A 55,063-nucleotide genomic window follows, 5' to 3' on the forward strand; every position below is an offset into this window, starting at 1 on the left:
GCGTCGGGATACGGCCCGATCTCGGTGCTCCATTCCATCGGGTCACCGACCGGTATGGTCCGCCGCGCCGCAGCCTTGCGGTGATCGAGGTAGACATTGGTGGCGATCCGGTAGAGCCAGGTCCGGATCGACGCCCTCCCCGCGTACTGCGCCCGGGAGCGCCAGCCGCGCAGGAAGGTCTCCTGGACCAGGTCGTCGGCGTCGGCGACATTCCCGGCGAGTCGGTAGCAGTGCGCATGCAACGGGCGCCGGTGCTCCTCGAACGCGTCCTGGAACCACGCCTCGTCCGCCGTACTCGTCATGCGCTCAGGTCCTCCCGGTTCCTGCTGATCGTGCCCGCTCGTACGCCGTACGCCGGCGACGTCGCCGAGAAAGTGCGATGACGATCCGACCGGCCGCTCGTCGGTATTCATAACACCAAGCCAGACCGATGAGGAGAACCCCATGACCGAAGCGACCGCATCGCCGCAGATCGTCGACCGTGAGACCTGGAGTCGTGAACGCCAGGCCCTCCTGGTCCGGGAGAAGGCGCACACCCGTGCGGGCGACGCGATCGCGGCGGCCCGGCGCCGGCTACCGATGACCGAGGTCGACGCCGCGGCCACACTGGTCGGGCCGGACGGACCTGTCGCGTTCCTGGACGTCTTCGACGGCCGCAACCAACTCGTCGCGTACAAGCACATGTGGCACACCGGCGCAGGGATCGAAGGCCAGTGCGAGGGGTGCACCGCAAGCATCTTCGATGTGCACGACGCCAGCTACCTGAACCATCGCGGAGTGTCCTTCGCGGTCTTCTGCGACGGGCCGTGGGAGGAAATCGCGCCGTTCCGCGAGTTCATGGGCTACACGCTGCCGTGGTACTCGATGCTCGAGGTCGAAGATCGCGGCGTCGGGACCGGGCTCATCGACGAGCCGGGCTACATCGCCTGCTACCTGCGCAGCGGCGACCGGGTCTTCCTCACCAACGAGACAGTCGGTCGCGGCGTCGAAGCCACCATGGTGCAGGCCCACCTGCTCGATCTGACGGTCTACGGTCGTCAGGAGGCCTGGGAGGACTCACCGGCCGGCTGGCCGCAGGATCGGACCTACACCTGGTGGCAGAAGGACGGCCGCCCCGTCCCGCAATGGACCAGGCCGGGCGCCGCGCCACTCGACCAATCCGCGGCGCCAGCCGGACATTGCTGCGGATGAGGCCCGGCCGCGGCCGACGGGGGTGGTTACAGCAGCCCGAGCTCCAGCAGACTCTCGGCGGTCTCGACGACGGTGGTCTCGGCCGGCCGCGGGTGCCATCCGAGCTCGGTGACTGCCCGCTCGTTGTGGATGATCGGCCGGGGCGGGTCCTCGCCCGACGCCTCCTGCGTCGGTGCGAGCGCGGCGAGCGGTCCCAGTCGTCGGCGGAGGATGTCGGCGATCTCGAGGAAGCTCAGTGTGGGCCCGTCGGCGACGGCCAGGTAGCGCTTGCCGGCGGCCGTGGGCTCGGCCATGGCGCAAACGTGGAGATCAGCGACGTCGCGGACGTCGACGATGCCGAACCGCAGCCGGGGTGCGACGGACATCGTGCCGTCGAGCAGCATCTTGATCAGCTCCGTCGACGACCGCAGTTCGGTCGTGAGCGTGGGGCCGAAGATGCCGGTCGGGTTGAGCACGACGAGCTCGGTGCCGCCACCCTCGCCGTTCATCAGGTCCCACGCGGCCCGCTCGGCGATCGCCTTCGAACGCGGGTACGGCGCCAGGCCAGGCGTATCGGGATCCGTCCAGTCGTCCTCGGTGTACTCGGCTCCCGGCTTGCGGGAGTACCCGACCGCGGCGAAGGACGACGTCAGTACGACGCGCCGCGCACCCGCGTCCCGAGCGGCACGCAGCACCCGGAGCGCTCCGTCACGGGCGGGGACGATCAACTCGTCGGGATCATCGGGCTGGGCGATCGGGATCGGCGACGCCACATGGTGGATCTCGTCGCACCCGGCCACCGCGGCCGGCCACCCGTCGTCGGTCATGAGGTCGGCCGCGACGATCTCCAGGCCGGCGTCGTCCGCACCGCCGCGTCGCACGGCCGCGCGCAGTTCGGGTCCACGAGCCGTCGAGCGGACCGTCGTACGGACCGAACGTCCGGACTTCAACAGGGCTGCGATCAGCTGGGTCCCGAGGTAGCCCGAGCCGCCGGTGACCAGGACCGGGTCATCGCAGTGCCGCCAGGTCGCCGACCACGTCCATCACCCGGTCGATCGCGTGAGCCTCCGCGGTGGAGTCGGCGCGATCGCGGGCGTCCCACAGGGCCGCCTTTTCGCGCAGGTATTCCAGCCGGACCTGTTGCGCGACGATCTCGGCCTCGATCCGCTCCGCGTGACGGAGCAGCAGGTCACGCTGTTCGGCCGCGGCTTCGCGCCCGCGGGCACGGTTGGCCAGGTAGGTGCGCATGTCCTCGATCCCGACGCCGGCCGCGCGCAGGCAGGCCAACGCCTCGAGTACGTCGAGATCCTCGGTGCGGTACCGGCGATGTCCGCTGCGCTGGTCACGGCCGATCGGGCCGACCAGCCCGGCCTCCTCGTAGTACCTCAGCGTGGGCTCGCTCAGCCCGCTCCGCCGCGACACCTCCTGGATGGTGAAAGCTGTCATGCAATCCACCGTCACACACCTCAAGCGCTTGAGGTCAAACAGAAAGGCCCGGGGTGATGACCCGGGCCCTTCGTGGCGTACGTCGTACCCCTAGAACATCAGCGCTCGCGCCGGGTCCTCGAGGATGCTTGCGACATCGGCGAGGAAGATCGAGCCCTTCTCGCCGTCGATCAGGCGGTGGTCGAAAGACAGCGCGAGGGTGGTGATCCAGCGCGGGACGATCTCGTCGTCCACCACCCACGGCTGCTTGCGGACCGCGCCGAAGGCGAGGATCGCGGCCTCGCCCGGGTTGATGATCGGGGTGCCGGCGTCGACACCGAAGACGCCGACGTTGGTGATCGTGAACGAGCCGCCGGCCTGGTCGGCCGGTTGGGTCTTGCCCTCGCGGGCGGTGGCGACCAGGTCGTTCAGCGCCGCGCAGAGCTCGGGCAGGGTGAGGGCATCCGCGTTCTTGATGTTCGGGACGATCAGCCCGCGCGGGGTGGCCGCGGCGATGCCGAGGTTGACCGCGCCCTTGTAGACGATCTCCTGCGCCTGCTCGTCCCACGCCGCGTTGATGATCGGCGTACGGCGAGCCGCCAGCGTGACCGCCTTCGCGACGATCAGCAACGGCGACACCTTGAGCTCCCGGAACGCCTTGTCGGCCTTGAGCCGGTCGACGAGCTCCATCGTGGCGCTGACGTCGACGGTGATCCACTCGGTGACGTGCGGCGCCGTGAACGCGCTGGCAACCATCGCCTGCGCCATCACCTTCTGCACGCCCTTGACCGGGACACGGGTGTCTTCGCGCCCACTCACCACGGGAGCAGGCTCGTAGGCGGGCGCGACCGGAGCCGCCTCGACCGGAGCCGCGACATGCCCCTCGACGTCCTGCCGGGTGATGATCCCACCCGGCCCGGTCGCCGTCACCGTCGCCAGATCGACCCCCAGATCCTTGGCCAGCTTCCGCACCGGCGGCTTCGCCAGCACATGCACGCCGTTGCCTCCGGCAACTTCAGTCGGAGCGGCGGCAGACGCCGCAGGCGCTGACACAGCCGGAGCAGACGCGGCGGCTGTGGGAGCCGGCGCGACGGGGGTGGCAGCCGGGGCGGCGGGGGTGGGAGCCGGGGCGGGGGTGGTAGCCGGGGCAGCACTGCCCGCAGCCGGAGCCGGAGCCGAGCCGGCGGAGGCTGCGGGTGCCTTGCGAGCCCGCCGCTTGGCTTCGGTTGTCTTCGGCCCGTAGCCGACGAGAACCGCGGTCCGGCCGCCGGACTTGTCCTCGTCGGGGATCGTCCGGACGAGGTCCTCGGCAGCAGCCGCCGCCTCGTCCGCGGACTCGGTTTCCACCGCGATGATCGGCGTACCGACGGGGACTGTCTCGCCTTCGGGGACCAGGAGTTCGGTGATGGTGCCGGCGAAGGGGACGGGGAGTTCTACCAGGGACTTGGCGGTCTCGATCTCGACCACCGTGTCGTTGAGTTTGACCGTGTCGCCGGGCTTGACCTTCCAGCTGACGATCTCGGCCTCGACCAGGCCCTCACCCACGTCGGGGAGGCGGAAGTGCTGGATGCCCATCAGTACCCCATCACCCGGTCGACACCGTCGAGCACCCGGTCCAGGTCGGGGAGGTAGTCCTCCTCGGTCCGCGACGCCGGGTAGGGCAGGTCGTACCCGGTGACGCGCAGGACCGGCGCCTCCAGGTGGTAGAAGCACTCCTCGGTGACCCGCGCCGCGATCTCCGCACCCGGGCCGAGCGTGAACGGCGCCTCGTGCACCACGACCGCCCGCCGGGTCTTCTTGACCGAGGCGAAGATCGTCGCCAGGTCCAGCGGTGAGATCGTCCGCAGGTCGACGACCTCGAGTTGCCGGCCGTCCTCGACCGCGGCCTCGGCGGCCTGCAGGCAGGTCTTCACCATCGGGCCGTAACAGAACAGTGTCGCGTCGGTGCCGTCGCGGACCACCTTCGCCTGGTGCAGCGGCAACGCCGGCGGGACGGACTCGTCCAGCTCCGCCTTCTCGTGGTACCGCCGCTTCGGCTCGAAGAAGACCACCGGGTCGTCCGAGGCAATCGCCTGCTGGATCATCCAGTACGCGTCGACGGGGTCGCCGCACGCGACGACCTTCAGACCGGGGACGTGCGCGAACAGCGTCTCCGGCGACTCCGAGTGGTGCTCGACCGCGCCGATGCCACCGCCGAACGGGATCCGGATCACCACCGGCATCTTGATCCGCCCGGCCGACCGGTAGTGCATCTTCGCGACCTGGTTGATGATCTGGTCGTACGCCGGGAACACGAAGCCATCGAACTGGATCTCGCAGACCGGCCGGTACCCGCGCAGCGCCAGGCCGACCGCGGTCCCGATGATCCCGGACTCGGCCAGCGGGGTGTCGATCACCCGGTCCTCGCCGAAGTCCTTCTGCAGTCCTTCAGTAACTCGGAAAACCCCGCCGAGCTTGCCGATGTCTTCACCCATCACGACGACCTTCGGGTCGGCCTCCATCGCGGCCCGCAGGCCGGCGTTGATGCCCTTGCCGAGACTGATCTTCGTCATCGCTCAGCCCTCGCCTTCGAACGACGCGGCGTACGCGGCGAACTGTGCCTTCTGCTCGACCAGCTGCGCCGTCTGCTCGACGTACACCTGGTCGAAGAAGTCGGTCAGCACCGGGTCCGGCATCGACAGGCAGCCGGCCCGCAGTTCGGCGGCGATCTTGTCGGCCTCGGCCTCGACCTCGTCGAAGAAGTCGTGCTCGACCCCGGCGGTGCGGGCCAGGTAGGCGTGCACCCGCTCGATCGGGTCCTTCAGCTTCCAGTGCTCGAGGTCCTCGTTGAGCCGGTACTTCGTCGGGTCGTCGGAGGTGGTGTGGGCGCCCATCCGGTAGGTGTAGGCCTCGATCAGCGTCGGGCCGCTGCCCTCCCGGGCCCGCTTCAGCGCCTGCTGGGTGACGGCGTACGTCGCGAGTACGTCGTTACCGTCGACACGGACGCCGGGGAAGCCGAAGCCGGCCGCGCGCTGGTACAGCGGGATCCGGGTCTGCCGGTCGATCGGCTCGGAGATGGCCCACTGGTTGTTCTGGCAGAAGAACACGACCGGCGCGTTGAAGACCGAGGCCCAGATGAAGGCCTCGTTCACGTCGCCCTGGCTGCTGGCGCCGTCGCCGAAGTACGCGATCGTGGCCTCGCCGTTCTCGGCGTCGCCGATCGCGTGGTCGCGCTGCTGACCCATCGCGTACCCGGTCGCGTGCAGCGTCTGGGCGCCGATCACGATCGTGTAGAGGTGGAAGTTGTTGTCCTTCGGGTCCCAGCCGCCCTGGTCGACGCCGCGGAACAGGCCGAGCAGCCGCAGCGGGTCGACGCCCTGGCACCAGGCGACACCGTGCTCGCGGTAGGTCGGGAAGACCATGTCCTTGGCGTTCAGGGCGCGGCCGGAGCCGATCTGTGCGGCCTCCTGGCCGAGCAGCGACGCCCACAGGCCGAGCTCACCCTGGCGTTGCAGGGCGGTCGCCTCGGTGTCGATCCGGCGGACCAGGGTCATGTCCCGGTAGAACCCCTTGATCGCGTCGTCGTCGAGCTCGAACGCGTAGTCCGGGTGCTCGACGCGCTCACCTTCGGGCGTCAGCAGCTGGACGAACTCGACCTCCTCGGAGGCCTGGGGTGGGCTGACCGGCGCCTCGACGGGCGCGAACACTTCCGGGGTGGTCCCCGGCACCGACTCACTCACATGCACTCCTCGGGTTCGAGCGCGGGATCGCCGCGACCGCAACGTTGCACGGGGCCGGCCCGTTGCGCCGGATGAGGCTTCGCAGGCAGGACCGCGTGGATCCAGGGTTGATGCACTGTTGGGCAGTGGACCTCCTCACTGGTCTCACTCCCATCTTGCCGGACACCGTACCCAGCGGGTGCCTGATCCGCTAACTCTCTGGACGCGAGCGGGTACGGCGGTACGGAAACCGGTGCTGGAGTGAGACACCAGTCCATCCACTGGTCCCATCACCGGGCTCATATTACAGAGATCGGCCGACCTCGACAGCATGTGTCACAAATCTGTCTCGATTACGGGAGCTTCTCGAGCCGGACCAGCTTGAAGTTGGTGCCCTCACGGTCGCCGTCACCAGGTGTGTTCTCGCCGTCGTGCACCGCGAACAAGCCGTGCGGGAATCGCGGCCCGAGCGGCTGAGTCGTCACCGCCGCACCGTCGCTGTGCTGTACGCCGTCCGCCGCCCGACCGTCGACGACCTCGAAGCCGGCGCGGTACACCAACCGGCGCCCGTCCATCCGGTACACCGCGAACGTCGAGTCACCCTGGCTGGAGGCGTAGAGCGTGCGTACGCCGCGGTCGTAGGCGATCGTCAGTCCTTCGGCGTCGGCGCTGAGGTGCTTCCCGACGTCCTCCTGGGCGGCGTACAGGTCGTTGGTGGTGCGGTCGAACACCATGCCCTCGAGCTGCGGCCGGTCGCCGGGTTCCTCACACGGCGACCAGTTGCTGCCATTGGACAGCTTGAAGCTGCTCGGGAGGTCGACCTGACCGACCGCGCGGTAGGTGAGCTTGCCGTTGCCGTCAGGGACCAACCGGAAGAACCCGACCCGGGGCTCGCCGCGCCGCGTCACCGCGACGACCGGCTGGCCTTTGATCTTCGTCGCCGCGAGGCCGTACGCGGTCCGCTGGTCCTGGACCTCCGCGGTGTCCTTGCTGAACACGAGCGGCGCCTTGGCGCTGGTCACGTCGGTGAGCCGCCCGGCCTTGACGGCGTACGCCCGGAGCTGGTCCCGGCCGCGGTCGGTGACGATCGCCAGATTGTCGACAATGTCCACGTTGTTGAACCGGCCCGGCTCCTGGCCGGGCTCCGGCGCGGGCGGCGTGGCGAACCGCTGGACCTCCTGACCAGTGAGGTCGAAGACGGTGAGTCCGCCGTTCTTGAGCGTTCCGAGTACGACGCTCCGCTCGGGGTGCTCGGGGTCGACCCAGATGGCCGGGTCGTCGGCGTTCGCGTTGCCGCCCGCGTCGTCGTCCCAGTTCGGCGCGGTCTCGGCGGCGGCGGTCACCTCCGTCGGCCCAGTCGCGTACGCCGGGTAGGCACCCAGCGTGACAGTCATCGCAGCAACCAGGACACCGGCGATCCGCATCCAGCTCTCCTCACCCTCGGGGTCGTACGGGCACCTTGCCCGGCACTGATGGCCTGGCGGGAAACAGCGGATTGCTGGCCGGATACCGGCTTGCGCGGCGGATCGCGCCCGCTTAGCGTAAGCATCGTCAATGCATGACACCCCTGACACGTTGAGGAGACCCGGATGGCCGCGTCCGCTCCGGCCGTACTGCCCGAGACCGGCGCCCGTCCGGCCTCGGGCGCGATGATCTGGACCGCACTCGCGGTCGTGTACGTCGTCTGGGGTTCGACGTACCTAGCGATCCGGGTGGTCGTGGACGCGAAGATCCCGCCGATGCTCGGGATGGCGACCCGGTTCCTCACCGCGGCGGTGCTGCTGGCCGCGGCGCTGAGCCTGAAGTCGGGCTGGCGGCGGCTGCGGATCACCCGGCGCGAGGCCCTCGGCGCGGCCACGGTAGGCCTCCTACTGCTTGCCTTTGGCAACGGTGCGGTCGCGATCGCGGAGCAGACCGTTCCGTCCGGCCTGGCCGCGTTGCTGGTGGCCGCGGTCCCCCTCTGGCTGATCCTGCTGCGGGTCGGCGGTGGCGAGCGACCCCGCGCGCTGACGTGGGTCGGCGTACTGATCGGCTTCGGCGGTGCCGCCCTGCTCTCGCTGTCCGGTGGCAACACGAGCGCGAAGCCGCTGTCGGTCGCAATTCTGGTGGTCGGCACGATCAGCTGGGCAGTCGGTTCCCGGTTCGCGCCGCGACTCGGGCTGCCGCGCGACCCGCTGGTGACCGCGCTGTACGAGATGGTCTTCGGCGGTACGGCGATGCTGCTGATCGGCGTCCTGCGGGGTGAGCCCGGACGGCTGCAGCTCGGGCGGATCGACGGGTCCGGTTGGTTCGCGCTGGCCTACCTGGTCGTGTTCGGCTCGCTGCTCGCGTACTCGGCGTACTCATATCTCTTGGCGAACGCGCCGATCTCGCTGATCGGGACGTACGCGTACGTGAACCCGGCGGTCGCCGTACTGCTCGGGTGGCTGATCCTCGACGAGCACATCACCTGGCAGATCCTGCTCGGCGGTGCGGTGATCATCATCGGCGTCGCGCTGGTCGTCACCGCCGAACGCCGGCGCAGCACCACCTGACCGGCCCTTCGGCGGAATGGAAAGACCCGGGCCCACGAAGGACCCGGGTCTCCCACCGCTGCCGATGCGCGCGGCAGCGGGCCTTGGTCTGCCGGCCGCGCCCTGCCCCGAAAAAACACGGCGCGAAACTCCGGCAATGGTTGCAACGACATTCCGATTCATCGTGGTATTGCCTATTCGGCGACCACCGAGCCCACCGAGAACAATCTTCCGATTCACCGGGTTTCATCCGTCACCCGCGCTGACTCAACGACCTGCCGCGGCATCGGTTACGGGCCCTTCCATCTCAACTTCCGCTCGCTCCGGCGACCACCTGATCACCGGGAAGTTGCCTGGTCAGCACGGATTTGGCTGCGCTGTCAGTGAACCCATCACCGGTCGGCTATGAGTGCCGGGACCGCGCGAAAATCTGACAAAAAAGTTTGTAACCGGCGTAGCCAGGTGTCGTTAGCACTAAGACGAATCCGTCAAACCCGAAAGGAAACCTGGCATAATGCAGGTAACTCGCAAGATCGCCGCTGCCGCGGCTGTGGCGACCGTCGCCACGCTGGGCCTGGCCACCGTTGTGAGCGCGAACGTTCTCGACGACACGCAGAAGAAGGCTCAGGACACTGGCCTGGCCGACGCCGCGTCGCTGGCCAGCAAGGCCTACGGCAACCACGGCTGGTACGGCGTCAAGCGCGATGGCGGGCTGCTCGCCATCGACGACAACAACGTCGGCCCGTTCCAGGCCTGCCACCTGTTCGGTTCCGGCACCGGCATCGGCGGCAACGTGCCGGCGAGCGATGTCGTCGGCGTCGTCGGCTTCTGGAACAACGGCAACTCGGTCACCGCTGTCAAGACCTGCGAGCAGGGCAACACGCAGGCCAACCACAAGTGGTACAAGATGGGCGACAACGGTCTGCTGTCGGTCAGCCGCAACAACGTCGGCCCGTGGCAGGCCTGCCACAACGAGCTGTCCGCGACCGGCATCGGCGGGAACGTGCCGCTGACCAACCTGTCGGGCGTCCTGGGCCTGGGCAACAACGGCAACTCCGTTGACACGCTGAAGACCTGCGAGCAGGACTCCGAGCAGAACAACTGACCCTCCCTGGTCAGTGATGCAGGACCCGAAAGAGCCACCTCGGTGGGGTGACTGATTCGGTAGCACCATCCGCGGCGCCGGGAGAAAGCCTCACTCCTCCCGGCGCCGCATCACGCCCGGCCCTTTGTCCCAGCAAGGGCCGGGTCTTTCTTTGTCTAGAGGTCTCTGAGATCAACGCAAGCGCCGTTGGGCAGCTCGCGATCCAGCAGAGACCAGATGCCGGCGGCTGCGGCGGCCGGTGTGCTGAGGGCGCCGGTGCGCTTGAGGTCGTTGAAGCGCTGGACGGCGGGGAACGCCCGCTCGTCGGTCGAGCGGATCTCGGTCTGCATGGCGGTGTCGACAACGCCCGGGGCGACCGCGATCACCCGGCAACCGCCTGCCTGTTCCATCCCCACCGTGCGGACCCACTGCTCGACCGCTGCTTTCCCCGCGGAGTACGCCGACCATCCGGCGTACGGCGTCCTGGCGGCACCCGAGGACAGCATGATCAGGTGCCGTTCACACGTCAGGTGCGCCGCGGCGCGGAGGAACGCGCTGCCGAGGATCTGCGGCGCCGCCGAGTTGAGCAGCACCGCGCGCCGGTAGGCGTGCCTGTCGACCGCGTCCGCGGGACCGATCGGCGTGATCGTGCCCGCGTTGTGGATGAACACGACGCGATCACCCTCATACGCCTTGAGCTCCTCCTCGAAGTGGAGCTCGACCCGCGACCAGCCGGCCGGGTCGGAGAGGTCCACCTCGACGTGTTCCGCCGTACCGCCGCCGCTGCGGGACAGGTCGATCACGCGGGCGTCGCGGAACGGCACGGCCGCGGCCAGTGCGGCGCCGATCCCGGCCGATGCTCCCGAGATCCAGACCTGCGACGGAGGCTTGGCTGTCACTGGCGCCAGGCGCGGGCGACGGAGAGGAAGAGGTCGTTCGCCTCGGGCTCGCCGATGGAGACGCGAGCGCCGTCACCCGGGAACGGGCGGATCGATACCCCCTCGGCATGCACCGCCTCGGCGAACGCGGTGGTGTCGTCGCCGAGCGCCAGCCACACGAAGTTCGTCTGCGTGTCCGGCACGTCCCAGCCGGCCGCGCGCAGCTCGTCGACGACCCGGGTCCGCTCGATCACCAGTGCGTCGACGCGCTCGAGCAGCTCGTCCTCCACCGCCAGCGACGCGATCGCGGCCGCCTGGGCGACGTGGCTGACCCCGAAGGGGAGCGCACACTTGCGGATCGCCGCGACCACGGTCGGGTGGCCAATCGCGTATCCAACCCGGAAGCCGGCCAGGCCGTAGGCCTTGGAGAAGGTCCGCAGGACGACGACGTTCGGCCGGTCGCGATACACGTCCACGCCGTCGGCCACGTCGGTCTCGCGGACGAACTCGCGGTACGCCTCGTCGAGCACGACCAGGACGTTCGACGGTACGGCGTCCAGGAACGTGAGCAGCTCGTCACGCCGGACCACGGGGCCGGTCGGGTTGTTCGGCGTACAGACGAGGACGACCTTGGTCCGGTCGGTGATCGCCGCTTCCATCGCCTTGAAGTCGTGCCGGGCGTCGTCGGTCAGCGGCACCTGCACCGAGGTCGCGCCGGTCAGCTGGACGGCGATCGGGTACGCCTCGAACGAGCGCCAGGCGTAGATCACCTCGTCGCCGTCGGTGACCGTCGCCTGCAGCAGGTGGTACAGCAGCGCGACCGACCCGGTGCCGACGGCGAGATCGCTCACTGGTACGCCGAACCGGTCCGACAGCGCCTCGAGCAGGTCGACGGCGCCCATGTCCGGGTACCGGTTCATCTGTCCGGCGGCCTCGGTGGCGGCGGCCAGGACGCCGGGGAGCGGCGGATACGGGTTCTCGTTGCTGGACAACTTGTACGTCGGCCGGCCGTCGGTGCGCGCGGGCGGACGACCGGGCTTGTAAGCCGCCACATCGTCCAGACAGGCGCGGAAGCGAACCTCACTGTCAGGGGTCATGCCCGCAGGTTAGTCCTTACCCCACGCCGCGACCACCCTGCTTACGTCACACCCACAGCGCTCCGCTGCGCACATCCACAGCACTCCTCCGCGCACATCCGCGGTCACGTCCGTGGCATCCGGACGAACCGTGTTGCGTGGACGGAATCTTGGCTGCACACTGACTGATTGTCGGACAATCAGGGGATCTGGCAATAGATCTCAACGGTCAGGAGGGTGTCATGGGTCAGCCGCTGGAGTGGGGTCGCCGGTATCTGATGGTCCGTCCGGACCACTTCCGGATCGACTACGTGATCAACCCGTACATGTCTACCCAGGACCAGCCGGATCCGGCGCTGGCGCTGAAGCAGTGGGACTCCCTGCGCCAGGCGATCGTCGACGCCGGCGGTGCGGTCGAGGTTCTCGCGCAGCGCGCCGACTCACCGGACATGGTGTACGCGATGAACCTCGGCCTGGCGACCGCGGACGGCCGCGCGATGCTCTCGCACATGCGCTTCGAACCGCGCCGGAAGGAGTCGCTGACCGCGGCCGAGTGGTTCACCGGTCAGGGGTTCGCGCTGGGCCGGACCGGGAGCGACGGGGTCGGGCCGCACTTCGAGTCCGGTGACGCGTTCGTGTTCGGCGACAGCCTGGTCGTCGGGTACGGGCCGCGGACCGAGGCCGACGCGCTCAAGCACTTCGCGACCGAGTGGAACATCCGGGTCCGCGGGCTGCGGATCACGCACGAGGGGATGTACCACCTGGACCTGCCGTTCTGCCCGGTGGACAGCACGCACGCGATGATCTACCCGCCGGCCTTCGACGCGGCCGGCCAGGCGGAGCTGTTCGGCATCGTCCCCGACCCGATCGTCCTCACCGACGACGAAGCCTTCGCCTTCTCCGCCAACTCGATCGTGGTCAACAAGACGATCATCATGCCGGCCTGCTCCCCCCGCCTGCACGACATCCTCACCGCCCTGGGCCTGAGGGTCCTCGTCCTCGACCTCTCCGAGTTCCACAAAGGCGGCGGCTCCATCCGCTGCCTCACCAACCCCCTCGACTTCCCCCTCCACCCCATCACCACCCCCGGCGGCGACCTCATCCTGCCGGCCTGAGGCGGGCCCACCTCCATCCCAGCCGACACCACACCGCCCGACCCAACAGCAGCCCGGCCGCCCCGCCGCCACGTGTCTGCGGGAACGGTCACTTTGTGCACCAGATCCGTACGGCGACGGCCTCGGCGTACGGATCTGGTGCACAAAGACGATCCTCGCCGTCGTCCACAGCCCCGATCCACCGGCGAGGGCCGCGCGGGGTGGGGCCAGTGGAGGGAACGGGCGTGACCACGGCATGGGGGTCGGTTCGCGGGCCGGATCTGTGGCACTCACCAACCAGACACCGCCGCGACCGGTCACGCTCAGACCTGGGCTGGTGATGACCTAGCGGTGGGGTTGGTCAGTGCCTCAGGTCCGCGCCAGCAACGATCCGGGGCAGACCGGCCTCGACACCGGAAGGACCTCTCGCCCGGGCAAACGACACAAGAGCCGGTATTTCTTGTTCCCGCCCTCCAGGGGGTGTCCGAGCCCAGCAGGGCCGACCACCGGAGCCGGCCATCCGAGCCACCGGCGGCTGCGGCGTGGGCTGCGGCGAAGGCTGGGGTTAGCTGGTTGTGGTGTAGATGATGTCGAGGGTTGCGGGGTCCCAGCCGTTGCCCTGGATCCATTGCAGGGCCTTGGTCTTGCCGTCGGGGGTGTACGTCGAGATCACGATCGAGATCGCCTCGGGGTTCTTCGGGTCCGACTTCGAGGCCCCGTAGTTCGCCTCGAACCCAGGCCCGAGGTACGGCAGCGAGGCGATGATCGGATACTTCTCCCGCAACCGCTCGTTGATCTCGTCGAAGCGCCGCCCGGCCTCCTCCTCGGCCTTCGCGGTCTCCGCGGGATGCTTCTCCGCCCACTCGCGCCCTTCGGCGCTGTTGGCGTACAGGTAGATCTTCACGTCGATCGGGTCGCCGCCGCGCGCGGTCACCGTCTGGCTGTAGGTCTGGAACCCCTGCCGCTCCCCCGTCAAGGTGTGCTCGCCGGCCTTCAGCTTGATCTCGCCGGTGGTCGCGACCTGGTGCCCGTCCACGCTCAAGGTGAGGTCGTTGGGCACCGCGTCCACGGACAGCTTCGACTCCGGATCGCCGCGAAAGAGCAGATAGCCGCCGATCACCACGAGAGCGATCACGACCGCGGTCACGCCGATCAGGAACGTCCGCCGATTCTCTTCCAGCATGATGCGCTACTCCCTACTTCTTCTTCAGCCGCGCGACGGCGTACGTCGTACCGACCTCGTACGCGTTGCTCGCCTCCGGCACGTGACCCGGTCCTGGATTCGGGCCGTCCAGCGACGCGGAGGCCGCGTTGTGGCCATTGGCCCAGGGCCCGACGAACAGGTAGGTGTGCCCCGGCCCGATCAGGATGTCGCCCGGTTGCAACTTCGAGACGTCCCAGTCGTCGTGCACCTCGTACTTCCCGGAGGTGCGCAGGTAGTGCTCCTGGGTCGGCGTGTACACGTCGGGGTAGTCGGGGTCGGCGCCGCTCATGTGCATCACCGTCGCGACGAACCGGCCGCAGTCGGTCCAGGCCACGTCGCCGGCACTCTTGGCCGACTTGTTGTACTGGAAGAAGTTCTTCTTGTACATGTCGGTCGCGTGCTCCGCATAGGGCTGCGTGGTGTGTCCCGGGGTCGGCCAGGCCAGGCTCATCGCGACCGCGGCGATGTTGCCGCTGCCGGCGCCGCAACCACCGGCCCCGCTGGTCGGCGCGCCCGCGCCGAAGGTGGACAGGACCTGCTTGGCGGCGGTCTTGCGCTCGGTGTAGCGCGAGTTGCTCAGGTCGTCGGAGCCGGCGAACCGCTCGTAGTACCGGCCGAAGGCGACCGCGGCGTCCTCGACGGTCTTGGCCGACTTCACCTGGTCGCCGGCGTTCTTCTCCGGGATCGGCGTCTCGCCGTTGAGCTGCTTGCGGAGGAAGTCCAGCTGGTACTGCAGCGAGACGATGGTGGCGTCGTCGATCCCGGCCGCGCGGGACGGTTTGATCATCTTGCCGGCGGGCGTCCATTGGACGATGCCCCAGCCGAGCGAACTCTCGACCGCGTCGGACGGGTTGGTGACCTTGCCGGACGGCGTGCCCTGCAGCCGGCCGGGCTCGACGCTGGACTCGTGGATCATGTTGCCGACGATCCCGGCGGCCTGCTCCTTCGAGTACCCGCTGGAGGCGAAGTAGTTGAACGCCTTCTGGGCGTTGTTGTTGCCGGTCAGGTCGCCGCCGGCACAGCAGCCCGCGCCGCCGGTGTCGTCACTGCTCCCGGCCTCGCCGAAGGAGTCGGCGTCGGGCTTCATGTCGACGAGGTTGCCGTCGTCGTTCTTGTCGATCCACAACTCGAAGTGCAGGTGGTCGCCGGTCAGGCCGGGCGGGTCCTCGTCGCCGGAGCCGGAGGTGGCGATCTGGTCGCCGCGCTTGACCTTGTCCTTGACCTTGACCTTGATCTCTTTGAGGTACTTGTACCGAGTCTCGATACCCTCGTCGTGCCTGATCCGGATCTCGTGGTTCGCGATCGAGGTGACCTCGCCGTCCCCGACGGTGTACACCTTGCTGCCCTCGTCGACGTCGAAGTCGATGCCGGAGTGGCTGTAGCCGTCGGCGTCGGGGTCCTGCCAGTCCTGATCGATGTGGTGCTCGTCGGTCGGCCAGGCGAACGCCTTGCCTTCGGTCTCCGTGGTCGTGCAGTCCGACGCGGCCGCGTCCATCCCGGCCAGGCCGCCGACAATCAGGGCGATCACGATGAGCAGCGGCAGGAACAGCACCAGCATGACACCGCCGACGATCGGCAGGGCTTTGCTGTCACCCACGGTGTGCTCCTCGCTCGCTGGGTGGCTCTCCGTGCCGGTCGGCGGAGTGGGGCGGCCACTGAGGAAAATCCTGCCTGAAAACCAGGTCATTGTGCCGAGAGTTATCCACAGGTGGCCGCCGGGTCGGTCCCGGGGGCCGGGTCGCGCGCGACAACGGAGCCTGACTGGACGAGAATCTCCCTATGTACGAACGGCTGCGGGTGGACCGCTCGACCACGGTGGACCGGGTGGTCGACGCGCTGCGCGCCGCCCTCTTCGCCGGAGACCTCGAACCAGGTACGCCGTTACGCGAGCAACCGCTCGCGGAGGCGCTCGGCGTTGCCCGGAGCACCGTTCGTGAGGCGATGACCATGCTGGTCACCGAAGGGCTCGCGGTCCGGGAGCCGAACAAGGGTGTCAGCGTGGCGATCCTGCACCCGGACGCGGTGGCGGACATCTGCCGGGCCCGGTTCGTGCTGGAGTCGGCCGGGATCCGGGCGTGGTTCGACGCGGACGAGGCCGCGCGCGAGCGGGTGGGCGAGGCGATGCGGGTGTTCGCCGCGACCGCCAAGGACGGGGCGGATCCGGAGGCGATGACGGAGACGCACCTGGCGATCCACCGCAGCCTGGTCGCGCTGACCGGCAGCGAACGGCTGATCGCGACCGCCGACTCGATCACCGGCGAGGCGAGACTCGCGCTGGCCCGCGTCGACGCCCTCCGCCAGGACGCCCGCCAGCAGGTCGCTTCGCACCGGAAACTGGTCCGCCTGCTCGAACGCGGCGAGCTCGACGAGTGCGTCGAAGAGCTCCGCCACCACCTGGAAGGCGCGCGGGAGTCGCTCCTCGAAGCGATAGCCATGCCCCCCAGTTGAGTCACACATCGTGGGACGCAACTGGAGGACGGTTGGCTCCTAGGCGATACCTTCGGCGGTGACGTCGTACGTCGTGGAGCCGACGCGGAGCCCGGTCAGGCGGGCGTCGGGGTCCAGGGCTGCCACCTGGGGGTTGGCGGTGACCGTGCCGTCGAGGGCGACCTCGACGCCGAAGATGCCCTCCAGGACCAGGCTGACCCAGGATCCGGAGGAGGAGCAGGCCCAGTCGATCAGGTACGGGAACTGCGGCGGGGACTTGCGCGCACCGCCGGACATCAACGGCTCGGCCTCTTCGACGAAGTGGGCTTGCCCGCACGGACCCTGGTTGGCGGTGCGGGCCAGGCCCGGGAGCCAGTCGAGCGCCACATCCCCGCGCCCCAAGGCGAAGAGAGCGCGGCCGGCGTCGGCCGGCCAGGCCGGGTAGGCGCCGTTCCACTGGTGGTCGGGACGGACGCTGAAGGCAGCGTCGGCGTCGTACGGCGACAATGCGCGCATCCACTCCGGCGTCTGGAGTTCACGCTGGAAGAAGGACACCATCTCGGCCCGCTGGGACTCCGAGAGGTCGGCGGCTATCGTCGTACCGATGATGTTGAAGTCGTAGCAGTGCCGCACCGGGATCAGCGAGCCGTCCGGCTGCCGCGCGTGCCAGAAGCCCGCGCCCTCGATGTACAGCTCGTTGACATGACCGGCCTGCTCGTCGGCCTCCTTGCGCAGCAGCACAGCGCGATCAGCATCACCAGAACGCTCGGCGACCTCCGCCGCGACACGCAGGCACCACACGTTGGCGGCGTTGAAGCTCGCCACCTCGTGCACGTAGCTGCTCACGCACTCCAGCAGGTTGTCGATGCCTCCGTAGTCCGCCAGCGCGTGCTCACCCCGCAGGCCGCGCCAAGCAGTGGCCCAGTCGTGCAGGTGCTCCGCCACCGGCTTGGGACCCACTGAAGCGTCCAGGAAGCCGGAGTCCCCCGTGAAGCGCACGTAGTCGCGCACCAGCCGCGTCATGGCGAAGTCATTGACCGAGTACCACTGCCCGACCGGTCCGCCGGTCAGCCACTCGGTGCCGAAGTGTTCGTGGATATCGAGGTCGATCCAGTGCTCGATGTGCTTGCGCATCGGCTCCGGGTCCAGCAAAGCGTGGGTCAGCGAGGAGAGGCTGTAGTCCCAGATGAAGGTCGTGGTCTGCCAGTACCGCGGCATCAACGTGTCGTACGTCCGCCCGATCACGCTGGCCGGGTTGTCCCGCCGGAACCAGATCACGCCGAGCACGCCCCACCAGTACAGCTTCCGCAGCGCCTCGTTCGTGGTCTCGAGGACCGGCAGGGATCCGCTGAAGCCGTCGCCGGCCGGATCGAACGCATCCGCCAGCGCGTTGTCCCACAAGTCCTCGGCCGCTGAGAACACCGCGGGTACGTCGGCCACACACGCGTCGAAGTGGTCCGTCGCCTCGGCGAGGTCCCCGGCCAGCACGTGTACGTAGGAGAGCCGACCATTGCCCGAGGCATCCAGTACGACGGTTGCCTCAAGCATCGACCGGTCGATGACCGCGGCCACGTCGAGTCCCTGGAGACTCACCGCGGACCCGGACTCCCCTGTCCCGACAACGCGGCCGTCGACCCCGGTCAGTGTGTTCGGCTCCGACGGTGGCTCCGGCTTCAACCATCCGCTCCCCGAGCGGGTCGCCGTGCTGTCCAGGGCGAACCCGAGCCGCACCGAGCGGCCCGGTGCGCCTTCCACGTCGAGCTGTACGGCGACAGCCGGCCGACCGGGAGCGCATGCGGTGACCGTCCGCAGGGTCAGCCCGTCGACCACGGTCGAACGGACCACCTGGTCCGGTCGCCACACCACCTCGACGGTTCCGCCGTACGAGCGAGCCAGCCGCCCGTCGACGTACAACTGTCCCGTGATGCAGTCGCCGTGCGAGTACGGCGGGAAGTTGACGCTGCGGATCGCGAACACGTCGTGGTCCACCTGCGCCGTACCCAGGAAGTTCGTCAGGCCTGGCGGGTTGAACATGTCGTCGTACGTGTGCGTGAGGACGTCGCTGGCCAGGTCGGCGCTGCGCGGGATCGTCATGAGGGGTCGGCCCAATCGGTGTTCGGGAGGAGGGGATACCAGTCCGGCCGCGCCGGATCGCGGTCGTACGGGTAGGGGCCGAGTTCGCGGAACAGTTCGGCGTACTCGGCGAGCTTGTCGCGGTCCAGTTCGACGCCGAGGCCGGGACCGTCCGGGACCGCGATCGCGCCGTCGACGTACGGAACCTTGCCGCCGGCAATGATGTCGTCGCGCAGGTGGTGGTAGTGCGCGTCGGCGGCGAACGACAGGTTCGGTACGACGGCGCCCAGGTGCAGCATCGTGGCCAGCTGGATGCCGAGCTCGCCGGACGAGTGCACGGCGACCCCGAGCTGGAAGGTCTCGCAGACGCCGGCCGCCTTGATGCACGGCCGGATGCCGCCCCAGAACGTGGTGTCCAGCAGGATCACATCGACGGCGGGGTCGCGGACGTTGGCCGCGAGCTGCTCGAAGTTCACCACCACGGTGTTGGTGGCGAGCGGGATCGGCGTGTTCTCGCGGACGCGGCGCATCCCGTTCATGCCCCAGGTCGGGTCCTCGAGGTAGTCGTTGTCGAGGTCCTCGATACCGCGGGCGAACCGGATCGCCTCCTCGACGCTGAACGCGCCGTTCGGGTCGAAGCGGACGCGGTGCTCGGGGAACGCCTCGGCCAGCGCGCGAAAGCACTCGCGCTCGTAGTCCGGTGGGAAGACGCCACCCTTCAGCTTGTGCACCCTGAACCCGTGCTCGTCGACGAGCTCCCGAGCGTGCTTGACGAGTTGCTCGGCCGTCCGGATCTCACCGGTGCCGTCGTCGGTCGGGTGACGGAAGAACAGGTAGCTGGCGAACGGCACCCGGTCGCGGACCTTGCCGCCGAGCAGTGCGTGCACGGGAACCCCGAGCTCGCGGCCCTGCAGATCAAGGCAGGCGAACTCGATCGCGGCCAGCAGCTGGGTCCGGTTGTTGTACAGGCTCGCGGTCGGGTTGGCGAGCATCCAGCGCAGCGCCTCGGTGCGGGCCGGATCATGGCCCACCAGGTACGACTTGAGTCCGGTGACCGCGGCCTCGGCGCTCTGGCCGCCGCCACCCATCTCGCCGAGGCCGATCAGCCCGTTGTCGGCCTCGACCTCGACGACGGTCCGCACGAACCGGCCCCAATGCGCGCCGTTGCTGTGCCGCAACGGCGCCTCGAGCGGCATCGTCACGGTCGTGGCGCGGATGTCGACAATCTTCACTTCGCGTCCTCCGGCAGTACGACGGGCAGCCCGGCGGTCAGGCCGCCGTCGACCTTCACGTCCGCGCCGGTGACGAACGCGGCGGCCGGGGACGCGAGGAAATGGATGACCTCGGCAACTTCCCCCGGCGTCGCCACCCGGCCGAGCGGATGCGACCGGCCCCACTCCGCGACCACATCGTCCGTGGATCGTCCGCCGCCGAACTGGGCGGCCGAGGTCCGCAGCATCGGCGTGTCGACGGAGCCGGGACAGACCGCGTTCACGCGGATCCCGTCCTCGGCGTGGTCCACCGCCATCGCCCGCACAAGCGACAGCAACGCACCCTTACCCATCGAGTACGCCGCGACACTCTTCTGCGCCGCATACGCCTGTACCGACGCGACCACCACGACGCTGCCACCTCGCGGGATCAACGGCACGAACGCCTGACACGCGAAGAACACGCCACCGACGTTCACCGCCATGACCTCGTCGAAGACGGACCATGAGGTGTCCACCACGGTCCCGTACCGCTGGATGCCCGCGGCGCAGACGAGCGCGTCGACGTGTTCCACCTGCTGCGCGGCCGTCGCCAGAGCCTCGCGGTTCCCGACGTCGACAGTGATCCCCCGGACCCCGAGCTCCTTCTCGAGCCCAGCCAAAGCATCGGCGTCTCGGTCGAGTGCGACTACGTCGTCGCCGGCTTGGACGAAGCGCTCGACAGCACCGCGCCCGATCCCGGCAGCACCACCGGTAACGACGACTGTGCGGCTACTCATATAGGTCCTTTCAGAACTGACCGAGGGCGAGGCCTCGGGAGAAGAAGCGTTGTGCGGCGAGGAACAAGATCACTGTGGGCAGCGAGACCAGGAGACCGCCTGCCAGCACGGTCGGAAGCGCGGCGCCGCCGTACGTGCTCTGCAGACCCGTGAGGGCGGGCATGATCGGGCGGACCGAGTCGGACTGGCTGAGCGTGAGGCCCAGGAGCAGGTCGTTCCAGACGAAGGTGGCCTGCAGGATGAAGATCGCGGCCAGCGCGGACCCCGCCATCGGGAGATAGATGCTCCGGAAGATCCGGAACAGACCGCCACCGTCGACCACCGCGGCCTCGAACACGCTGCGGGCGATGCCGGTGAAGAAGTTGCGCATCACGAACGCCGAGAACGGCACGCTGATCGCCGTGTACACGATGATCATCCCGATCCGGGTGTCGTAGAGGCCGGAGTTGGCGTACCCGGAGAACAGCGGCATCAGGATCATCTGCAACGGGAAGATCGTCCCGCCGAAGATGAACACGAACCACAGGAACCCTCGCTTCAGCCGCAGTACGACGATCGCGTAGCCGGCCGCGGAGCCGATCAGCACCGCGAGCACGGGCGCGATCACGCTGTACATCGTCGTCGCCACCAGCGTGTCACCGAGCGCGGCCTTGCTCCACGCGTCCCCGAAGTTCGTGAACAGCGCGAACCCGCCCGGCTTCCACACCGTCTTCGCGTCGTACCCGTCGACCGACTTGGACGCGTTGACGATCAGCAGGTACACCGGCGCGAGCCAGATCAGCCCCAGTACGACGAGAACCGCAGTCTTAACCCTGCTCACGCGACTCCCCCAGTTGGTAGCGCAGATAGAGGATCGACGCGGCGAACGTGACCAGGCTCAGGAACAACGCGATCGCCGCGCCCTGTCCGTAGTCGTTGAGCACGAAGGTCTCCTTGTACATCGACAACGCCAGCGTCTCCGACGACGTACCCGGACCGCCCTGCGTCATCACCCAGACCACGTCGAAGGTCTTGAGGCTTCCCACGATGGACAGTCCGATGACGACTGTGGTGATCGGCCGGAGCTGCGGCCACAGGTGGTGCCAGAAGAGCCGGAAGCCCTCCGCACCATCCAGCCGCGCGGCCTCCAGCGGCTCGGCCGGGATGGACTGCAGCCCGACCACGAACAGCAGCGCGTTCACACCGGCGGCCTGCCAGGTGACGGCCACGATCATCATCAGCGTGTTACCCGGACCGGCCTGCAACCAGCCGGTGTGCGCACCAGGCAGGCCGAAGAACCCGAGCGCCTGCCCCAGCGCGCCGTCCGGCTGAAGTACGAACCCCCAGATGACCCCGACGGCCACACCGGAGATCGCGTACGGCAGCAGGAACGGCAATCGCAGCCACGTGCCCCACTTGTGCCCGTACGTCATCACTGCGATCAGCAGACCAAGCACCACGGGCAGCGTCACCATGCCGACGACCCACAGCAGCGTGTTGGTCAGCGCCCCCACCAGGTCCGGGTCGCTGAACATCGCCTTGTAGTTCGTCAGCCCGGACCACACCGGCGAGGCCAGGCCGTCGTAGTCGGTGAAGCTGACGTACGTCGTCCACAGGAACGGCAGGTACAGCAGCAACGCGACCACGCCCACGGCCGGCAGCCCGAACAGTGGCGCTGTCCGGGCTCCGGTCCGCGCGGACCGCTCGGCACTCACCTTGCGAGTGGCCGTCGGCCGCTCCATCAGCGAAGTCACTTCTGCTTGGCCCAGTACGCGTCCGCCTCGGCCTGGATCTTCTGCAGGCCCGGCATCGGGTCGCCCGGCTTGGTGACGAACGCGCCGAACACCTCGAGCGCCTTGTTCGCGACCGGCACCGGCGTCGCCTCGAACCACCGGTTGATCAGCCGGTAGCCGTCACCGCCGACGTCCTTGTTCAGCGTCGCCAGGCCCGGGTCCTTGACCTCGGCCTTCGGGTTGAACGACAGGTCGCCGCGCGAGTTCGCCCAGGCGGTCTGCGCCTGCGGCGTGACCCACCAGTCGGTCCACTTCTTCACCGTGGAGGCGTGGTCGCTAGCAGCAGCCGAGCAGACCGGTCCAGTCTCGAAGATCATCGAGGTCTTCGGCAGCCCCGCATTCACGTTCGGGATGACGAAGAAGTCGTAGTCGGTGCCGGCCTTCATCTTCAGCGTGTTCAGGTTGCCGCTGAACCACGTGCCGAAGTTGATCATCGCCACGTCGCCGTTCTTCAGCTGCGCCTGCGGCTCGGTCTTCGAGCCCGGGTCGCTGAAGTAGCCGGCGTCGATCATCTTCTTCCACTCGTTCATCACCTCGACCACGCCCGGGTCGGTGTACTTCGCCTTGCCGGTGGCGAGGGCGTCGTACAGGTCCGGGTCCTTGCCGGCCAGCAGGGTCTCGAACCAGACGAACGAGAACAGGATGTTGGTCTGGTAGAACGGCTTCACGCCGGCCGCCTTCACCTTGTCGGCGATGGCGAGCAGCTCCGGCCAGGTCTTCGGGGTCTGGGTGATCCCGGCCTTCTTGAAGACGGCCTTGTTGTAGTACATCACCCAGTAGCCGGCGTTCAGCGGGACACAGTACTGCTTGTTGTCGTAGGTGAAGTACTGCTTGAGCTGCTCCGGGATGTTGCCGTCGGCAATCGCCTTGGTCCACTGGTCGGTGGTCTCGGCGACGAGCTTCTGGTCCACCAGATCCTGAAGCTCCTTGCCGGTGTGCCAGGTGAACAGATCCGCCTTCTCCTTGGTCCGGAACGAGGACCGGATGAACGCGGTGTAGGTGTTGGAGTCCGAGTACCCGACCGGCTCCATGCCGACCCCGATGTCCTTCTTGCTGGCCGTACCGACCTGGGTGAAGGCGTCCTTCCAGCCGCCCTTGTCGTTGTAGAACTTCAGCGAGTCGACCGGCTTGTCCTCGCCCTTGGCGGCACCGGCTCCTCCTCCGCCTCCACAGGCGGACAATGCAAGCGCGCCGGCCACCGCCAGGGCGGTCAGCGCCTTCCGGTTGATTCGTTGCATGGTGCGTCCTCTCAGCTTCAGGGGTGCTGAAGTCGTTCGTTGATGACGGCAAGGACTCCGTCGAGGTGCTCGTGGGTGAGTCGCTCGGCCAGCTCGGTGTCCCCGGCGCGGACCGCGTCGTAGATGGCGCGGTGCTCGTCCAGGTCGGTCTGCCGGTCACCGTGGATGTGCAGGATCTCCAGCTGCTCCCGGACGTTCACGACGGTGACTGACTCGACCACCTCGGCCAAAGTCGCGTTCCCGGACGCCTGCGCGAGTGAGCGGTGGAAGTCCATGTTGACCTCGGCGAGCTGGGCATGGTCGCCGGAGGCGATCAGCTCGGCCGCCGCGGCGAGATCCCGGCCCATCTGCGCCAATGCGGCCTCATCGCGGACCCGTGCGGCCAGTGCAGCGACGGGTGGCTCGATCAAAGCGCGCGCCTGGAGCAGCTCGACCAGGCGGTCGGCTGACGGCGCCAGGTGGAGCGGGTTGGCCAGAATCAGCCGGCCGACGTGCGGGCCGACGTACACGCCGGATCCGTGCCGGAGCTCCACAGCTCCGGTGGCCTCCAGCCGCCGGAGTGCTTCCCGGATCGTCGGTACGGCGACCTTGAACCGGTCCGCGAGTGACCGGACCGACTCGAACTGGTCGCCGGACGACAACTTCCGATCGGCGATCAGAGCCAGCATCGAGGTCGCCAGATCGTCCAGGAGGCTCCGGCGTACGACGCCACCCGACGCGCTCATGGTGCGGCCGTCAAGGTGACGCCGACGAACCGCGGGCGGTAGATGCTCACGTCGGCGTACAGATCGGTGTTGGCGTCGAGGCTGTTGACGTTGTAGCTGACCAGGAGCGTGTTGCCGCGGCGCAGGTCCGGGTGGTCGTGGGAGTTGTACGTGATGATGTTGGCGTTGCCGTAGCTACCGGTCGCACCGGTCTCCGGGGTCTGGTAGAGCTCGACCGGCTTCACGAACGGACCGGTCGGCGAGCAGGAGAAGTACCCGAGGACTCGCTTGCTGAACAGCTCGGTCGTGTCATGCGTGACCAGCACGTAGCCGTCACCCCAGCGGGTCACACTGTGCTCGTTGGCAACGCCTTCGAGCACGCGAGACGACGCAGTCTCGTCAGCCGACCAGCCAGAACCGGTCCAGTACTCCCACGGCTTCGCGGTCAGGTCGTCGCCGCGAACTCGCGCGACATGGTCGTACTTCGCGGAGCCCAGGTCCTCGACGCCATAGATGTAGGTGTAGCCGCCATCACGCAGCAGCCAGCCGGACCACTGCACGTTGGCGGCCGACGGGAGCGGCGTGAGGCTGCGCAGCTTGAGCGTCTTGCTGTCGAACCGGGCGAGGTAGTTGCTGGCCCAGTGCCAGTCCCACTGGCCGGTGCCGGTCCGCTCGAACCGCAGGGCGACGACATCGAGGTTCCGGCCGGCGCCACTGGTCTGCGCGGCACCGACCCAGTACCAGCCGTTGGACGGCGGTGGTACGAGCGCTGTCGGGTTGGTCGCCGTACCGCCGGTGACGGTCTTCAGCGTGCCGCCGCGCTGGATGACGAACGAGTTGTTGATGAACGGCGTCGTGGTCGGCCGGCTGCCGTCCGGGTTCACCGGACCGAGGAACGTGTCCGAGAAGATCCACGCGGTCCGCCCGCCGGACAGGGGGACCGAGTACGTGCTGTCCGCGCCGGTCCAGCCCTTGCCGGTGTTGCTGTAGGCGTTCAGCAACCCCTCGGGCGCGGCGTGCGGCTCGGCGGTCGCCGTCCAGTTGGTCCGGACGGTGTTGCAGTCCTGGGCGGCGCCCACCGGCTCGGCTGCAGGCTGACCGGCTGACGCCGTCGGCGCTGTAGCGATCACGGCAGCCGCGGCACCCAACGCCACGACCACGCTCCACCGGCGTGACTTCTTGGCTCCCACCCTGGCCTCCTTGGGCACTGATTGACCTCAGGAACGAAAATGATCAGATCACTTGGTCATTAGCCTGTCAAGACTCAGGGTTGGATCAGGGCGCGTACGGGGGCGTGACGCTACCGCCGGGGTGGGAGGATCGGCGGCATGAAGAACTTGGTCATCAGACTGCTCGCCAACGCGGTCGCGCTGGCTATCGCGACCTGGCTCGTCGGCGGCATCACCCTGGAGGGCGCGACCACCGGACGGCGGATCCTCACGCTGCTGATCGTCGCCGCGATCTTCGGCGTGGTGAACGCCTTCGTGAAGCCGGTGCTGCAGTGGCTCTCGTGCCTGTTCATCGCCCTGACGCTGGGCCTGTTCCTCTTCGTCATCAACGCGGTGATGCTGCTGCTTACGTCGTGGATCACCGGCAAGCTGGACGTCCAGTTCCACGTCGACGGCTTCTGGTCCGCGCTGCTCGGCTCCCTGATCATCACTTTCGTCGGCATCGTGCTGAACGTCGTGCTCCCGGACAAGGCGGAGATCAAGTGACGTGAGGCGGATCGAGATCGTCTGCTCCGGGAACATCTGCCGCTCGCCGATCGGCGAGGTCGTGCTGCGCGCGAAGCTGGCCGAGGCGGGGATCGACGACGTCCAGGTCACGAGTTCGGGCACCGGCGGGTGGCATGCCGGCGAACCGATGGACCCGCGGGCCGCGGCGGCCCTGCGACGGCGCGGGTACGACGGGAGCACGCATCGGGCCCGTCAGTTCCGGCCCGGGTGGTTCGCCGAGCGCGATCTCGTACTGGCGATGGACTCAGGTCACTTGGCCGCGTTGAGTGGCTCCGGCGAAGTCCAGTTGTTCGCGGAGGACGACGTACCGGATCCGTACTACGGCGACGAGGCGGACTTCGACGAGGTCCTCGCGCAGATCGAGAAGGCGGCCGACCAGTGGGTCGGCCGCCTCCGCGGCTAGCTCTGGCCGATCTCGGCCTTCAGCGCGACGAACCAGTCGACGTTCGGGTCGAACTCCTTGCCGCCGGCGATCCGCGGGAACTCGATCGCGCGCAGCTCGTCGCCCCGCTCCTCGTCGTGTCCGACGACGCCGCTCTCACCGCGCAGCGCGGCGTCGACCGCGTAGTCGGCGCACTCCTTGATCAGCGCGAGGTCGCGGTCTCCTGCGGCGGCCGAGCGGCTGAAGTAGCCGCTCTTCTGCACCATCGTCTTCTCCGCGCCGATCCGCTCCGCGAACTGCTTCGCGAACCAGGCGCCCGGGTTGATGGTGTCCAGCTTGACGTGCCCGAACGGGTCCCGGCCGACCTCCTCGCCGCGGGCCTCCATCTCGGCCACGATCGACGGTACGCCGGCGCCCTCGGACAGGAAGATGGTCACGCAGTCGTTCTCGTCCATCACCTTGCGCAGCCGGTCCGCCTCGGCATCCAGGTCGATCGTTGCCTCAGGCACGTAGACCGCGTGCACGTCCCAGCCGGACTGGTCCAGGCCGATGCCCGGGTTCCAGTCCTGCTCGGCCAGCCACTCGCGGTACGACCGGGCCGTTGCCGCGGTCAACCATCCGCAGTTGCGGCCCATCACCTCGTGGACGATCAGCATCCGGGGGTTCGAGCTGTGCTCGGCGATGATGTTGCGGGCGAACAGCGCGCCCTGGTCGGCCGCGGTCCAGGCGCCGAGACTCTGCCGGATCGGGATCACGTCGTTGTCGATGGTCTTCGGCAGGCCGACCACGGTCAGGTCGTAGTCGTGCTCGTGCAGGTACGCCGCCAGGTCCGCGGCGGTGGTGTTGGTGTCGTCACCACCGATGGTGTGCAGGACGTCGACACCGTCGGCGACCAGTCGCTCGGCCGCGACCTGGAGCGCGTTCTGGCCGTCCTGGATCAGACCGCGCTTCACCAGGTCGGCGGTGTTGGTCAGCTTGACCCGGCTGTTGCCGATCGGGCTGCCGCCGAACTTGTGCAGCAGGGACGCCTTCGCCCGGACCTCGGGCGTCACCTCGAGGAACCGGCCGCTGAGCAGGCCGTGGTACCCGTTCAGATACGCGATGATCTCCACGTCGGGCGCCACCTCGGTGTAGCGCTCGATCAGCCCGCCGACGGCGGACGACAGGCAGGGCGCGAGCCCGCCGGCGGTGAGCAGGGCAACTCTGCGGACAGACTTGTCGGCAGCCATGGGCAGGGTCCTTCCAGACGTCACTGAAGTCGCCCCCAGACTAGTGATGAAGACCACTCGCGGCGCTGGTTGGGGTTCAACCAACGGCGGTTGGGGGTCGGCCGGCGGTGGTCGGGGGGTTCAGTTCAACGGCACCGGGCGTGGGGGTACCGGGGTGGAGACGATGAAGGAACTGGTGGTCTGGCCGTGGACGAGGAACTTGTCGAGGACTTCCTCCAGGCCGGCGATGGCGGCCACCTGGACCCGCATCAGGAAGCAGTCCTCGCCGGAGATCCGGTGGCACTCGACGACTTCCGGCGTCCGCTCGGCCAGCGCGATGATCCTCGGGATCTGCCCCGGACCAGGCCGCAGCCGCACCCACGCGGCGACCGGTAGCCCGAGCGCCGCCGGGTCCACCTCGAGCCGGTAGCCGCGAATCACCCCGGACTCCTCCAGCCGGGTGACCCGCTCGCGCACGGTCGGAGCCGAGACTCCGAGCCGCCGGGCCAGCTCCGTGGTCCGCAGCCGCGGATCCGCCGTCAGCTCCGTCAGCAGACGCAGGTTCAACTCGTCGAGCGCCGGCCTTTCGGTTTGAAGGTATTGCACGCCTTCTGCGTTCGTTCCGGCAACCATCAGGATCCTCTTCAGCTCATATCGCCATGGGAAACCGCAGATTCGGTTCCTAGGGTAGTCACGTGACAACCATCGTGGAAGCTCCGGCCAAGAGCCTGCTGGCGACCGGCGCGGCTGGTGTGACCGTGCTGGTGTGGGCCTCCTCCTTCGTCGCTATCAGGCACGGCGGCCGGGAGTTCTCCGCCGGCGCCATGTCGCTGGCCCGCCTCGGGGTCGGCAGTGTCCTCCTTGGCGTGTTCCTCCTGATCCGCCGCCGGCAGAACCCGGCCGAACGCCAGTGGCCGGCCAAGCGGGACTGGTTGCCGCTGCTGGTCTTCGGTCTGCTCTGGTTCGGCGTCTACAACCTCGCCCTGAACGAGGCCGAACGCCGCCTCGAGGCCGGCACCGCGGCCATGCTGATCCACATCGCCCCACTGCTGATCGCCTTGCTCGCCGGCCTGACCCTCGGCGAGGGCTTCCCCCGGCAGGTGGTGATCGGCAGCCTGATCGCGTTCGGCGGCGTCCTGCTGATCGGCATCTCGACCTCCACCGGCCGCGCCGAGACGTGGGGCGTCATCCTCTGCGTCACCGCCGCCATCTCGTACGCCGTCGGAGTCGTCACGCAGAAGCCGCTGCTCAGCCGGCTCCCGGCGGCCCAGGTGACCTGGCTCGGCTGCACGATCGGCGCGATCGTGTGCCTCCCGTTCGCCCCGCGGCTGATCGACGAACTCCGGACCGCGGACGGCGCGACGATCTGGTGGGTGATCTACCTCGGTGCCTTCCCGACCGCGCTCGGTTTCACCACCTGGGCCTTCGCCCTCCGGCGGACCAGCGCCGGCAAGATGGGCGCCACGGTGTACGCGGTCCCGGTGATCGCCATCGTCCTGGGCTGGCTCTTCCTCGGCGAAGCCCCCGCTCTCCTCGCCCTGGCCGGTGGCGCCTTGTGCCTGACCGGCGTGGCGATCTCCCGTCGTACCCGAAGGAGCAGTCGATGAAGTTCGGAGTGTTCGTTCCGCAAGGCTGGCGGATGGACCTGGTCGAGTTCGACGACCCGGTCGAGCAATGGGAGGCGATGACGGCTGTCGCGCGCGCCGCCGATGCCGGTCCCTGGGACTCGATCTGGTTGTTCGACCACTTCCACACGGTTCCCGAGCCGGTCCGCGAGACGGTGTTCGAGGCCTGGACGGCCACGGCCGCGCTGGCCCGCGACACCCAGCGGGTGAACATCGGCCAGATGGTCGGCTGCAACGGCTACCGCAACCCGGCGCTGTACGCGAAGATCGCGTCCACCGTCGACGTCGCCAGCCACGGCCGCCTGTACGCCGGGATCGGCGCGGGCTGGTACGAGCACGAGTGGAAGGCGTTCGGCTACCCCTGGACCGACCTCAAGGACCGGATGGGGTCGTTCGCCGAGTCCGTCGAGCTGATCCACCGGCTGTGGACCGAGGACGACGTCGTCTTCAACGGCACGTACCACTCGGTCGACAAGCCGATCCTCGAGCCGCGTCGCAAGCCGAAGCTGTGGATCGGTGGCGGTGGCGAGCGGGTCACGCTGAAGCTGGTCGCACAGTACGGCGACGCCTGCAACGTCGGCACCGGTCGCGTCGACGTCATCGAGCGCAAGCTTGCCATCCTCCGGCGGCACTGCGACGACGTCGGCCGCGACTACGACGAGATCGTGAAGTCGACCAGTCTCAACGTCTTCCCGGTCGAGGCCGGCGCGGATCCGGGCGTCGCGACCGCCAAGGCGCGGGGGCGCTACAGCCTGGACGAGTTCACCGAGATCGGTGCCGGCGGGACGCCTGGCGCACTGGCTGAGGTCGTCACGAAGAAGCAGCTCACCGAGCACGTGGAGCAGTTGGCCGAGGCAGGGATCGAGTACGTCCTCGTGTACATCCCCGGCGTCGCGTACGACCACGAGCCGATGCAGCGGTTCGCGGAGGACGTCGTACCCGCGTTCAGCTGAGCGAGGCGGCCGCGGAGCGCAGGTGCTCGTGGATGCCGTCGTACACGTTCGTCGCCGGCAGCAGACGCTTCGGGACCTTGGTGACCACGCTGTAGTTGACGTCGACGACGTTGGCCAGTGGAACCTCGCTGATCTGGCTCAAGAGCTGGTAGGCGTCCAGCTTGTCCAGTCCGTACAGCGAACCGAGCCAGCCGACCATGTCGACCTGACCAGCTCTCCACGCGTCCTCGAGCGGGCGGCTCGACCCGACCACGGCCAGGTACTCGTCGTTCTCGATCCGCGGCCACGTCGGTCCGGGCGTCTTGAGCAGCTCGACGATCAGTACGACGTTCATCGCGCCCTCGACCGCGGTCCCGCAGGACTCGCCCTCGCCCTGGCGGTAGTGGCCGTCACCGATCGAGAACAGTGCGCCCTCGACGTTGACCTTGAGGTAACAGGTCGCGCCCGCGCGCATCTCCGGTGTGTCCATGTTGCCGCCGAACACATCCGGCACCAGCGACGACCGAGCCTCGAACGCGGCGGGCGCGAGCCCGACAGTGCCCAGCATCGGCTCCAGTGGCAGCGCGAGCTCCAAGCCGCTGCTCTGGGCGTGGAACCCGACGGTCTGCTTGTCGGAGTCGACCTCGTAGACCCAGGTCCGCTCCGGCAGCGGGTCCTGCAGCGTGGCCGTCCGGTCGGTGCTCGTCAGGCCGCCGAAGAACGGGATGGTCGTGGACACGCCCCAGGTCCGGGCCGGCGTGAGCTCGACGAAGTGCAGCACCAGGGTGTCCCCAGGCTCCGCGCCCTCGACGTAGAACGGGCCGGTCTGGGGGTTCACGAACGGCATCGTCAGCGATGCGCTGGCGAGATCCGCCGTGCTGCGGAGGGTGCCGCAGTACGCGTCCTCGGTCCACAACCGCAGGGCGGTGCCGGGCTTGACCCGGCGGACGGGAGGGACTCCACCGAAGGTCCAGGCGAAGTCGTCGGGCTCAGGGGTGTACTCGAGGACGTCCACGACTGTTCAACCTAAGGTGTCCACGAGGTATTGGGTAGCGATCAGCGGGTTCTCAGGCGATTCTCAAAGAGACGGCCTACTGTCGACACGCGGATGGTCAGATCGGGCTGTCCGGACTCAGGTGAGCGGGAGCGCGCGATGCGGGTACTGGTGGTGGACGACGACCGGGCGGTCCGCGATTCGCTGCGCCGTTCGCTGGAGTTCAACGACTTCGAGGTCGTGACCGCGGCCGACGGCGCCGAGGCGCTCGCGGTGATCGGCAACGTCGAGCCCGACGTCGTGGTGATGGACGTGATGATGCCGCGGCTGGACGGCCTCGAGACCACCAAGGCCCTGCGGGCCGCGGGCAACAACATTCCGATCCTGGTGCTGACCGCGCGGGACGCGGTCGCGGACCGGGTCGACGGGCTGGACGCCGGCGGCGACGACTACCTGACCAAGCCGTTCGCGCTCGAGGAGCTGCTCGCCCGGCTGCGCGCCCTCCTGCGCCGCAGCAGCACGCCCGGCGAGGGCGGCCAGCGCGGCGAGGTCCTGCAGTACGCCGACCTCGTGGTCGACGTGGACGCGCACGAGGTGCACCGCGGCGACGTCGCGATCCCGCTGACCCGGACCGAGTTCTCCCTGCTCGAGCTGCTGATCCGCAACCCGCGCCGGGTGCTCGAGCGCGCGGTCATCCTGGACGCCGTCTGGGGCTACGACTTCCCGACCACCGCCAACTCCCTCGAGGTCTACATCGGCTATCTCCGCCGCAAGACCGAGGTGAACGACCTGCCCCGCCTGATCCACACCGTCCGCGGCATCGGCTACGTCCTGAGGGACACCCCGCCGTGAGTAGGCAACACCCCGACGACTTCCCGTCGTACGCCGGCCAACCACCGCAGGCCGCGTCGGCACCGCACGAACCGGCACCGGCCGGGCTCCAGCCACCGGCCCCGGACAAACCCGTTGCCAATGGCAACGGGAACCGGGTCACCGCGACGGCTGCCCGGACCCAGAGCTGGTGGAACGAAAAACTCCACCAGCTGAGCTTGCATGCCCGAGTCACCCTGCTCGCCGCGGTCGCGGTCGCCCTCGCGGTGGCGATCGTGAGTGTCGCGGCGTACGTGACCGTGCGCCAGCAGATGTACCAGAACTTGGACGACAGCCTGATCCTGCGGGCCGGCCAGGCCGCACAGAAGGGCGTCCTGACCGACCTCAGGGTCCTGGAGAAGATCCCGCCCGACGCGCTCGGCCTGAGCGACATCCAGGTCGGCATGATCACTGCGGATGGGCAGACGTTCGGCGCCGAGCACAGCGTGCTCCCGCCGATGGGGCAGAACGAGATCGACATCGCCCGGTCCCAGGGCGGCGACGCCAGCCTGCGGACCGTCGGCGTCCGCAACGGTTCACATTTCCGGGTCGTCGCCGTACCGGCTCGCTACTGTCCGCCCAATCTCGACTGCGACGCCGACCCGAGCCTCCTTCAGCCGTCGGCGCTGGTCGTCGCGCAGTCGTTGGCGCCGATCGACCAGACGTTGCACAACCTCGGCATCGTGCTGTGGGCCTTCGGCCTGATCGGTGTCATCGGCGCCGCGCTGGCCGGCAACGCCGTCGCCCGGTCCGGCCTCCGGCCGCTGGCCCGGCTGACCGGTGCGGCCGAGCATGTGGCGCGGACCGAGGATCTGAAGCCGATCCCTGTCACCGGGTCTGACGAGATCTCGCGGTTGGCGCAAGCATTCAATGCGATGCTCGCGGCACTGGCGCGCTCTCAGGACCGGCAACGACGGCTGGTGGGTGACGCGGGACACGAGCTGCGTACGCCGCTCACCAGCATCCGGACCAACCTCGACCTGCTTGCCCAGGCGGACAAGCGCGGCGGCCTCAAACCGGAGGACCGGCAGCAGTTGCTGGACGACGTCCGGGCGCAGATGGACGAGCTGACGACGCTGATCGGCGACCTCACCGAGCTGGCCCGCGACACCCCGCAGGTGCGGAACGCGGAGCTGATCGAGCTGTCCAACCTCGTCCAGGACGCGGTGATCAAGGTACGGCGCCGCGCGCCGGGGCTGGAGTGGGACGTCCAGCTGACCCCGTTCCCGGTGTGGGGTGACGAGCGGCTGCTCGGCCGCGCCGTGATGAACCTCCTCGACAACGCGGCGAAGTACAGCGTGCCGGAGGGTGTCACGCCGCGCGGCGACGGACAGCCCGTCGGCCACGTCACGGTCCGGCTGCTGGACGGCGTACTCACGGTGACCGACTCCGGACCGGGGATCGCCGAGCCGGACCTGCCGCACGTGTTCGAGCGGTTCTACCGGTCCAGTGAGGCGCGCAGCCGGCCCGGATCGGGCCTCGGGCTTGCAATCGTGAAGCACGCGGCGGAGCAGCACGGCGGGATGATCTACGCCCGCAACGTCCCCGGCGCCGGAGCACAGTTCACGCTGTGGCTCCCGCACGCCGCGACGCAGACTCGCTGAAGACTTCCTGACCGATCCTTCAGAGGATCTTCATGGAGTTCTTCGACTGCTCCGAGGGGATCTTCAGGGCCCTCTCAGGTCCGGCCGTCAAAGTACTCCTCATGAACGAAAACCCACAGCAGCTGCCGCAGAACCAGCCTGGGTCGAATCCCGAGCAGGGTTCGACGCCGGGGAGCCAGAGCCCGTCGTACGGCGCGAGTCCGCAGGAGCGGACCCAGCAGCTGCCGATGGGTGGCTACGGACCTCACCAGCAGCAGCAATTCGCGCCACAGGGCGGGCAACCGCGGCCGCCACAGGGATCGGGACAGCACCCGGCAGGTGGGAGTGCTTACCCGCAGTTCGGGCCGGGGACGCATCAGGGGACGTCTCCGGGCCCGAGCTGGCCCTACGGTCCGCAGCCCGCTGCACCCGCACCGGAGAAGCCGAAGCGGCGTGGCCTCGCCCTGGTGGCGCTGACCGCCCTCCTGGTCGGCACCGCGGGTGGTGTCGGCGGCGCCGCGGTGTACTCCGCGACCAACGACTCCACCTCCAACACCCCGTCGGTGACGGCCCCGCTGAACGGCAACCAGGCGGCACCCGCCTCGGCGCCGGACGGCTCGGTGCAGAGCGCCGCCGCGAAGGTGCTGCCGAGCGTGGTGAAGATCGCCGTCGCGACCTCGCAGGGTGAGGCGACCGGCTCCGGCATCGTGATCAGCAAGGACGGCCTGATCGTCACCAACAACCACGTGGTGGCCGGCGCCGGCAACGGCGCGACCATCTCGGTGATGCTGAACGACGGCCGGACCGTACCGGCCACGATCAAGGGCACCGACCCGCTCACCGACCTGGCCGTGATCCACGCCTCCGCGACCGACCTCACCCCGGCGAAGCTGGGTTCGAGCGACAAGCTCGCGGTCGGTCAGGGCGTGGTCGCGATCGGTTCGCCGTTCGGCCTGGAGGCGACCGTGACGAGCGGTATCGTCTCGGCGCTGAACCGTCCGGTGACGTCCGGCGACGCGCAGCAGGACAGCACGACAGTCTTCCCAGCAATCCAGACGGACGCCGCGATCAACCCGGGTAACTCGGGCGGCGCCCTGATCGACCTCGCCGGCCAGGTGGTCGGAATCAACAGCGCGATCAAAACCGCCGGAGGATCGGGACAATCCGAAGGCGGCAACATCGGCCTGGGCTTCGCTATCCCGATCGACCAGGCCAAGCCGATCATCGACGAGCTGGTGGCCAAGGGCAAGGCCACGCATGCGCGGCTCGGCGTCCAGGTCGGCGACGCGCAGTCCTCCGACGGGCTCTCGAACGGGGCACGCCTGGGCGAGGTCACGTCCGGCGGTGCGGCGGACAAGGCCGGTCTGCACGCGGGAGATGTGGTGACCGCTGTAGACGGCAAGGCGATCGCGTCAGGGGACGCGCTGGTCGCCGCGGTCCGTTCGCACCGCCCGGGCGATCAGGTGAAGCTCACCATCACCCGGAACGGCCAGACCCAGTCGATCACCGCCACCCTCGGCTCCGACAACGGCAACCCCACCGGCTGACCACCCAACCACCCACGATCCGGGACTGCGCCGCCCACCGAGCGGCGCAGTCCCACTGTTATTACTAGAGCCATGGGCATCGAGATCCGGCGGGCGGACGAGCGGTTCCGGACGGTGAGTGAGTGGCTGGACTCGCGGCACTCGTTCTCGTTCGGACCGCACTACGATCCGGCGAACGTCGGGTTCGGGTTCCTGGTCGCGCACAACGACGAGACCGTTGCCCCGGGCACCGGGTTTGAGACGCATCCGCATCAGGACCTCGAGATCGTCACCTGGGTACTGCGGGGTGCCTTGGCGCACCGCGATTCGGAAGGGAACAGCGGCGTCGTCCACCCGGGCCTGGCCCAGCGGATGAGCGCCGGCTCCGGCATCCGGCACTCCGAATGGAACGACGCCGGCGATCCGGTCCACTACGTGCAGATGTGGGTCCGCCCGGACCGCTTCGACCTGCCACCCTCCTACCAGCAGGCCGAGATCGACCTCAGCACCGGCGAGCTGATCCCCGTCGCCTCCGGCCTTCCTCAGCACGCGACCGGCACCGCAATCCGCATCAACCAGCACTCCGCCGGGATGTCAGTCGCCCGCCTCGCCCCCGGCCAAGCGGTCGCCCTCCCGGCAGCGCCGTACGTGCATCTCTTCGTCGCGCTGGGGACGGCGAGCCTCGAGGGCGCCGGGGATCTCGGTACGGCGGACGCCGTACGCCTGACCGACTCCGACGGGCGACGGATCACGGCCGGCGCGGACGGCGCCGAGCTGCTGGTGTGGGAGATGTCCGGCTAGTCGGTCTGCTCGCTCATGGTCCAGACATGGCGCAGGGACTGGCCGGCGACGCCCTCGGGGTTCTGGGCGAAGCCCTCGACGAACTGGCTCATGTGCTGCTGCCAGCGCTGGTCGACCGGGTCGTTCTTCAACTGCGCGACCGCGGCCTCGAAGTCGTCGGACACGACCAGGTGGAACAGATCGCGGCCACTGCGCCAGATGGACCAGTCGCTGATGCCGGCGGCGTGCATCGCGGCGATCAGTTCCGGCCAGACACGAGCGTGCTCGATCTCGTAGGCCTCTTCGGTACCGGGGATCAGGCGGCTGTGCAGAGCAAGGCGGGTCACAAGGCTGCAGAATACGCCGGGAGTGAGCAATCGGTTGCCGAGTCCACGATTCGCGCAGGCTCTTGACTCTGATTCATCGCGGCGATCCACCTGCCTGATCAGGCGATTCTGCGATTCGATGCCAACTCCGGCCGCCCACCCCGCGTCGTACTTGGGTGGGTTGAGTAGTTTCGCCCTCGTGCCTGCAAAGGCACACGCCGAAGACTGTGCCCGGTGTCCATCCGTCGTCGTGCGAGAGTTGGGAACGTGAAGCGAACCACTGCCATCGTCTGCCTGAGTAGTCTGCTGATCACCGCCGGTTGCTCCGGAAAGAAGGCCGGCGCCGACGGCAAGCCGGACCCGAACGACGAGAAGCAGGCCTCCGCAGCGGTGATCAAGGAGTTCGCCGACGCCTGGGTGAAGGCGTGGGCGCCGGATGGCAAGCCGGACGCGGCGGGCGCGCTCACCGACAATCCGACGGTGTTCGGCAAGCGGCTCGACGACGTGGACACCGCGCTGGTCGCGAGCACGGTCACGGTGGCACCGCAGGGCGACCCGAAGTGCAGCGACAGCAGCAACTGCACGCAGGACCTCGCCGTCGAGGCCCAGCTCCGCGGCATCGGCGCGATGAAGTGGACCAGTACGGCGACCGCCGTGAAGACCGGCGACGTGTGGAAGATCAAGGCCTCCGGCGACACCATCTACCCCGGGCTCGGTGACGCGAACTACCTCAAGCGGGTCCGCGCACTGCCCGCCCGCGCCTCGATCCTGGACCGCAACGGCGTCGCCCTGACCGCGAACCGCCAGGTCGTCATCGTCGGGGTCGCCTCCGGCAACGTGGCGACGCCGGCGACGTACGCGGCCTTCACCAAGAACCTCCAGGTGGACGGCGCGAAGCTCGCCGCCCGCGCGAAGGCGGCGCCGACCGGCCAGTTCGTCGACGCGATCACGATCCGGTCCGAGCAGTGGGAGGCGCTGCGCCCGGTGATGGGCAAGCTGCCCGGCGTGCTGACGATGGGTGGCACGCAGTCGCTGCCGGAGACCGCGACGTTCGCCCGGTCGATCCTCGGCACCATGAAGACGGCGACCGCGGACACCCTGAAGAACGCCGGCCCGACCGCGTCGGCGCAGGACCAGGTCGGGACGACCGGGCTGCAGTACGCGTTCCAGCAGCAGCTCGCCGGGACGCCGGGCGGCACCGTCGCCTTGCGCGACGGCAAGACCAAGCTGACGATCAAGACGGTCTTCAGCCAGAAGGGCACCGCCGGAAAGCCGGTCAAGACCACCCTCGACGCGAACATGCAGCGGTACGCCGAGGCCGCGCTGGCGACCAGCAAGCTGCCGGCGTCGCTGGTCGCCGTCCAGGCCTCGACGGGCCAGATCCTGGCCGCGGCGAACGGGCCGACGGTGGCCAGCTACAACCGCGCCTTCCAGGGGCAGTACGCGCCCGGGTCGACGTTCAAGATCGTCACCTCGGCCGCGTTGCTGGGCAGCGGTGAGACCGCGGCGACCGCGCTGCCGTGCACGAACACGATCAACGTCTTCGGCAAGACGTTCAAGAACTACGACGGCCTGGCGGCGTACGGCGCGGGCACGATGCAGAAGGCGTTCAACGAGTCCTGCAACACCGCGTTCATCTCGCAGCACGCCCGGCTGCCGAAGGACGCGATGACGAAGACCGCGGCGATGTTCGGGATCGGCCGCGACCTCGGGCTGTCGATCTCGGCGTACGGCGGTCAGGTGCCGGCACCCAAGGACGACGTCGCCGAGGCCGCGTCGATGATCGGCCAGGGCACGGTCACCGCGAGCCCGCTGGCGGTGTCGCTGATCGCGGCCACGGTCGACCACGGTACGGCGATGAAGCCGGTCCTGGTGCCGGGGAAGGACGCGGCCGGTCCCGCCGCCTCTCCGTTGCCCGCGGCAACGGTCGCCGCGCTGCGCACGTTCATGCGGACGACGGTCACCGGCGGTACCGCGAAGGTCCTGGCCGGCAACGGCGCTGTCGCCGCCAAGACCGGCACCGCGGAGCTCGTCCAGGGCGGCAAGGTCGTCACCAACGCGTGGATGGCCGGCTACCGCGGAGACGTGGCCTTCGCGGTCATCGTCGAAGGCGGCGAATCCGGCTCCCACGCAGCCGGCCCGATCGTGAAGAACTTCCTCACCCGGTTCAAGTGACATCCGCGTGGTTGGTTGCAGGGGCCAACCAGTAGTGCGGGCGTGTCTGAGAGTTGTGCTCTGAAGTTCCTGAGAGTTGGCTGAAAGGGCCGGATTGCGGGGATTTCGTCACTTAGGGTTGCTGGATGGAGAGCCTGACATGTCCTAAGTGCCGGGGCGCTATGCGGACGTACGAGCGCAGTGGAGTGACCGTCGACCAGTGCAGTGAGTGCCGCGGGATCTTCCTCGACCGGGGCGAGCTGGAGCGACTCGTGGACGCGGAACTGCGCTACAACGCGCCGCAGCAGCCGCGGTACGAGGAGAAGCAGCGGTACGACGACCGCCGGTACGACGACGACCGGCGCTACGACAACGACCGCAAGTACGACCCGCGGTACGGGAACCAGCACGGGCGCAAGAAGAAGAAATCCTTCCTCGAGGAACTCTTCGACTGAGCGTCAGCGGCGCAGGGCGATGACTGTGCCTTGCGCGATCGCGCACAGGGTGGTGGCGCCGGCTTCGTCGACGACCGACAACTCGCAGGTGCAGGTCGCCTGGCGGCTGCCCGCGTGGACGACCTTCGCCTCGGCCCGGAGGACGGTGCCCTGGGCTGGGCGGAGGTAGCTGATCGTGAAACCGCCGGTGAGCACCTCGGGGCCTAGCGCCGTACCGGCCGCGAACGTGATCGCGTTGTCGGCCGCTTAGCCCAGGACGCCGCCGTGCAGGTAGCCGTTCTGTTGCCGGAGGTCGTCGCGGATGTCCAGCTCGAGCGTGGCTCCGCCCGCACCGAACCCGGTCAGCCGGGCTCCCAGCAGCACACTGAACGGCTGTGCCGCGAGGACCTTCTCGGCCAGCTCAAAGGTCAGCTCCATGCCGACAGATTACTGACGCCGGGCGTGTAGGGCGGGCTCGCGTTCCTCCTCGGTGGTGCCTCCCCAGACGCCGTACGTCTCCCCGACGACAAAGGCGTGCTCGCGGCACTCGCGCCGTACCGGGCAGGTCTTGCACAGCGACTTGGCGACCACCTCGCGGGCGTGCTTGCGGGGGCCGCGCTCGGACTCGGCGGCGAAGAACAGCTCAGGGTCGACGTCCACGCAGGCGGCGTGGTCCTGCCAGGCCCAGTTCTCGATCAGGGGCGACGGCAGGCCGGCCGGGGCCTTGCTCACCGCGCCGGCGGGCGGTTTGCGACGCCTCATGGCTGGGATTTCGGCAGTGCTGTCATGGTCAGGCACCTCGGCATCAATCGATTTCACCGCGGCTGGGTCTACAACCGCGGCCACTTGTCCCGGTACCCGTCGGCAAACCCCTCGGGCGGACTATCGTCAGCACGTGACCACGCCACTGGTGACCCTTCGCCCGATCACCGACCCCGAGTTCGCGAGTTGGAGGGACCGCGCCGCCGCGTCGTTCGCGTCCGGCATCGGCCCGGCCCAGGGGCTGGATCCGGCCGGGGCACTCGAGTTCGCCTACCGCGAGACCGACAGGCTGCTGCCGAAGGGCCACAGCACCGACAATCACCTGATCTGGCTGGCCTGCGCGGGTGACGAGCCGGTCGGGAGCCTGTGGATCAACACCAGGACGAGGGGCGCGTTCATCTACGGCATCGAGGTCGACGCCGACCACCGGGGCAAGGGCTACGGCCGCGCGATCATGCTCGCCGGCGAGGACGAATGCCGCCGGCTCGGCTACAGCCAGTTGGACCTCAACGTCTTCGGCGACAACTCCACAGCCATCCACCTCTACGAGTCCCTCGGCTACATCGTCACCTCCCAGCAGATGCGCAAGGAACTCTGACGCGGCCACGGTTACGCTGGGTTGTCGACTCCGGGGAGTGGTGATGAGCTGGTGGGTCCTGCACGTGGACATGGATCAGTTCATCGCGGCTGTGGAGATCCGGCGTCGACCTGAGCTGCGCGGGTTGCCGGTCGTGGTCGGTGGGTCGGGCGATCCGACGCAACCACGGCAGGTGGTCGCGACCGCGTCGTACGAGGCACGCGAGTACGGCGTGCACTCGGGGATGCCGGTGCGGGCGGCGTACAAGAAGTGCCCGCAGGCGGTCTTCCTGCCGTCCGATCCGGCCGCCTACGAGGCGGCGTCGACCGAGGTGATGGACACGCTGCGGTCGTTCCCAGTGGTGGTCGAGGTGTGGGGCTGGGACGAGTGCTTCGTCGGCGCGGAGACTGACGATCCCGAGCAGCTCGCCGCCGACCTGCGCGCGGCCGTGCAGGCCCGGACGAGCCTGACCTGTTCGGTCGGCATCGGCGACAACAAGACCCGCGCCAAGCTGGCCACCACCTTCGCGAAGCACGCGCGTTCCCACGCGGCGCCTTTCGAGGGCGCGAGTACCGCTGAGGTGCCCGGCGTCTATCGACTGACCGGCGCGAACTGGCGGGAGGTGATGGACCACCGGCCGGTCCGGGAACTCTGGGGCATCGGCAGCCGGATGGAGCGGAACCTCAACGAGCTCGGCGTCTTCACCGTCGCCGACCTGGCCGCCGCCGACCTCGACGTCCTCCGCAAGCGCTTCGGGCCGAAGATGGGCGCCTGGTACGCCGCCCTCGGCCGGGGACTCGGCGACACCGAGGTGACCGACGTACCCCGCGAGCCCGTCTCCCGCAGCCGTGAGGAAACCTTCCCCGAGGACCTGGTCGACCGAGCCGACGTGGAGAAGGAACTCCGCCGCATCGCCATCCACGTCACCCGGGACGTCGTCGCCGAGGGCCGCACGATCCAGCGCATCTGGGTGAAGGTCCGCTTCATCAGCTTCTACACCCCGATCAAGAGCCGCAAACTCCCCGAAGTCACCCAGGACCCCGAGGTCGTCGCCACCACCGCCCAAGCCCTCCTCGACAAGTTCGAACTCCGCCGCCCCATCCGCCTCCTCGGCGTCCGCGTCGAGTTCGCCCCGCCGGCTGCTGTCACACCTGATCCGTCGGCATGATCCACAGCTCCCCGACAGCCGCATGCCGGGGACGCGTGACCATGTAGGCAACCCCGTCGGCGACGTCGTCCGGAGCGAGAACCTCGGTCTGCCGGTAGAAGGGATCAATCATGGCCTCGCGCACCTCGCTCCTGTTGTGTGAGCCCAGTTCGGTGTCCACGCCACCTGGCTCGAGTACGCCGACCCGGACATGCCGCTGGGTGATCTCCTGCCGCAGGGATTCGGTGAACCCGTTCACACCGAACTTGGTGAGGTTGTAGACGCCGTACCCGCTCCAAGCCACCCGCCCGGCGATCGAGCTGATGTTGACGACATCGGCGACACGACGCGGACCGTCCTCGGCGGCATTGAGCAGATGCGGCAGGGCGGCGTGCGTGGTGTGGAGCAGACCCTGGACGTTGACGGCGATCATGCGATCCCAGTCCTCAGCATCTGCACCGACGACGGGGCCGAGGAGCATTAAGCCGGCGTTGTTGATGAGTATGTCCAGCCTGCCGAAGTGCTCGACAGTCTGCCGTACGGCGTGCTCCGCCTGAGCGCGGTCAGTGATGTCCGCCTCGACCACGAACGCGGTGCCGATCTCGTCGGCGACGTCCTGCAAACGGTCCTTGCGGCGGGCAACGAGAGCGACGGCGGCGCCGTGGGCTGCGAGCCGGCGGGCGGTGGCCGCGCCGATGCCGCTGCTTGCGCCGGTGACGAGCGCAACGGTGCCGGTCAGGGTCGAGGCCATGGGGTCCTCCTGGTCAGCGTCGGGACTCATGCGTGGGCGAGGTCGCTCGACAGCTCGCGGTACGCGTCGGCCTGGGCCAGCAGGGTGTTGGCCTTCTGCTCGACAGTCGCGACCGCGTCGGCGCCGGCCACGAAGCGCAGTGGCGGCTCGTCCTCGTCCGCGAGCCGCACGAGCGCGTTCGCGAGCTTGGCCGGATCGCCGCCCTGGCGGCCGTCCATGCTCTTCCACCCCGCGACGGTCTCCCGGGTCCGCTCGGCGTAGTCGTCGATGGTTGCCTCGGCGTACTGGGTCGACTCGGGGCTCAGCAGTTCGGTCCGGAAGAAGCCGGGCTCGACAAGCATCGTGCGGATCCCGAACGGCGCGACCTCGGGGGTCAGCGACTCCAGCCACCCCTCGACGCCGAACTTCGACGCGGCGTACGCCGTACAGAACTCCTGGCCGGCGATCCCCGCGGTCGAGGAGATCGTGACGACCAGGCCCGAACGCTGAGCGCGCATCACCGGAAGGACGGCGCGAGTGACCTCGACCGGACCGAACAACGTGGTCTCGAGCTGCGCCCGGAAGTCCTCGGCGCTGAGCTCCTCGAAGAACCCGGCGTTGAAGTTGCCCGCATTGTTGACCAGTACGTCGATGTGCCCGAACCGATCCGTTGCCGCGCGGACGGCGTCCTGGATGCCGGCCGGATCGGTCACGTCCAGCGTGACGACGAGGAGATCGTCGTACGCGCCGAGGGCGGAGCTCACCCGCTCGGCGTTGCGTCCGGTGGCGACGACGGCGTGGCCGGCGGCCAGTGCGGCCGTGGCGATGTCGACGCCGAGACCGCGCCCGGCGCCGGTGATGAACCAAACCTTCTTGTCAGTCATGCTCGTGAACATCCCTCTCATTGATGTGGTGATCCCACGAAAGCAGTCGGCGCGGACGGCGGGGAGACCCTGTTCGAGGGGTACTGAGAGGGACCCCCAACTCCGCGGAAGCGCTCGTACAGTGGTGACCATGACCGGCAGGAACGACCGCGACATCCGAGGCGACGTGCGCTCGGAGATCCGAGAGTTCCTCAGCACGCGGCGAGGCCGGATCAGCCCCGAACAGGCCGGGCTACCGGTGTACGGCGGGGCCCGCCGACGGGTCGTGGGATTACGCCGGGAGGAGGTCGCCCTGCTCGCCGGGATCTCGACCGAGTACTACACCCGGCTCGAGCGCGGCACCGCGATCGGCGTCTCCGACGGCGTGATCGACGGTCTCGCGCACGCACTACAGCTCGACGAAGCCGAGCGGGCACACCTACTCGACCTGCTCCGCACCGCCGGCACGACCCGACCGCCACGCCGCCGACCCACGGCCGAGCGAATCCGTCCCACCATCCAGCGCGTCCTGGACTCGATGATCGGCACGCCGGCGTTCGTACTGAGCGGACGCCTGGACATCCTGGCCGCCAACGCCCTCGGGGCAGCGCTGTTCGCGCCCGTGTACGCCGGACCCGTCAGGCCGCCCAACAACGCCCGGTTCGTCTTCCTCGACCCGCAGGCGACCGAGTTCTTCCGCGCTTGGGACCAGGTCGCCAACGACACCGTCGCACTACTCCGTGCCGAGGTCGGCCGCGATCCGTACGACCGCCGGACTTCGGACCTGATCGGCGAGCTGTCCACCCGCAGCGAGGAGTTCCGGCTCCGCTGGGCCGCGCACAACGTCCGGATCCACACCACCGGCAGGAAACTCCTCCACCACCCCGTCGTCGGAGACCTCGACCTCCCCTTCGAGTCCTTCCCTCTAGCCTCCGACCCGACCCAAAGCCTCCTCACCTACACCGCCGAGCCCGGCTCCCCCTCCCACGACGCCCTAGCCCTCCTCGCCACCTGGACCGCCACCACCAGCGACCTCGAGCACCGTTAGAGCTTGTAGGTGTTGGTGGCGGTGGTGGCGAAGACCGCTTCGCGTTCTGTGGGGGTCAAGGAGGCTGTGAGGGTCTCGGCTGTTTCGACCACCTCGGCGTACGAGGCGGCTAGGAGGCAGACGGGCCAGTCGGAGCCGAACATCACGCGGGCCGGGGCGAAGGCGTCCAGGACGACGTCGGCGTAGGGCTGGAGGTCGGCGGGTTTCCAATCGGTCCAGGAGGCTTCGGTGACCATGCCGGAGAGCTTGCAGGTGACGTTGGGCAGGGTGGCGAGCTCGCGGAGTTGGGTGGCCCAGGCCTCCAGCGACTCGCCGATCACGGGCTTCGAGATGTGGTCGACCACGAAGTTCAGCTGGGGGAGGTTGCGGACGGTCTGGATTGCGGCGGGGAGGTGCGGGGTCTTGGTGAGCAGGTCGTACACCAGGCCGGCGTCGGCGACAGCCGACAGGCCGCGCTGGACGTCGGGGCGCAGGAGCCAGTCGACGTCCGGCTCGTCGTGGACCTGGTGGCGGATGCCTTTCAGGTAGGAGCCGTCCGGTCGCGACCGGAGGCCAGCCAGGGCGGTGGCGATGTCGTCAGCGGTGAGGTCCACCCAGCCGACCACGCCGGCGACCAGATCGTTGCTCGCGGCAACCTCCAGGAACTCGACGGTCTCCTCGACCAGGCCGACGGTCTGCACCAGGACGGTGGCGGTGATGCCGGCGGCCGCGGCCTGTGGGGCCAGGTCGTCGATGGAGTAGTTGCGCCGGATCGGGTCGAGCTCGGGGCCGACCATCCAGGTTTGTTCACGGACGGTCAGGTCCCAGATGTGGTGATGGGCGTCGACTCTGCTCATGCCGGTGCTGTCCTTTCAGCCTGGATCTCGGTCGCACTCATCCCACACGCCGATTGTCGATCGCGTCCTGATCCCAGTCGATGCCCAGCCCCGGCGAGTCCGGCGCCACTGCATGCCCGTCCACGATCGCCATCTCGGACGACGTGATCGCCCGCAACTGCGGGATGTGCTCCACATACCGTCCATTGGGTACGGCGGCCGTCAGGCTGACATGCAGTTCCATCAGGAAATGCGGGCACACCTCGAGGTTGAACGCCTCGGCCAGATGCGCGACCTTCAGCCACGGCGTGATCCCGCCGACCCGGGCCACGTCGACCTGAACGATCCCGGCACCGCCCGACGCGGCGTACTCCCGGAACTGTGAGACGGAGTACAGCGACTCACCCACCGCGATCGGAATCGAGGTCGACTCCGCCAACCGCACGTGCCCGGTCACATCGTCGGCCGGCAACGGCTCCTCGAACCACGACAGATCCACCGCCTCGAACGCCGCAGCTCGCCGGCGAGCCTCGGGATACGTCATCGACTGGTTCGCGTCCACCATGATGTCTAGCGCCGGCCCGACCGCGTCCCGGACCGCCTGCAGTCGCTCCAGATCCTCGTGCACCCGTGGCTTGCCGACCTTGAGCTTGACCCCGGGCCAGCCCGCCTTCTGCGAGGCGAGCGCGCCCGCAACCAACTCGTCGATTGTCAGATGCAGCCAGCCGCCCTCGGTGTCGTAGAGCGGCACCTGCTGCCGATACCCACCAGCCAGCCGCCACAGCGGTTCACCCGCCCGCAGACAGCGCAGGTCCCACAACGCCGTGTCGACGGCCGCCAGCGCGAGCGACGTGATCGCACCGACCGTGGTCGCGTGGGTCGACCAGAACAGGTCCGACCAGAGCGCCTCGACGTTCCGGGCGTCCGCACCGACGAGGCGGGGCAGCAGATGGTCCCGCAGCAACGCCAGTACGGCGGTGCCGCCGGTGCCGATCGTGTAGGAGTACCCGAGGCCGGTCAGCCCGTCCGCGGTCTCCACCGACACGAAGATGGTCTCCTGCTTGAGGAACGACTGGACCGCGTCGGTGCGGACCGTCTCGACCTCCAGGTCGACCAGGTACGCCTCGGCGCGGATAATCGCCGTACTCGCCGGAAGAGGGGTCCGGAGGGGCGACGCGGTCATGGGCGGCTCCAGATCCTATAGGATATTGCGTACCTGATGCTGCCCGTTCACACTGGACCCGTCAAGACTCGTCCAGGTAACGATGCGGGTCGGGCAGAATGGCTCTGGGAGGAGCGACACGTGACGGATGCGCATGTGGGTCTGGCGGGGCAGCTCGCCCGGCTGCCTCAGCGGCAGGTGCTGAGCGACGATGTCTACGAGACGGTCAAGGGCCTGATCATGGACAGCGTGGTCGAGCCGGGCACGCGGCTGAACATCGACGCGCTGACCCGTGAGCTGGGCATCTCGCAGACCCCGATCCGGGAGTCGCTGGCCCGGCTGGAGTCCGACGGGCTGGTGATCAAGGAACCGCTGCGCGGCTACCGGGTGTCGTCCCGGTTGACCCTGGCCGAGTTCGACGACCTGTTCGAGTACCGCCTGCACGTCGAGCCGTGGGCGGCCGGCCGCGCCGCCGAGCGGGCCGGCGCCGACGACCTGGCCCGGCTCAAGGCGGAGATGCTGAGCTACACCGACGTACCGGACCGGCCGGCCTACGAGAGCTACCGGGCGATGGCGGCGCACGACCAGCGCTTCCACGACCTGGTGCTGGAGCTGTCCCGCAACGAGACGGCCCGGCTGTCCTTCCAGCGGACACACTGCCATCTACACCTGTTCCGGCTGTACTACGGTGGCGGCATCGCGACGAAGGCGTTGCGGGAGCACAAGACGATCGTGACCGCGGTCCGCAAGGGCGATCCGGAGGACGCGGCCGCGGCGATGCGGGCGCACATCGAGGCCTCCCGGGCCCGGCTGCGGCCGATCTTCGACCAGGACTAGACCGTCACCAGACCGCCAGGGAGACATCTGTGGAACTGCTGCGCCTCGGCGCGGTCGGCGAGGAGCGCCCGTACGTGCGCGCCGCCGACGGCACCGTTCACGACCTGAGCTCGATCACCGCCGACATCGACGGTGCGTTCCTCGCCGCGGACGGCGTCGCCCGGGCCCGCGCCGCCCTCGAGGCGGGCGACCTGCCGGTGGCCGACGTCGAGGGCCTGCGGATCGGCGCGCCCATCGCCCGGCCCGGCGCCGTGGTCTGCATCGGCATGAACTACGCCGCCCACGCGGCCGAGTCCGGCTCCGAGCCACCGAAGCAGCCGATCGTGTTCTTCAAGCACCCGAACACCGTCGTCGGCCCGGACGACGACGTGCTCGTCCCGCGCGGCTCGACGAAGACCGACTGGGAGGTCGAGCTCGCCGTCATCATCGGCAAGCAGGCCCGGTACGTCGAGACCGACGAGGAAGCGCTGGCCTGCATCGCCGGCTACGCGGTCTCGAACGACGTGTCCGAGCGTGCCTTCCAGATCGAGCAGTCCGGCGGGCAGTGGTCCAAGGGCAAGTGCTGCGAGACGTTCAACCCGCTCGGCCCGGCGCTGGTCCCGGCCGATGAGGTCGACCCCGACAACCTCGACCTGAAGTCCTGGGTGAACGGCGAGGTGCGGCAGGACTCGAACACCCGGGACATGGTCTTCTCGGTGGCGGCGCTGATCCGCGACCTCTCGCAGTACATGGTGCTCAGCCCCGGCGACATCCTGAACACCGGCACCCCGGAGGGCGTCGCGCTGTCCGGCCGGTTCCCGTACCTGGCTCCCGGCGACACGATGGAGCTCGAGATCCAGGGCCTCGGCCGCCAGCAGCAGACCCTCGGCAAGGCCTGAAAAACTGTCCCCGGCCGGCTCTAGGGTCGGCCGGGTGACCGACCACCTGGACAACATCCGCACCTCCTACGACACCGTCGCCACTGCGTACGCCGACCTCGTGCAGGACGGCGCGGACTGGGAGTCCGAGGGCTTCGACCTGTTCGCCGAGCTGGCCGGTGGCCGTCCGGTGCTTGACGTCGGGTGTGGGCCCGGCCGAACGACCGGCCTGCTGGCCGCGCGCGGTCTGAAGGTGACCGGGATCGACCTGTCCCCGGGAATGATCGAGGTCGCCCGGCGGGACCGTCCGGAGCTGGACTTCCGGGTCGGCACGATGACGACCCTGGAACTGGCGGACGGTGAGCTCGGCGGGGTCGTGTCCTGGTGGTCGATCATCCACTTGCCGCGCGACGTCGTACCTCAGGCGTTTGCCGAGTTCCACCGTGTGCTGGCCGCCAGCGGGGTCCTGCTGATGGGGTTTCACGTCGGCGAGGAGTCCACCCACAAGACATCCGGGTACGGCGGCCTCCCGATGGACCTCTACGTCCATCGGTGGCAAGCCGAGGGGCTCACCGAGATCGCGGTCGCCGCCGGCTTCACGCCGTACGTGGATGGCGAAATTCCCCACGACCGCCTGCTCTTCCGGAAGTAGGGTCGGCGCATGACTTCCCACGTGCGGACGGTGACGTTCGATGCCCACGACCCCTATGAGCTGGCCGGCTTCTGGCTGCAGGTGCTGAAGGCCGAGCGGCCCGACGACGACCATCCCGGCGATCCGTACGCCGCGGTCGTCGCGGACTCGGTGAAGCTGCTGTTCGAGCAGAACAACGACGAGAAGGCCGCCAAGAACCGGGTCCACCTCGACCTCGAGCCGGACGGACTCCGGGACGACGAGGTCGAGTGGTTGCTGACGCTGGGCGCCACCATCGCCCACGACCGCCGCGAGCCCGACGGCACCGGCTTCGTCGTCATGCAAGACCCCGAAGGCAACGAGTTCTGCGTCCTCCGCAGCGCCGCCGAACGAGCCGCCACCAGCTGAGGGTGGTCTGACCCACGACTTTTAGAGGTCGTCGACGTACGGGGTTTGGCCGGTGAAGGTCAGGCGCCAGTCGGTGGTGCGGGCGTCTACGGTGAGGTCGTAGCCGTTGCGGCGGGCGGTGAGGTGGTGGTGGCCGTCGGCGACGGGGGTGAGCTCGACCTTCCAGCCGCGGCCCTCGAGGGTTTCGGCGGCGAAGCCGAACTGGGCCTCGGCATCAGGCGTCGCCGGGTCGCCGGTCTCGACCGTGATCGTGCAGACCGACTCCGGTCCGCGGTCGTCCGACAGCGCACCCTGGCCCGACGGCCCGACGTCCTGCGTGACCGCCGGTTTCTGGCCGGGCACCACCGTGGCGGCGACCGTGAGCAGTTCCGACCGGAGGAAGTTGCGGGCTTCGGTGAGCGTCACATCCCCGTCATACACCTTGGCGCCAACTCTCGCGATGCATTGCCGCGATTCGCTATTCGGTGATCTCCGGGGTTTCGCCGGCCAGCGTCAACCGCCAGTCACCGTCCCAGCCGTGCACCGCGACCTCGTACCCGTCCCGCCGGGCAGCGAGGCTGTGATGGCCGCCCTCCACCGGAGCGATTTCGGTCTCCCACCCGCGCGCCGTCAGCGCGGCAGCCGCAGCCGCGACCTGTCCCGCCGGGTCGACGACGGCCGGATCGCCGGTCTCCACGGTGATCGAGCAGATGGTGGCCGGCCCGCGCCCGTCCGACATGGCCCGCGGGTTCACCGGGCCCGGGTCGTGCGTGACCACTCCGTCCAGACCGGGTACGGCGACGGCCGCCACGGCCAGCAGTTCCGCCCGGAGGAAGTCCCGGGCCTGGGTCAGCGTCATCGAGCAGGTCCTTCCGGTTCGCGGGCCGGGCCACCGCCGGTCCGGCGGTCCCGGGCTCCGTCGAGGGGCTGGTCCTTGGGTCCTGAACTGATCTTCTTCAGCGCCATCACGCCGTCGAACACCTTCGCGAGCGTCACCGCCGCCGGTGTCTGAGCCACCCTACGCAGCGGCTCCGACCAGGAGATCCCGGGCAGCACCCGGCTCTCCTGGTTCGCCGTCGTCCGCGCCGCCGCGGTGACCGCGGCGAGCTCGCCACGGCCGATCCGGCCGAGGTTCCGGAAGGACTCGCTGTTGAGCTCGAAGTAGCTCATGTGCCCACGGACGTGGACGTCGCCGCGCTCGGTCTCGAACCGGAACACGTCCGGGAAGTCGGCCGGATCGGGACCGTGCTCCTGCAGGTAGGAGATGTAGTCGCCCTTCGCGCGAGCGACGTACAGCCTGGTCCCCGGCGGGGTGATCTGCGCCCCCGACGTCACGCCCTGGTCGATGCCGGGACACCCGACCAGCACCGCCCGGTCGGGACTCACCCCATCCGGCAGCCGCCCGTCGACACCCTCCATCAGCGCCTGGCCGAGCACCAACGACCCATAGCTGTTCCCGATGAACGTCGTCTCCGCGTACGGCGCCTTGACCACCTCGACACCGGCTTCGAAACGCGACAGCCGCGGCAAGGCCGCCCGCGCGCGCTCCTTGGACATCGCGTCTTCGAGGGTGAGCGGCGCGTCGTAGTCCTTCCACACCACCACGGCCGTCTTCGAGCCGACCTGGTTCTTGAGCTGCTGCGCCCGGTCCATCTGCGCGCGTACGCCGTCCAGGTCGTTGCCCAGTCCCGGGATCAGCACCACCACGTTGCGGACGGTCTCGAGGTCGCCGAGGACCTCGATCATCCGGCCCTGGCCCTCGACGTCCACCGACAGGAACTGCCGCGATCCGAACACCTCGATGCGGTTGCCGGCGGCATCGACGTCCAGGCCCTTCCGGACCGGCCACAGCATCTCGCTCACAGTGTCGAGCCGCTTGTGCTGCTCGGGCGTGGACTCACCACCCTCGACCGCGTCCCGTAGCCGCCGCTGCGCCGCGAGCAGGATCACGCGGCTGGCGTCGTACCGCAACTGCAGCGGGGCGCCGTCCAGCGCGCTGAGCTGCTCGGGCGGGTTCTCGGCGAATGCGCGAGCGGATGCCGCCGGCAAGGCGCGGAAGTAGTCCCGGACCTCCTGGACTGCCTTCTGGTGCGGCAGATCGCGGGTACGACGGATCAGCAGGTCGAGTTGCTCGGCCTCGGTCATGGCGTCCCTCGGTCCCCAGGAGGTATCCACACAAGCGGTTGCCTGTTAACCGCAGAGAGTAAGTCAGTGGAAGGCCAGTGACCAGGATCCTGCGTGATGGGAGAGGTTGACCCTGGCCAGCGGACGGACGTCCACGTGCCGGAGCGACTCGGCAGGCGCATCGAGGACGTACAGCACGATCGCCCGCACCACCGCGGGGTGGACGACGGCGACGACCGTACGGCGATCGCCGGTCAGCTGATCGAGATCCCCGAGCCAGTCCGCGACCCGCGCGATCACGTCGTTCTCGGTCTCCCCGCCCGGGGTCGCCGTGTGCGGACGCTCGAGCCACGCCGACACCCGCTCCGGATCCGCCGCGAGCAACTCCTCGAGGTCGCGGCCGGCCCAGTCGCCGTACTCGCGGTCCCGCAGGACCGGCTCGACGACCGGGGTCAGCCCGAGCGCCTCGGCGGTGCGTACGGCGGCCCGCTCGGGGCCGGCGTACACCGCATCGGCTGTGAGCTCCAGCCCACGAGCAGCCTCGACACCCGCTGGATCCGGTTCGGCGTCGCCGCCGAGCACGAGTCCACGCAGCGCGGGTGTCAGGGCATGCGCGATGAGAGTCAGTGCCGTCAAGCGGCGACCACCTTTGGTCGGACCAGCCGGCGGTCGTCCACCGTGGCGGCGTACCCGAAGCCGAGCAGGAGCCACAGCGTCGCCTGCGTACCGAGCGAGGCGAACCGGAACTGCCACAGCAGCGTAGCGGGGAACGTCTCCGGAACCTCGTTGATTCGCGGCAGGATCAGGTACGCCGCCACGATCGTCACGAGGAACGCGAGCAGCCCACCGCCGAGCCGGGCGAGATCGCCGTACCGGGCGGCCCAGCGCGATGCGGCGACACCGGCCCAGACCGCGAGCAGGCCGATCACCAGCGTCAGCAGGTAGGTCACGGTCCGCCGGGTGATCGTGTCCGGATTGCCGACCGCGGGCGGGTTCGGCGGGTATTTGAGGAACGGGACCAGCACGATCCCGACGAAGCCGGCCGCGGCCAGGCCGAGCGCGGCGTACGCGTCGTTCCCGGTGCGGAGCTTGCGGCGGAGCAGCGTGAAGCCGACGGCGAACATGCCGCCGAGGGCCACGCCGTACAGGCTGGTGGCGAGGAACAAGCCGGCCTTCTGGCCTTCACGGCTGACGAGCGGCTTCTCTTCGGCGGCAGGCTCGGCACTGTCGCCATGGTTGTTGTCATGGTCGTGGGTGTGCGCGGCGCCGGCCTCTTCGATCGCGATGGCCGCGTCGACACGCGGTTCACCCATCACGTACGCGAATGTCCCGGCCAGCAGGCCGGCGAAGAGTCCGACGATCAGTCCGCGCACCAGGAGCGATCCGAAGGTGCGCATAGGGATCTAGTGGCAGGGCACGCCGAGCAGGTGGCGTCCGTCGTGCATCAGCTCGTGCAGGTACATCCCGGACTGGGAGACCGCGCCCTGGTCGAACCCGACCAGGTAGGCGAGCAGGAGCATCAGGCCGACGCTGAGCAGCGCGACGGCGAGGAGCCTGGGAGAGAGAGCCGGTACGGCGACCGAGCGGGCAGGAGCTGCCATCTGAACCTCCTGGGGAAGTGCGCGTCCCCATCGAAAGGCTGCTGGTGCCCGAGCGTCCTGACTCACGAGCAGTGCTCGCTCACAGTGGCGCGGCCGTGCCGGACTTGCACCGGCTTCCCTCATGGCACCGCAGGTTGTCCCCCGAACCGTAGAGGCCGCCGGAGTGGCCGGTCAACGGATGGCGGCGTGGCGGTGATCTATCCCACCCGGTGGACAGGGGTAGTGCGGCGCGACCGCGTCGCACTTACTCTGAGGAAATGCCGTCCGCTCACCACCTGATCGCGTTCGGGATCACCGCGTTCATCATCATCGTCGTGCCCGGGCCGAGTGTGCTGTTCATCGTCGGCCGGGCGCTCGCGGTCGGGCGCCGCGAGGCAGTGCTGACGATGGTCGGCAACACCATCGGCGCCTCGGTGCTGCTCGGCCTGGTCTCGCTCGGCCTCGGCACCCTGATCGCGGCCAGCGCCATCGCCCTGACCGTGGTGAAGCTGGCGGGCGCGGCGTACCTGATCTATCTCGGCGTGCACGCGTTCCGGACCCGGAAGTCGCTGGTCGAGGCGATGACGAGTGGCGTGAAGCCGGGCAACACCCGCCGGACGCTCCGGCAGGGATTCCTCGTCGGGGTCACCAACGCCAAGACCGCGGTCTTCTTCGCCGCCGTGCTGCCGCAGTTCGTGGACAAGGGCGCGAGCAGCTCGGCCTGGGTCCAGATCCTCGTCCTCGGCCTGATCTTCATCCTGATCGCGCTCTGCTCGGACAGCGTCTGGGCGGTCGTCGCCGGCACCGCCCGCGAGTGGTTCGCCCGCTCGCCGCGCCGGCTCGAAATGGTCGGCGGCACCGGCGGCCTGATGATCATCGGCCTCGGCGCGAGCATCGCCGTGACGGGGTCCAAGGACTAGCTCGGACTAGCTCGCGCCGCGGGCGGTCCGCCGGCCCGCCTGGACGCCGATCAGCGCGAGCGCCGCCGGAAGCCCGAACGCGACCAGGTACGCAGTCACCGCCGAGTGCGGCTCGAGCGCGGCGAACAGCGACCCGCCGACGGCCAGGACCGTTGCTGTGGACAACGAGTCGCTCAGCTGCGCGGCGGAGCTGTTGGCGCCCTGCTCGTCGCGCTCGGAGTACTCCAGGGTCAGCACCGACAAGGTCGGGAAGACCGTGCCCATGCCGAGGCCGGTGAGGCTCCAGCCGAGGATGCCGACCAGCACCGGGACGTTGTCGTTGAGGGTCAGTGTCGCGGTGGCGATCCCGAGCAGGATCAAGACCATGCCGGCCTGCAGGAACACCGAGTGGGAGAACGGCTGCTTCGGACGGCCGCGGTACCAGGACGCGGCGGTCCAGCTCAGGGCGCTGACGGTCAGCACCAGACCCGCGAGGGCCGGGGACAGACCGCGCTCCCGGGTCAGCATCAGCGGCAGGAACACCTCGGCACCGAATCCGGCAGCGGCCACCAAACCCCGCAGCGCGACCACCGACGGCAGGCCACGTCCGAGCGTGAACGTCCCGCTAGGTAGAAGCCGTGGGGCGAACGCGACCACGCCGGCCAAGCCGATCACCAGCAGAACAACCTGGAGTACGCCGCGCTGCTGGCCACCGTAGTGCAGAAGGCCGACCCCGACCGCTGCCGCGATCGCCCACATGGCGCGCTTGTCCCACAACCGTCCCGAACGTGCCTCGTACGACGCGCCGTGCGCCAAGCCGGGCCGCATCACGAGCACCGCCGGGATCGCGATCGCGGGTACGGCGAGGAACACGATCCGCCAACTCGCGTGTTCGACGATCAGGCCGGCGATCGCGGGACCGACGAGGGACGGGACGACCCAGCCGGTCGCGAACGCGGCGAAGATGCGCGGGCGCAGCCGGGCCGGGTACAGCTGCCCGACGACGACGTACAGGGCGACCGTCAGCAGGCCGGAGCCGAAGCCCTGGATGATGCGGCCCGCGACCAGGACCTCCATGGACGGCGCGATTCCGGCGATGATCAGACCGCCCAGGAACCACGCGGTCCCGTGCCAGAGTGGACGGGTCGGGCCCTTGAGATCACTCCACGTCCCGGAGACAACCATCGCGACCACACCGGAAGCCAGCGGGCCGCCGAACGCCAGCGCGTACAGGCTGAGCCCGTCGAGCGCCTGGGCGACCGTCGGCATCGCGGTCGTGACCGCGAGGGACTCGAACGCGACCAGGGTGATCAGCGCGACCATCCCGACCGTCAGGGCCCGGTACTTCGGCGAGAGTACGCCGCCGGAGTCGGTGGTCTGGTCGGCCTCGGGTTCGGCAATGGTGGTCATGCCGAGAACCCTCGGACATCAAGTGGACTTTAAGTCAAGCGCATCAGAGAACGGCGGCGAGGACCAGCGCGAGGATCGGCGGGACGGCCTGGGTGGCGGCGGCACGGACCATCCGGCGGTCGGACGCGACCAGCACGAGGCCGGCGCCCGCCATGCAGGCACACGCGAACAGCGCGATCGCGTGGCCTTTGTCGCCGCCCCAGATCAGACCGCCGAGCGCGCCGACCGCCAGGAACAGGTTGTAGAACCCCTGGTTGAACGCCCACGGCCGGGCAGCCGCCGCCTCCGCCTCGTCCTTCACCAGGAACCGTTTGTACGTGCTCGGCCTGCTGAACAGC

Annotated in this window: 61 protein-coding genes and 1 riboswitch (2 of these 62 cut by a window edge); of the genes, 23 read left to right on the forward strand and 38 right to left on the reverse strand. The window is 68.9% G+C overall.

Annotated features, from left to right (window positions below; genetic code table 11):
• Positions 1-413, reverse strand: partial view of an RNA polymerase subunit sigma-70 gene (locus OG876_RS10535; protein ID WP_328524617.1) — the 5' portion only. The gene continues 607 nt to the left of window position 1, outside the view; only the first 413 of its 1,020 coding nucleotides appear in the window; it begins with the start codon at positions 411-413; the stop codon falls past the left edge of the window.
• A gap of 31 nt (positions 414-444) precedes the next feature.
• Between OG876_RS10535 and OG876_RS10540 the strand changes: the two genes are divergently transcribed.
• A complete protein-coding gene (locus OG876_RS10540) occupies positions 445-1,191 on the forward strand; it encodes a DUF899 family protein (protein ID WP_328524618.1) in 747 nt (248 codons plus the stop codon).
• A 26-nt stretch (positions 1,192-1,217) separates the two neighbouring features.
• Here OG876_RS10540 and OG876_RS10545 read toward each other — a convergent pair whose 3' ends face one another.
• The 6 genes from OG876_RS10545 to OG876_RS10570 all read right to left on the reverse strand — a co-directional run bounded on the left by OG876_RS10545 (position 1,218) and on the right by OG876_RS10570 (position 7,717).
• Entirely contained in the window at positions 1,218-2,171 is a 954-nt protein-coding gene (locus OG876_RS10545) for an NAD-dependent epimerase/dehydratase family protein (protein ID WP_442914167.1), read from the reverse strand.
• Between the two features lie 7 nt (positions 2,172-2,178).
• The gene (locus OG876_RS10550; RefSeq protein ID WP_328524620.1) at positions 2,179-2,616 is read right to left on the reverse strand and encodes a MerR family transcriptional regulator; all 438 of its coding nucleotides are present in this window, start codon (positions 2,614-2,616) and stop codon (positions 2,179-2,181) included.
• A 90-nt stretch (positions 2,617-2,706) separates the two neighbouring features.
• Positions 2,707-4,170, reverse strand: coding sequence for a dihydrolipoamide acetyltransferase family protein (locus tag OG876_RS10555; protein ID WP_328524621.1), 1,464 nt, complete (start codon positions 4,168-4,170; stop codon positions 2,707-2,709).
• The gene (locus OG876_RS10560) at positions 4,170-5,147 is read right to left on the reverse strand and encodes an alpha-ketoacid dehydrogenase subunit beta (RefSeq protein ID WP_328524622.1); all 978 of its coding nucleotides are present in this window, start codon (positions 5,145-5,147) and stop codon (positions 4,170-4,172) included. Before OG876_RS10560 ends, OG876_RS10555 begins: the two co-directional genes overlap by 1 nt.
• Before the next feature lie 3 nt (positions 5,148-5,150).
• The gene (pdhA, locus tag OG876_RS10565) at positions 5,151-6,314 is read right to left on the reverse strand and encodes a pyruvate dehydrogenase (acetyl-transferring) E1 component subunit alpha (protein ID WP_442914117.1); all 1,164 of its coding nucleotides are present in this window, start codon (positions 6,312-6,314) and stop codon (positions 5,151-5,153) included.
• A 332-nt stretch (positions 6,315-6,646) separates the two neighbouring features.
• Positions 6,647-7,717, reverse strand: a complete 1,071-nt coding sequence (locus OG876_RS10570; protein WP_328524623.1) for a phytase — start codon at positions 7,715-7,717, stop codon at positions 6,647-6,649.
• A gap of 165 nt (positions 7,718-7,882) precedes the next feature.
• Here OG876_RS10570 and OG876_RS10575 point away from each other — a divergent pair, with 165 nt between their 5' ends.
• Both OG876_RS10575 and OG876_RS10580 read left to right on the forward strand, forming a co-directional pair.
• Positions 7,883-8,827 carry an EamA family transporter gene (locus OG876_RS10575; protein WP_328524624.1) on the forward strand — a complete coding sequence of 315 codons (945 nt, stop codon included), beginning with the start codon at positions 7,883-7,885 and terminating at the stop codon, positions 8,825-8,827.
• A 493-nt stretch (positions 8,828-9,320) separates the two neighbouring features.
• Positions 9,321-9,911: a hypothetical protein gene (locus OG876_RS10580; RefSeq protein ID WP_328524625.1), complete on the forward strand. Its 591-nt coding sequence runs from the start codon at positions 9,321-9,323 to the stop codon at positions 9,909-9,911.
• A 155-nt stretch (positions 9,912-10,066) separates the two neighbouring features.
• On the opposite strand, the gene OG876_RS10585 is transcribed toward OG876_RS10580, so the two are convergent.
• Together OG876_RS10585 and hisC are read right to left on the reverse strand one after the other, a co-directional pair.
• Complete coding sequence (locus OG876_RS10585; protein WP_328524626.1) at positions 10,067-10,789, reverse strand: SDR family NAD(P)-dependent oxidoreductase; 723 nt, start codon at positions 10,787-10,789, stop codon at positions 10,067-10,069.
• Positions 10,786-11,865 (reverse strand): histidinol-phosphate transaminase, encoded by a 1,080-nt coding sequence (gene hisC / locus OG876_RS10590; protein ID WP_328524627.1) that lies wholly within the window; start codon positions 11,863-11,865, stop codon positions 10,786-10,788. Before hisC ends, OG876_RS10585 begins: the two co-directional genes overlap by 4 nt.
• A 221-nt stretch (positions 11,866-12,086) precedes the next feature.
• Between hisC and OG876_RS10595 the strand changes: the two genes are divergently transcribed.
• Positions 12,087-12,959 (forward strand): dimethylarginine dimethylaminohydrolase family protein, encoded by an 873-nt coding sequence (locus OG876_RS10595; RefSeq protein ID WP_328524628.1) that lies wholly within the window; start codon positions 12,087-12,089, stop codon positions 12,957-12,959.
• 544 nt (positions 12,960-13,503) lie between these two features.
• Here OG876_RS10595 and OG876_RS10600 read toward each other — a convergent pair.
• Both OG876_RS10600 and OG876_RS10605 read right to left on the reverse strand, forming a co-directional pair.
• On the reverse strand, positions 13,504-14,121 hold the full coding sequence (locus OG876_RS10600) for a PEGA domain-containing protein (RefSeq protein ID WP_328524629.1): 618 nt from the start codon (positions 14,119-14,121) through the stop codon (positions 13,504-13,506).
• A 13-nt stretch (positions 14,122-14,134) separates the two neighbouring features.
• Positions 14,135-15,739: a phage tail tip lysozyme gene (locus OG876_RS10605; RefSeq protein WP_328524630.1), complete on the reverse strand. Its 1,605-nt coding sequence runs from the start codon at positions 15,737-15,739 to the stop codon at positions 14,135-14,137.
• A 182-nt stretch (positions 15,740-15,921) separates the two neighbouring features.
• Between OG876_RS10605 and OG876_RS10610 the strand changes: the two genes are divergently transcribed.
• Positions 15,922-16,590 (forward strand): GntR family transcriptional regulator, encoded by a 669-nt coding sequence (locus tag OG876_RS10610; RefSeq protein WP_328524631.1) that lies wholly within the window; start codon positions 15,922-15,924, stop codon positions 16,588-16,590.
• Positions 16,591-16,629: 39 nt separating this feature from the next.
• Here OG876_RS10610 and OG876_RS10615 read toward each other — a convergent pair whose 3' ends face one another.
• Genes OG876_RS10615 through OG876_RS10650 form a run of 8 tightly spaced genes read right to left on the reverse strand, consistent with a single transcriptional unit; the run spans position 16,630 to position 25,536 of the window.
• Positions 16,630-18,663 (reverse strand): hypothetical protein, encoded by a 2,034-nt coding sequence (locus tag OG876_RS10615; protein WP_328524632.1) that lies wholly within the window; start codon positions 18,661-18,663, stop codon positions 16,630-16,632.
• The gene (locus OG876_RS10620; protein ID WP_328524633.1) at positions 18,660-19,874 is read right to left on the reverse strand and encodes an enolase C-terminal domain-like protein; all 1,215 of its coding nucleotides are present in this window, start codon (positions 19,872-19,874) and stop codon (positions 18,660-18,662) included. Before OG876_RS10620 ends, OG876_RS10615 begins: the two co-directional genes overlap by 4 nt.
• Positions 19,871-20,632: an SDR family NAD(P)-dependent oxidoreductase gene (locus OG876_RS10625; protein ID WP_328524634.1), complete on the reverse strand. Its 762-nt coding sequence runs from the start codon at positions 20,630-20,632 to the stop codon at positions 19,871-19,873. Before OG876_RS10625 ends, OG876_RS10620 begins: the two co-directional genes overlap by 4 nt.
• A 10-nt stretch (positions 20,633-20,642) precedes the next feature.
• Positions 20,643-21,452 carry a carbohydrate ABC transporter permease gene (locus OG876_RS10630; RefSeq protein ID WP_328524635.1) on the reverse strand — a complete coding sequence of 270 codons (810 nt, stop codon included), beginning with the start codon at positions 21,450-21,452 and terminating at the stop codon, positions 20,643-20,645.
• The gene (locus tag OG876_RS10635; RefSeq protein ID WP_328524636.1) at positions 21,439-22,365 is read right to left on the reverse strand and encodes a carbohydrate ABC transporter permease; all 927 of its coding nucleotides are present in this window, start codon (positions 22,363-22,365) and stop codon (positions 21,439-21,441) included. Before OG876_RS10635 ends, OG876_RS10630 begins: the two co-directional genes overlap by 14 nt.
• Positions 22,362-23,642, reverse strand: a complete 1,281-nt coding sequence (locus tag OG876_RS10640) for an ABC transporter substrate-binding protein (RefSeq protein ID WP_328524637.1) — start codon at positions 23,640-23,642, stop codon at positions 22,362-22,364. The genes OG876_RS10635 and OG876_RS10640 overlap by 4 nt, the downstream gene beginning before the upstream one ends.
• 17 nt (positions 23,643-23,659) lie before the next feature.
• Positions 23,660-24,367: a FadR/GntR family transcriptional regulator gene (locus OG876_RS10645; RefSeq protein WP_328524638.1), complete on the reverse strand. Its 708-nt coding sequence runs from the start codon at positions 24,365-24,367 to the stop codon at positions 23,660-23,662.
• Positions 24,364-25,536 (reverse strand): DUF4185 domain-containing protein, encoded by a 1,173-nt coding sequence (locus tag OG876_RS10650; RefSeq protein ID WP_328524639.1) that lies wholly within the window; start codon positions 25,534-25,536, stop codon positions 24,364-24,366. Before OG876_RS10650 ends, OG876_RS10645 begins: the two co-directional genes overlap by 4 nt.
• Positions 25,537-25,674: 138 nt before the next feature.
• Here OG876_RS10650 and OG876_RS10655 point away from each other — a divergent pair, with 138 nt between their 5' ends.
• Positions 25,675-26,061: a phage holin family protein gene (locus OG876_RS10655; protein WP_328524640.1), complete on the forward strand. Its 387-nt coding sequence runs from the start codon at positions 25,675-25,677 to the stop codon at positions 26,059-26,061.
• Position 26,062: 1 nt separating this feature from the next.
• On the forward strand, positions 26,063-26,485 hold the full coding sequence (locus OG876_RS10660) for a low molecular weight protein-tyrosine-phosphatase (protein ID WP_328524641.1): 423 nt from the start codon (positions 26,063-26,065) through the stop codon (positions 26,483-26,485).
• On the opposite strand, the gene OG876_RS10665 is transcribed toward OG876_RS10660, so the two are convergent.
• The gene (locus OG876_RS10665) at positions 26,482-27,693 is read right to left on the reverse strand and encodes a pyrophosphate--fructose-6-phosphate 1-phosphotransferase (protein WP_328524642.1); all 1,212 of its coding nucleotides are present in this window, start codon (positions 27,691-27,693) and stop codon (positions 26,482-26,484) included. The two genes, OG876_RS10660 and OG876_RS10665, sit on opposite strands and share 4 nt — an antisense overlap.
• A 120-nt stretch (positions 27,694-27,813) precedes the next feature.
• A complete protein-coding gene (locus OG876_RS10670; protein ID WP_328524643.1) occupies positions 27,814-28,278 on the reverse strand; it encodes an Lrp/AsnC family transcriptional regulator in 465 nt (154 codons plus the stop codon).
• An 89-nt stretch (positions 28,279-28,367) separates the two neighbouring features.
• Here OG876_RS10670 and OG876_RS10675 point away from each other — a divergent pair, with 89 nt between their 5' ends.
• Complete coding sequence (locus OG876_RS10675) at positions 28,368-29,279, forward strand: DMT family transporter (protein ID WP_328524644.1); 912 nt, start codon at positions 28,368-28,370, stop codon at positions 29,277-29,279.
• Positions 29,276-30,250: an LLM class F420-dependent oxidoreductase gene (locus OG876_RS10680; protein WP_328524645.1), complete on the forward strand. Its 975-nt coding sequence runs from the start codon at positions 29,276-29,278 to the stop codon at positions 30,248-30,250. The genes OG876_RS10675 and OG876_RS10680 overlap by 4 nt, the downstream gene beginning before the upstream one ends.
• Here the strand turns inward: OG876_RS10680 and OG876_RS10685 are convergent.
• Positions 30,243-31,244: an acetamidase/formamidase family protein gene (locus tag OG876_RS10685; RefSeq protein ID WP_328524646.1), complete on the reverse strand. Its 1,002-nt coding sequence runs from the start codon at positions 31,242-31,244 to the stop codon at positions 30,243-30,245. The genes OG876_RS10680 and OG876_RS10685 overlap by 8 nt on opposite strands.
• Positions 31,245-31,382: 138 nt before the next feature.
• Here OG876_RS10685 and OG876_RS10690 point away from each other — a divergent pair, with 138 nt between their 5' ends.
• The 4 genes from OG876_RS10690 to OG876_RS10705 all read left to right on the forward strand — a co-directional run bounded on the left by OG876_RS10690 (position 31,383) and on the right by OG876_RS10705 (position 36,003).
• Complete coding sequence (locus tag OG876_RS10690) at positions 31,383-32,075, forward strand: response regulator transcription factor (RefSeq protein WP_328524647.1); 693 nt, start codon at positions 31,383-31,385, stop codon at positions 32,073-32,075.
• A complete protein-coding gene (locus OG876_RS10695; protein ID WP_328524648.1) occupies positions 32,072-33,697 on the forward strand; it encodes a sensor histidine kinase in 1,626 nt (541 codons plus the stop codon). Before OG876_RS10690 ends, OG876_RS10695 begins: the two co-directional genes overlap by 4 nt.
• A 101-nt stretch (positions 33,698-33,798) precedes the next feature.
• Positions 33,799-35,223 (forward strand): S1C family serine protease, encoded by a 1,425-nt coding sequence (locus OG876_RS10700; protein WP_328524649.1) that lies wholly within the window; start codon positions 33,799-33,801, stop codon positions 35,221-35,223.
• Between the two features lie 72 nt (positions 35,224-35,295).
• Positions 35,296-36,003: a pirin family protein gene (locus OG876_RS10705; RefSeq protein WP_328524650.1), complete on the forward strand. Its 708-nt coding sequence runs from the start codon at positions 35,296-35,298 to the stop codon at positions 36,001-36,003.
• On the opposite strand, the gene OG876_RS10710 is transcribed toward OG876_RS10705, so the two are convergent.
• Positions 36,000-36,329, reverse strand: a complete 330-nt coding sequence (locus tag OG876_RS10710) for an L-rhamnose mutarotase (protein ID WP_328524651.1) — start codon at positions 36,327-36,329, stop codon at positions 36,000-36,002. The two genes, OG876_RS10705 and OG876_RS10710, sit on opposite strands and share 4 nt — an antisense overlap.
• 246 nt (positions 36,330-36,575) lie before the next feature.
• On the opposite strand from OG876_RS10710, the gene OG876_RS10715 reads away from it, so the two are divergent.
• The gene (locus tag OG876_RS10715; RefSeq protein ID WP_328524652.1) at positions 36,576-38,483 is read left to right on the forward strand and encodes a penicillin-binding transpeptidase domain-containing protein; all 1,908 of its coding nucleotides are present in this window, start codon (positions 36,576-36,578) and stop codon (positions 38,481-38,483) included.
• A 125-nt stretch (positions 38,484-38,608) separates the two neighbouring features.
• A complete protein-coding gene (locus OG876_RS10720) occupies positions 38,609-38,917 on the forward strand; it encodes a TFIIB-type zinc ribbon-containing protein (protein WP_328524653.1) in 309 nt (102 codons plus the stop codon).
• A gap of 3 nt (positions 38,918-38,920) precedes the next feature.
• Here OG876_RS10720 and OG876_RS10725 read toward each other — a convergent pair whose 3' ends face one another.
• The 3 genes from OG876_RS10725 to OG876_RS10735 are packed head-to-tail and all read right to left on the reverse strand — an operon-like array spanning position 38,921 to position 39,658.
• The gene (locus OG876_RS10725; protein ID WP_442914168.1) at positions 38,921-39,148 is read right to left on the reverse strand and encodes a PaaI family thioesterase; all 228 of its coding nucleotides are present in this window, start codon (positions 39,146-39,148) and stop codon (positions 38,921-38,923) included.
• A 15-nt stretch (positions 39,149-39,163) separates the two neighbouring features.
• Entirely contained in the window at positions 39,164-39,334 is a 171-nt protein-coding gene (locus OG876_RS10730) for a PaaI family thioesterase (protein ID WP_328524655.1), read from the reverse strand.
• A 9-nt stretch (positions 39,335-39,343) separates the two neighbouring features.
• On the reverse strand, positions 39,344-39,658 hold the full coding sequence (locus tag OG876_RS10735) for a WhiB family transcriptional regulator (RefSeq protein ID WP_328524656.1): 315 nt from the start codon (positions 39,656-39,658) through the stop codon (positions 39,344-39,346).
• Between the two features lie 133 nt (positions 39,659-39,791).
• Here OG876_RS10735 and OG876_RS10740 point away from each other — a divergent pair, with 133 nt between their 5' ends.
• Positions 39,792-40,256 carry a GNAT family N-acetyltransferase gene (locus OG876_RS10740; RefSeq protein WP_328524657.1) on the forward strand — a complete coding sequence of 155 codons (465 nt, stop codon included), beginning with the start codon at positions 39,792-39,794 and terminating at the stop codon, positions 40,254-40,256.
• A 43-nt stretch (positions 40,257-40,299) separates the two neighbouring features.
• Positions 40,300-41,403 carry a DNA polymerase IV gene (locus OG876_RS10745; RefSeq protein WP_328524658.1) on the forward strand — a complete coding sequence of 368 codons (1,104 nt, stop codon included), beginning with the start codon at positions 40,300-40,302 and terminating at the stop codon, positions 41,401-41,403.
• On the opposite strand, the gene OG876_RS10750 is transcribed toward OG876_RS10745, so the two are convergent.
• Positions 41,381-42,133: an SDR family NAD(P)-dependent oxidoreductase gene (locus OG876_RS10750; RefSeq protein WP_328524659.1), complete on the reverse strand. Its 753-nt coding sequence runs from the start codon at positions 42,131-42,133 to the stop codon at positions 41,381-41,383. The genes OG876_RS10745 and OG876_RS10750 overlap by 23 nt on opposite strands.
• 26 nt (positions 42,134-42,159) lie before the next feature.
• Positions 42,160-42,996 carry an SDR family oxidoreductase gene (locus OG876_RS10755; RefSeq protein ID WP_328524660.1) on the reverse strand — a complete coding sequence of 279 codons (837 nt, stop codon included), beginning with the start codon at positions 42,994-42,996 and terminating at the stop codon, positions 42,160-42,162.
• A 130-nt stretch (positions 42,997-43,126) separates the two neighbouring features.
• Between OG876_RS10755 and OG876_RS10760 the strand changes: the two genes are divergently transcribed.
• On the forward strand, positions 43,127-44,023 hold the full coding sequence (locus OG876_RS10760; protein WP_328524661.1) for a helix-turn-helix transcriptional regulator: 897 nt from the start codon (positions 43,127-43,129) through the stop codon (positions 44,021-44,023).
• Here the strand turns inward: OG876_RS10760 and OG876_RS10765 are convergent.
• Both OG876_RS10765 and OG876_RS10770 read right to left on the reverse strand, forming a co-directional pair.
• Positions 44,020-44,859: an amidohydrolase family protein gene (locus tag OG876_RS10765; RefSeq protein WP_328524662.1), complete on the reverse strand. Its 840-nt coding sequence runs from the start codon at positions 44,857-44,859 to the stop codon at positions 44,020-44,022. The genes OG876_RS10760 and OG876_RS10765 overlap by 4 nt on opposite strands.
• Before the next feature lie 37 nt (positions 44,860-44,896).
• Positions 44,897-46,021 (reverse strand): mandelate racemase/muconate lactonizing enzyme family protein, encoded by a 1,125-nt coding sequence (locus OG876_RS10770; RefSeq protein ID WP_328524663.1) that lies wholly within the window; start codon positions 46,019-46,021, stop codon positions 44,897-44,899.
• A 120-nt stretch (positions 46,022-46,141) separates the two neighbouring features.
• Between OG876_RS10770 and OG876_RS10775 the strand changes: the two genes are divergently transcribed.
• From OG876_RS10775 to OG876_RS10790, 4 genes are read left to right on the forward strand one after another with little or no spacing between them, the layout of a single operon-like run.
• Positions 46,142-46,837, forward strand: a complete 696-nt coding sequence (locus OG876_RS10775) for a GntR family transcriptional regulator (RefSeq protein ID WP_328524664.1) — start codon at positions 46,142-46,144, stop codon at positions 46,835-46,837.
• A 29-nt stretch (positions 46,838-46,866) separates the two neighbouring features.
• Positions 46,867-47,715: a fumarylacetoacetate hydrolase family protein gene (locus OG876_RS10780; RefSeq protein ID WP_328524665.1), complete on the forward strand. Its 849-nt coding sequence runs from the start codon at positions 46,867-46,869 to the stop codon at positions 47,713-47,715.
• Positions 47,716-47,749: 34 nt separating this feature from the next.
• A complete protein-coding gene (locus tag OG876_RS10785) occupies positions 47,750-48,346 on the forward strand; it encodes a class I SAM-dependent methyltransferase (protein WP_328524666.1) in 597 nt (198 codons plus the stop codon).
• 9 nt (positions 48,347-48,355) lie between these two features.
• Complete coding sequence (locus OG876_RS10790) at positions 48,356-48,733, forward strand: VOC family protein (protein ID WP_328524667.1); 378 nt, start codon at positions 48,356-48,358, stop codon at positions 48,731-48,733.
• A 21-nt stretch (positions 48,734-48,754) separates the two neighbouring features.
• On the opposite strand, the gene OG876_RS10795 is transcribed toward OG876_RS10790, so the two are convergent.
• The 6 genes from OG876_RS10795 to OG876_RS10820 all read right to left on the reverse strand — a co-directional run bounded on the left by OG876_RS10795 (position 48,755) and on the right by OG876_RS10820 (position 52,437).
• A complete protein-coding gene (locus tag OG876_RS10795; protein ID WP_328524668.1) occupies positions 48,755-49,138 on the reverse strand; it encodes a hypothetical protein in 384 nt (127 codons plus the stop codon).
• Between the two features lie 52 nt (positions 49,139-49,190).
• Positions 49,191-49,571, reverse strand: a complete 381-nt coding sequence (locus OG876_RS10800; RefSeq protein WP_328524669.1) for a hypothetical protein — start codon at positions 49,569-49,571, stop codon at positions 49,191-49,193.
• Positions 49,568-50,857, reverse strand: a complete 1,290-nt coding sequence (locus OG876_RS10805) for an alpha/beta hydrolase (RefSeq protein ID WP_328524670.1) — start codon at positions 50,855-50,857, stop codon at positions 49,568-49,570. The genes OG876_RS10800 and OG876_RS10805 overlap by 4 nt, the downstream gene beginning before the upstream one ends.
• 63 nt (positions 50,858-50,920) lie before the next feature.
• Positions 50,921-51,472 (reverse strand): histidine phosphatase family protein, encoded by a 552-nt coding sequence (locus OG876_RS10810; protein ID WP_328524671.1) that lies wholly within the window; start codon positions 51,470-51,472, stop codon positions 50,921-50,923.
• The gene (locus tag OG876_RS10815; protein ID WP_328524672.1) at positions 51,469-52,233 is read right to left on the reverse strand and encodes a CbtA family protein; all 765 of its coding nucleotides are present in this window, start codon (positions 52,231-52,233) and stop codon (positions 51,469-51,471) included. Before OG876_RS10815 ends, OG876_RS10810 begins: the two co-directional genes overlap by 4 nt.
• Positions 52,234-52,239: 6 nt before the next feature.
• Positions 52,240-52,437: a CbtB domain-containing protein gene (locus tag OG876_RS10820; protein WP_328524673.1), complete on the reverse strand. Its 198-nt coding sequence runs from the start codon at positions 52,435-52,437 to the stop codon at positions 52,240-52,242.
• 52 nt (positions 52,438-52,489) lie between these two features.
• A riboswitch (cobalamin riboswitch) is annotated at positions 52,490-52,555 on the reverse strand.
• Between the two features lie 139 nt (positions 52,556-52,694).
• Between OG876_RS10820 and OG876_RS10825 the strand changes: the two genes are divergently transcribed.
• Complete coding sequence (locus OG876_RS10825) at positions 52,695-53,336, forward strand: LysE family translocator (RefSeq protein WP_328524674.1); 642 nt, start codon at positions 52,695-52,697, stop codon at positions 53,334-53,336.
• 6 nt (positions 53,337-53,342) lie between these two features.
• Here the strand turns inward: OG876_RS10825 and OG876_RS10830 are convergent, their stop codons facing one another.
• Entirely contained in the window at positions 53,343-54,725 is a 1,383-nt protein-coding gene (locus OG876_RS10830; RefSeq protein ID WP_328524675.1) for an MFS transporter, read from the reverse strand.
• A 43-nt stretch (positions 54,726-54,768) separates the two neighbouring features.
• Positions 54,769-55,063, reverse strand: partial view of a DUF1304 domain-containing protein gene (locus OG876_RS10835; RefSeq protein ID WP_328524676.1) — the 3' portion only. Its footprint extends 74 nt past the window's final position; the window shows 295 of its 369 coding nt (coding positions 75-369); its start codon lies off the right edge, out of view; its stop codon occupies positions 54,769-54,771.

Source organism: Kribbella sp. NBC_00359 (assembly GCF_036097425.1).
In the GTDB taxonomy this organism is placed as follows: Bacteria; Actinomycetota; Actinomycetes; order Propionibacteriales; family Kribbellaceae; genus Kribbella.

Coding starts and splice junctions, on each gene's coding strand:
- OG876_RS10625 (WP_328524634.1), bottom strand. CDS start 20,632: ATGAGTAGCCGCACAGTCGTCGTTACCGGTGGTGCTGCCGGGATCGGG.
- OG876_RS10770 (WP_328524663.1), bottom strand. CDS start 46,021: ATGACCGCGTCGCCCCTCCGGACCCCTCTTCCGGCGAGTACGGCGATT.
- OG876_RS10750 (WP_328524659.1), bottom strand. CDS start 42,133: ATGGCCTCGACCCTGACCGGCACCGTTGCGCTCGTCACCGGCGCAAGC.
- OG876_RS10640 (WP_328524637.1), bottom strand. CDS start 23,642: ATGCAACGAATCAACCGGAAGGCGCTGACCGCCCTGGCGGTGGCCGGC.
- OG876_RS10790 (WP_328524667.1), top strand. CDS start 48,356: ATGACTTCCCACGTGCGGACGGTGACGTTCGATGCCCACGACCCCTAT.
- OG876_RS10815 (WP_328524672.1), bottom strand. CDS start 52,233: ATGCGCACCTTCGGATCGCTCCTGGTGCGCGGACTGATCGTCGGACTC.
- OG876_RS10705 (WP_328524650.1), top strand. CDS start 35,296: ATGGGCATCGAGATCCGGCGGGCGGACGAGCGGTTCCGGACGGTGAGT.
- OG876_RS10595 (WP_328524628.1), top strand. CDS start 12,087: ATGGGTCAGCCGCTGGAGTGGGGTCGCCGGTATCTGATGGTCCGTCCG.
- OG876_RS10800 (WP_328524669.1), bottom strand. CDS start 49,571: ATGACGCTGACCCAGGCCCGGGACTTCCTCCGGGCGGAACTGCTGGCC.
- OG876_RS10645 (WP_328524638.1), bottom strand. CDS start 24,367: ATGAGCGCGTCGGGTGGCGTCGTACGCCGGAGCCTCCTGGACGATCTG.
- OG876_RS10615 (WP_328524632.1), bottom strand. CDS start 18,663: ATGACGATCCCGCGCAGCGCCGACCTGGCCAGCGACGTCCTCACGCAC.
- OG876_RS10805 (WP_328524670.1), bottom strand. CDS start 50,857: ATGACCGAGGCCGAGCAACTCGACCTGCTGATCCGTCGTACCCGCGAT.
- OG876_RS10720 (WP_328524653.1), top strand. CDS start 38,609: ATGGAGAGCCTGACATGTCCTAAGTGCCGGGGCGCTATGCGGACGTAC.
- OG876_RS10600 (WP_328524629.1), bottom strand. CDS start 14,121: ATGCTGGAAGAGAATCGGCGGACGTTCCTGATCGGCGTGACCGCGGTC.
- OG876_RS10550 (WP_328524620.1), bottom strand. CDS start 2,616: ATGACAGCTTTCACCATCCAGGAGGTGTCGCGGCGGAGCGGGCTGAGC.
- OG876_RS10820 (WP_328524673.1), bottom strand. CDS start 52,437: ATGGCAGCTCCTGCCCGCTCGGTCGCCGTACCGGCTCTCTCTCCCAGG.
- OG876_RS10700 (WP_328524649.1), top strand. CDS start 33,799: ATGAACGAAAACCCACAGCAGCTGCCGCAGAACCAGCCTGGGTCGAAT.
- OG876_RS10755 (WP_328524660.1), bottom strand. CDS start 42,996: ATGACTGACAAGAAGGTTTGGTTCATCACCGGCGCCGGGCGCGGTCTC.
- OG876_RS10745 (WP_328524658.1), top strand. CDS start 40,300: ATGAGCTGGTGGGTCCTGCACGTGGACATGGATCAGTTCATCGCGGCT.
- hisC (WP_328524627.1), bottom strand. CDS start 11,865: ATGACCCCTGACAGTGAGGTTCGCTTCCGCGCCTGTCTGGACGATGTG.
- OG876_RS10765 (WP_328524662.1), bottom strand. CDS start 44,859: ATGAGCAGAGTCGACGCCCATCACCACATCTGGGACCTGACCGTCCGT.
- OG876_RS10555 (WP_328524621.1), bottom strand. CDS start 4,170: ATGGGCATCCAGCACTTCCGCCTCCCCGACGTGGGTGAGGGCCTGGTC.
- OG876_RS10735 (WP_328524656.1), bottom strand. CDS start 39,658: ATGAGGCGTCGCAAACCGCCCGCCGGCGCGGTGAGCAAGGCCCCGGCC.
- OG876_RS10655 (WP_328524640.1), top strand. CDS start 25,675: ATGAAGAACTTGGTCATCAGACTGCTCGCCAACGCGGTCGCGCTGGCT.
- OG876_RS10690 (WP_328524647.1), top strand. CDS start 31,383: ATGCGGGTACTGGTGGTGGACGACGACCGGGCGGTCCGCGATTCGCTG.
- OG876_RS10610 (WP_328524631.1), top strand. CDS start 15,922: ATGTACGAACGGCTGCGGGTGGACCGCTCGACCACGGTGGACCGGGTG.
- OG876_RS10560 (WP_328524622.1), bottom strand. CDS start 5,147: ATGACGAAGATCAGTCTCGGCAAGGGCATCAACGCCGGCCTGCGGGCC.
- OG876_RS10760 (WP_328524661.1), top strand. CDS start 43,127: ATGACCGGCAGGAACGACCGCGACATCCGAGGCGACGTGCGCTCGGAG.
- OG876_RS10540 (WP_328524618.1), top strand. CDS start 445: ATGACCGAAGCGACCGCATCGCCGCAGATCGTCGACCGTGAGACCTGG.
- OG876_RS10580 (WP_328524625.1), top strand. CDS start 9,321: ATGCAGGTAACTCGCAAGATCGCCGCTGCCGCGGCTGTGGCGACCGTC.
- OG876_RS10680 (WP_328524645.1), top strand. CDS start 29,276: ATGAAGTTCGGAGTGTTCGTTCCGCAAGGCTGGCGGATGGACCTGGTC.
- OG876_RS10570 (WP_328524623.1), bottom strand. CDS start 7,717: ATGCGGATCGCCGGTGTCCTGGTTGCTGCGATGACTGTCACGCTGGGT.
- OG876_RS10575 (WP_328524624.1), top strand. CDS start 7,883: ATGGCCGCGTCCGCTCCGGCCGTACTGCCCGAGACCGGCGCCCGTCCG.
- OG876_RS10730 (WP_328524655.1), bottom strand. CDS start 39,334: ATGGAGCTGACCTTTGAGCTGGCCGAGAAGGTCCTCGCGGCACAGCCG.
- OG876_RS10830 (WP_328524675.1), bottom strand. CDS start 54,725: ATGACCACCATTGCCGAACCCGAGGCCGACCAGACCACCGACTCCGGC.
- OG876_RS10665 (WP_328524642.1), bottom strand. CDS start 27,693: ATGGCTGCCGACAAGTCTGTCCGCAGAGTTGCCCTGCTCACCGCCGGC.
- OG876_RS10825 (WP_328524674.1), top strand. CDS start 52,695: ATGCCGTCCGCTCACCACCTGATCGCGTTCGGGATCACCGCGTTCATC.